At 42.6% G+C, this 57,671-nt stretch carries 49 protein-coding genes, 1 other RNA gene and 1 riboswitch (2 of these 51 running past the window's edge); of the genes, 43 read left to right on the top strand and 7 right to left on the bottom strand.

Annotated features, from left to right (window positions below):
• From rpoN to ACFPU1_RS00495, 21 genes are all read left to right on the top strand, one after another.
• Positions 1-176 carry the 3' portion of an RNA polymerase factor sigma-54 gene (gene rpoN, locus ACFPU1_RS00595; protein ID WP_385937274.1) on the top strand. It extends 1,177 nt beyond the left edge of the window, so the window shows 176 of its 1,353 coding nt (coding positions 1,178-1,353); the start codon falls outside the window, past its left edge; it ends in the stop codon at positions 174-176.
• Positions 177-503: 327 nt separating this feature from the next.
• On the top strand, positions 504-1,535 hold the full coding sequence (locus ACFPU1_RS00590) for a sugar-binding transcriptional regulator (RefSeq protein WP_385937271.1): 1,032 nt from the start codon (positions 504-506) through the stop codon (positions 1,533-1,535).
• Positions 1,536-1,627: 92 nt separating this feature from the next.
• The gene (gene gap / locus ACFPU1_RS00585; RefSeq protein WP_054636840.1) at positions 1,628-2,632 is read left to right on the top strand and encodes a type I glyceraldehyde-3-phosphate dehydrogenase; all 1,005 of its coding nucleotides are present in this window, start codon (positions 1,628-1,630) and stop codon (positions 2,630-2,632) included.
• 437 nt (positions 2,633-3,069) lie between these two features.
• Positions 3,070-4,254 carry a phosphoglycerate kinase gene (locus tag ACFPU1_RS00580; RefSeq protein WP_385937268.1) on the top strand — a complete coding sequence of 395 codons (1,185 nt, stop codon included), beginning with the start codon at positions 3,070-3,072 and terminating at the stop codon, positions 4,252-4,254.
• Positions 4,255-4,405: 151 nt separating this feature from the next.
• Complete coding sequence (gene tpiA, locus ACFPU1_RS00575; RefSeq protein ID WP_100400183.1) at positions 4,406-5,164, top strand: triose-phosphate isomerase; 759 nt, start codon at positions 4,406-4,408, stop codon at positions 5,162-5,164.
• Positions 5,161-6,696, top strand: coding sequence for a 2,3-bisphosphoglycerate-independent phosphoglycerate mutase (gene gpmI, locus ACFPU1_RS00570; RefSeq protein WP_385937265.1), 1,536 nt, complete (start codon positions 5,161-5,163; stop codon positions 6,694-6,696). Before tpiA ends, gpmI begins: the two co-directional genes overlap by 4 nt.
• Before the next feature lie 223 nt (positions 6,697-6,919).
• Complete coding sequence (gene eno / locus ACFPU1_RS00565; RefSeq protein ID WP_385937262.1) at positions 6,920-8,203, top strand: phosphopyruvate hydratase; 1,284 nt, start codon at positions 6,920-6,922, stop codon at positions 8,201-8,203.
• 145 nt (positions 8,204-8,348) lie between these two features.
• Entirely contained in the window at positions 8,349-8,579 is a 231-nt protein-coding gene (gene secG, locus ACFPU1_RS00560; RefSeq protein ID WP_054636843.1) for a preprotein translocase subunit SecG, read from the top strand.
• 227 nt (positions 8,580-8,806) lie between these two features.
• Positions 8,807-9,532 carry an alpha/beta hydrolase gene (locus tag ACFPU1_RS00555; protein ID WP_385937259.1) on the top strand — a complete coding sequence of 242 codons (726 nt, stop codon included), beginning with the start codon at positions 8,807-8,809 and terminating at the stop codon, positions 9,530-9,532.
• Positions 9,529-10,284: an alpha/beta hydrolase gene (locus tag ACFPU1_RS00550; RefSeq protein WP_385937256.1), complete on the top strand. Its 756-nt coding sequence runs from the start codon at positions 9,529-9,531 to the stop codon at positions 10,282-10,284. The genes ACFPU1_RS00555 and ACFPU1_RS00550 overlap by 4 nt, the downstream gene beginning before the upstream one ends.
• 59 nt (positions 10,285-10,343) lie before the next feature.
• Positions 10,344-12,635 carry a ribonuclease R gene (rnr, locus tag ACFPU1_RS00545; protein WP_054636860.1) on the top strand — a complete coding sequence of 764 codons (2,292 nt, stop codon included), beginning with the start codon at positions 10,344-10,346 and terminating at the stop codon, positions 12,633-12,635.
• Between the two features lie 199 nt (positions 12,636-12,834).
• Positions 12,835-13,314, top strand: a complete 480-nt coding sequence (gene smpB, locus ACFPU1_RS00540) for an SsrA-binding protein SmpB (protein WP_054636845.1) — start codon at positions 12,835-12,837, stop codon at positions 13,312-13,314.
• A gap of 380 nt (positions 13,315-13,694) precedes the next feature.
• Positions 13,695-14,059: a transfer-messenger RNA gene (gene ssrA, locus ACFPU1_RS00535) on the top strand.
• A gap of 293 nt (positions 14,060-14,352) precedes the next feature.
• A complete protein-coding gene (locus ACFPU1_RS00530; protein WP_385937253.1) occupies positions 14,353-15,312 on the top strand; it encodes a nuclease-related domain-containing protein in 960 nt (319 codons plus the stop codon).
• Positions 15,313-15,889: 577 nt separating this feature from the next.
• Positions 15,890-16,270, top strand: a complete 381-nt coding sequence (locus tag ACFPU1_RS00525; protein WP_385937250.1) for a Na-translocating system protein MpsC family protein — start codon at positions 15,890-15,892, stop codon at positions 16,268-16,270.
• A 221-nt stretch (positions 16,271-16,491) separates the two neighbouring features.
• Positions 16,492-17,502: a sodium-dependent bicarbonate transport family permease gene (locus ACFPU1_RS00520; RefSeq protein ID WP_385937247.1), complete on the top strand. Its 1,011-nt coding sequence runs from the start codon at positions 16,492-16,494 to the stop codon at positions 17,500-17,502.
• A 177-nt stretch (positions 17,503-17,679) separates the two neighbouring features.
• Positions 17,680-17,868: a hypothetical protein gene (locus ACFPU1_RS00515; RefSeq protein WP_054636848.1), complete on the top strand. Its 189-nt coding sequence runs from the start codon at positions 17,680-17,682 to the stop codon at positions 17,866-17,868.
• A gap of 152 nt (positions 17,869-18,020) precedes the next feature.
• Positions 18,021-18,725: a response regulator transcription factor gene (locus tag ACFPU1_RS00510; protein WP_385937243.1), complete on the top strand. Its 705-nt coding sequence runs from the start codon at positions 18,021-18,023 to the stop codon at positions 18,723-18,725.
• Positions 18,722-20,125 (top strand): HAMP domain-containing sensor histidine kinase, encoded by a 1,404-nt coding sequence (locus tag ACFPU1_RS00505; protein ID WP_385937240.1) that lies wholly within the window; start codon positions 18,722-18,724, stop codon positions 20,123-20,125. Before ACFPU1_RS00510 ends, ACFPU1_RS00505 begins: the two co-directional genes overlap by 4 nt.
• 16 nt (positions 20,126-20,141) lie before the next feature.
• Positions 20,142-21,053 carry a F510_1955 family glycosylhydrolase gene (locus ACFPU1_RS00500; protein ID WP_385937237.1) on the top strand — a complete coding sequence of 304 codons (912 nt, stop codon included), beginning with the start codon at positions 20,142-20,144 and terminating at the stop codon, positions 21,051-21,053.
• 231 nt (positions 21,054-21,284) lie between these two features.
• Entirely contained in the window at positions 21,285-22,622 is a 1,338-nt protein-coding gene (locus ACFPU1_RS00495) for a cell wall-binding repeat-containing protein (RefSeq protein ID WP_385937234.1), read from the top strand.
• A 182-nt stretch (positions 22,623-22,804) separates the two neighbouring features.
• On the opposite strand, the gene ACFPU1_RS00490 is transcribed toward ACFPU1_RS00495, so the two are convergent.
• The 3 genes from ACFPU1_RS00490 to purT all read right to left on the bottom strand — a co-directional run bounded on the left by ACFPU1_RS00490 (position 22,805) and on the right by purT (position 26,453).
• Complete coding sequence (locus ACFPU1_RS00490) at positions 22,805-24,001, bottom strand: ornithine--oxo-acid transaminase (protein ID WP_385937232.1); 1,197 nt, start codon at positions 23,999-24,001, stop codon at positions 22,805-22,807.
• Positions 24,002-24,058: 57 nt separating this feature from the next.
• Positions 24,059-24,970: an arginase gene (rocF, locus tag ACFPU1_RS00485; RefSeq protein ID WP_385937229.1), complete on the bottom strand. Its 912-nt coding sequence runs from the start codon at positions 24,968-24,970 to the stop codon at positions 24,059-24,061.
• A 307-nt stretch (positions 24,971-25,277) separates the two neighbouring features.
• Positions 25,278-26,453 (bottom strand): formate-dependent phosphoribosylglycinamide formyltransferase, encoded by a 1,176-nt coding sequence (gene purT, locus ACFPU1_RS00480; protein ID WP_385937226.1) that lies wholly within the window; start codon positions 26,451-26,453, stop codon positions 25,278-25,280.
• Between the two features lie 479 nt (positions 26,454-26,932).
• On the opposite strand from purT, the gene ACFPU1_RS00475 reads away from it, so the two are divergent.
• A complete protein-coding gene (locus tag ACFPU1_RS00475) occupies positions 26,933-28,972 on the top strand; it encodes a peptidoglycan D,D-transpeptidase FtsI family protein (RefSeq protein ID WP_385937223.1) in 2,040 nt (679 codons plus the stop codon).
• Between the two features lie 44 nt (positions 28,973-29,016).
• Here ACFPU1_RS00475 and ACFPU1_RS00470 read toward each other — a convergent pair whose 3' ends face one another.
• The gene (locus ACFPU1_RS00470; RefSeq protein ID WP_385937220.1) at positions 29,017-29,865 is read right to left on the bottom strand and encodes an ATP-dependent DNA ligase; all 849 of its coding nucleotides are present in this window, start codon (positions 29,863-29,865) and stop codon (positions 29,017-29,019) included.
• 273 nt (positions 29,866-30,138) lie between these two features.
• On the opposite strand from ACFPU1_RS00470, the gene ACFPU1_RS00465 reads away from it, so the two are divergent.
• The 4 genes from ACFPU1_RS00465 (at position 30,139) to ACFPU1_RS00450 (ending at position 34,362) form a co-directional block, all read left to right on the top strand.
• The gene (locus ACFPU1_RS00465) at positions 30,139-30,513 is read left to right on the top strand and encodes a Na-translocating system protein MpsC family protein (protein ID WP_385937217.1); all 375 of its coding nucleotides are present in this window, start codon (positions 30,139-30,141) and stop codon (positions 30,511-30,513) included.
• A gap of 300 nt (positions 30,514-30,813) precedes the next feature.
• Positions 30,814-31,836, top strand: a complete 1,023-nt coding sequence (locus tag ACFPU1_RS00460; RefSeq protein ID WP_385937215.1) for a Nif3-like dinuclear metal center hexameric protein — start codon at positions 30,814-30,816, stop codon at positions 31,834-31,836.
• Between the two features lie 11 nt (positions 31,837-31,847).
• Positions 31,848-32,993, top strand: coding sequence for a hypothetical protein (locus tag ACFPU1_RS00455; RefSeq protein WP_385937212.1), 1,146 nt, complete (start codon positions 31,848-31,850; stop codon positions 32,991-32,993).
• A 289-nt stretch (positions 32,994-33,282) separates the two neighbouring features.
• Positions 33,283-34,362: an acyltransferase family protein gene (locus tag ACFPU1_RS00450; protein ID WP_385937209.1), complete on the top strand. Its 1,080-nt coding sequence runs from the start codon at positions 33,283-33,285 to the stop codon at positions 34,360-34,362.
• Positions 34,363-34,430: 68 nt separating this feature from the next.
• Here the strand turns inward: ACFPU1_RS00450 and ACFPU1_RS00445 are convergent, their stop codons facing one another.
• Positions 34,431-37,733, bottom strand: a complete 3,303-nt coding sequence (locus ACFPU1_RS00445; protein ID WP_385937206.1) for an efflux RND transporter permease subunit — start codon at positions 37,731-37,733, stop codon at positions 34,431-34,433.
• A 46-nt stretch (positions 37,734-37,779) separates the two neighbouring features.
• Complete coding sequence (locus ACFPU1_RS00440; RefSeq protein ID WP_385937203.1) at positions 37,780-38,229, bottom strand: MarR family winged helix-turn-helix transcriptional regulator; 450 nt, start codon at positions 38,227-38,229, stop codon at positions 37,780-37,782.
• A 246-nt stretch (positions 38,230-38,475) separates the two neighbouring features.
• Between ACFPU1_RS00440 and ACFPU1_RS00435 the strand changes: the two genes are divergently transcribed.
• Positions 38,476-39,306, top strand: coding sequence for a pirin family protein (locus tag ACFPU1_RS00435; protein ID WP_385937200.1), 831 nt, complete (start codon positions 38,476-38,478; stop codon positions 39,304-39,306).
• A 264-nt stretch (positions 39,307-39,570) separates the two neighbouring features.
• The gene (locus ACFPU1_RS00430) at positions 39,571-40,191 is read left to right on the top strand and encodes a protein kinase family protein (RefSeq protein ID WP_385937197.1); all 621 of its coding nucleotides are present in this window, start codon (positions 39,571-39,573) and stop codon (positions 40,189-40,191) included.
• A 30-nt stretch (positions 40,192-40,221) separates the two neighbouring features.
• Here ACFPU1_RS00430 and ACFPU1_RS00425 read toward each other — a convergent pair whose 3' ends face one another.
• Entirely contained in the window at positions 40,222-41,277 is a 1,056-nt protein-coding gene (locus tag ACFPU1_RS00425; RefSeq protein WP_385937194.1) for an AbrB family transcriptional regulator, read from the bottom strand.
• 265 nt (positions 41,278-41,542) lie between these two features.
• Here ACFPU1_RS00425 and ACFPU1_RS00420 point away from each other — a divergent pair, with 265 nt between their 5' ends.
• The 15 genes from ACFPU1_RS00420 to ACFPU1_RS00350 form a co-directional block, all read left to right on the top strand.
• Entirely contained in the window at positions 41,543-42,496 is a 954-nt protein-coding gene (locus ACFPU1_RS00420; RefSeq protein ID WP_385937191.1) for an ABC transporter permease, read from the top strand.
• Positions 42,486-43,439 (top strand): iron chelate uptake ABC transporter family permease subunit, encoded by a 954-nt coding sequence (locus ACFPU1_RS00415; protein ID WP_385937188.1) that lies wholly within the window; start codon positions 42,486-42,488, stop codon positions 43,437-43,439. Before ACFPU1_RS00420 ends, ACFPU1_RS00415 begins: the two co-directional genes overlap by 11 nt.
• Positions 43,427-44,185 (top strand): iron ABC transporter ATP-binding protein, encoded by a 759-nt coding sequence (locus tag ACFPU1_RS00410; protein WP_385937185.1) that lies wholly within the window; start codon positions 43,427-43,429, stop codon positions 44,183-44,185. The genes ACFPU1_RS00415 and ACFPU1_RS00410 overlap by 13 nt, the downstream gene beginning before the upstream one ends.
• 128 nt (positions 44,186-44,313) lie before the next feature.
• The gene (locus ACFPU1_RS00405; protein ID WP_385937182.1) at positions 44,314-45,324 is read left to right on the top strand and encodes a siderophore ABC transporter substrate-binding protein; all 1,011 of its coding nucleotides are present in this window, start codon (positions 44,314-44,316) and stop codon (positions 45,322-45,324) included.
• A 340-nt stretch (positions 45,325-45,664) separates the two neighbouring features.
• Entirely contained in the window at positions 45,665-46,483 is an 819-nt protein-coding gene (locus ACFPU1_RS00400; RefSeq protein ID WP_385938218.1) for a DUF368 domain-containing protein, read from the top strand.
• A gap of 88 nt (positions 46,484-46,571) precedes the next feature.
• A riboswitch (TPP riboswitch) is annotated at positions 46,572-46,676 on the top strand.
• A 175-nt stretch (positions 46,677-46,851) separates the two neighbouring features.
• Positions 46,852-48,132: an acetylornithine deacetylase gene (locus tag ACFPU1_RS00395; RefSeq protein ID WP_385937179.1), complete on the top strand. Its 1,281-nt coding sequence runs from the start codon at positions 46,852-46,854 to the stop codon at positions 48,130-48,132.
• 15 nt (positions 48,133-48,147) lie between these two features.
• Complete coding sequence (tenA, locus tag ACFPU1_RS00390) at positions 48,148-48,822, top strand: thiaminase II (protein ID WP_100400149.1); 675 nt, start codon at positions 48,148-48,150, stop codon at positions 48,820-48,822.
• The gene (locus ACFPU1_RS00385) at positions 48,815-49,603 is read left to right on the top strand and encodes an ABC transporter ATP-binding protein (RefSeq protein WP_385937176.1); all 789 of its coding nucleotides are present in this window, start codon (positions 48,815-48,817) and stop codon (positions 49,601-49,603) included. The genes tenA and ACFPU1_RS00385 overlap by 8 nt, the downstream gene beginning before the upstream one ends.
• Positions 49,600-50,367, top strand: coding sequence for an ABC transporter permease (locus tag ACFPU1_RS00380; RefSeq protein WP_385937173.1), 768 nt, complete (start codon positions 49,600-49,602; stop codon positions 50,365-50,367). Before ACFPU1_RS00385 ends, ACFPU1_RS00380 begins: the two co-directional genes overlap by 4 nt.
• Positions 50,364-51,443 carry an ABC transporter substrate-binding protein gene (locus ACFPU1_RS00375; RefSeq protein WP_385937170.1) on the top strand — a complete coding sequence of 360 codons (1,080 nt, stop codon included), beginning with the start codon at positions 50,364-50,366 and terminating at the stop codon, positions 51,441-51,443. Before ACFPU1_RS00380 ends, ACFPU1_RS00375 begins: the two co-directional genes overlap by 4 nt.
• Before the next feature lie 210 nt (positions 51,444-51,653).
• Positions 51,654-53,027, top strand: a complete 1,374-nt coding sequence (locus tag ACFPU1_RS00370; protein ID WP_385937167.1) for a sigma-54 interaction domain-containing protein — start codon at positions 51,654-51,656, stop codon at positions 53,025-53,027.
• Positions 53,028-53,084: 57 nt separating this feature from the next.
• Positions 53,085-54,482: a YjiH family protein gene (locus ACFPU1_RS00365; RefSeq protein ID WP_385937164.1), complete on the top strand. Its 1,398-nt coding sequence runs from the start codon at positions 53,085-53,087 to the stop codon at positions 54,480-54,482.
• 145 nt (positions 54,483-54,627) lie between these two features.
• Positions 54,628-55,605 (top strand): agmatinase, encoded by a 978-nt coding sequence (gene speB / locus ACFPU1_RS00360; protein WP_385937161.1) that lies wholly within the window; start codon positions 54,628-54,630, stop codon positions 55,603-55,605.
• Positions 55,606-55,658: 53 nt separating this feature from the next.
• Complete coding sequence (gene gabT / locus ACFPU1_RS00355) at positions 55,659-57,011, top strand: 4-aminobutyrate--2-oxoglutarate transaminase (protein WP_385937158.1); 1,353 nt, start codon at positions 55,659-55,661, stop codon at positions 57,009-57,011.
• Positions 57,012-57,039: 28 nt separating this feature from the next.
• On the top strand, positions 57,040-57,671 hold the 5' portion of the coding sequence (locus ACFPU1_RS00350) for an NAD-dependent succinate-semialdehyde dehydrogenase (protein ID WP_385938216.1). It continues 790 nt past the right edge of the window; 632 of the gene's 1,422 nt are visible here — the first part of the coding sequence; it begins with the start codon at positions 57,040-57,042; its stop codon lies beyond the right edge, outside the window.

Below are 57,671 nucleotides of genomic sequence, written 5' to 3'. Positions count from 1 at the left end.
AATCATTTATCCGTGAAATGGTCGAAAGGGAAGACAAGAAAAAGCCTCTATCTGACCAGAAAATGGTCGATGCCCTTAAGAGTGAGAAGGGAATTACCATATCAAGAAGAGCAGTGGCGAAATATAGAGATGAACTTAACATCCTGTCTTCCTCCAAAAGGAAACGATATGCATAGAGCTGGCTGAGAGAAGGCCGGCTTTTTTTGTTTGTTGAATTGTTGAACAGGCTGGACATTTGCTCCTGCGGATCTGGATAACTCTTCACATTATCTTCAGGAAAACATATGATATAATACCTTTTTATACCCATCTATGTTTATTGTTTTTATATAGGGGCATAATAAGCTTGAAAGTTTTTTTAAAAAGCCGAGTTTGTTTTGTTGCACATGGCTGGGAATATTGATAGGATGAAATGGAAGGAAAGTCCTTTTTTTATTAACTAAGTGGGACTAAATTTGTCTATGCGGGACTTTGAATGACCCATAGGCCATCAGGTGATAAAAATGAGAGAACTTGTGGAGCTGCAAAAAAAGCTGCAGCCTGACGTGTTAGACGTAATGGGACAGCGTTTCCGCATCCTTCAGTATGTGCGTTTAATGCAGCCCGTCGGACGGAGGACGCTTGCTGCCAGCCTGGAGCTGTCTGAACGTGTACTTCGCGGCGAGGTTACTTTCTTAAAGGAACAGGGCCTGCTTTCTGTGACAGCCGCGGGCATGACGCTGACAGAAGAAGGGCACACTCTTTTAGAAGGTTTAGAAGAGATGATAAAAGAGGCCTTTGGACTGGCTTCTTTAGAAGAGCAGGTATCTACGATCCTCTCCGTGCCTAAAGTAATTGTAGTGTCAGGGAATAGTGACCGGCATTCGTGGGTAAAGAAGGAAATGGGCAGAGCATGCATTCAACAAATGAAGGCTCATCTTACACCAGATGATGTCGTAGCCGTAGCAGGAGGAACGACTTTGGCTTCGGTGGCAGAAATGATGACGCCTGATCCCCGTCTTACATCTGTTACATTTGTTCCAGCGAGAGGCGGATTAGGTGAAAAGGTCGAGATTCAGTCAAGCACAATAAGCTCAGTCATGGGCATGAAAGCCGAAGCAAATTACCGACTTCTTCATGTGCCTGACCAATTGAGTGAGGAAGCGCATGACAGCCTGGCTCATGAACCAGAGATTAAAGAGTTACTGGCTCTTATTCGTTCAGCTCGTGTCGTGTTACATGGTATCGGGGAAGGAAAAACGATGGCCCAAAGAAGAAAGGCCAAGCCTGGTATCATGAAGGAATTAGAAAAGAAAGAAGCAGTGGCTGAGGCATTTGGCTATTATTTCGATCGAAATGGCAATATTGTTCATAAGGAAAGAACGATTGGACTTCAGCTCGATGATTTAAATACTAACCAGAAAGTCATTAGTATTGCAGGCGGGGCTTCTAAAGGTGAAGCAATTTGGGCATATATGAGATATAGGCCAAGCGACATTTTGATTACAGATGAAAGTGCCGCCCAGGCTGTCATTGATCATGAGCCGCCAAAGTAATTGGTAAAAACACTGTGTTTTCTTACATTTGCAGAGAGAGAAAACCAGGTTTATATATTAAAGCTTTACTTTATTAAGGGAGGAATTTACAAATGGCAACTAAAGTAGGAATTAATGGTTTTGGACGAATTGGACGTCTAGTATTTCGTGCATCTTTAAATAACGACGAGATCGAAGTGGTAGCAATTAATGACCTTACAGATGCAAATATGCTTGCCCATCTTCTTAAATACGACTCTGTACATGGCAGACTAGAAGAAAAAGTAGAAGTGAACGGAGATAACCTGGTTGTTGGCGGGAAAGAAATCCGTGTTACGGCAGAAAGAGATCCTGCACAAATCGGCTGGGGAGACCTTGGTGTTGAGTACGTTGTAGAATCCACTGGGCGTTTTGTTGCTCGTGACGACGCTGCCAAGCACTTGGAAGCAGGAGCGAAAAAGGTTGTTATCTCTGCACCAGGTAAAGATGTGGACGGAACATTTGTTATGGGAGTTAACGAACAAGATTATGACGCTTCTACTCACGATGTTATCTCAAATGCATCTTGCACAACAAACTGCATTGCGCCTTTCGTAAAAGTACTAAACGACAAGTTTGGCATTAAGCGGGGAATGATGACAACCGTTCACTCCTATACAAATGATCAGCAAATCCTTGATCTTCCCCATAAGGATTATCGCCGCGCCCGTGCAGCAGCAGAAAACATCATTCCAACTTCTACTGGTGCAGCAAAAGCGGTTGCTCTTGTTCTTCCTGAGCTTGAAGGTAAGCTAAATGGCGGAGCGATGCGTGTGCCAACGCCAAACGTTTCCCTTGTTGACCTTGTAGCTGAGCTGGACAAGAACGTAACAGCAGATGAACTAAACGAAGCATTTAAAGAAGCTGCAGAAGGAAACTTAAATGGAATCCTTGGATACAGTGAAGAGCCTCTTGTATCCAGCGATTACAACGGTGACAGCCACTCTTCCACAGTAGATGCTCTTTCTACCATGGTAATGGAAGATAACATGGTAAAAGTTATTTCCTGGTACGACAATGAGTATGGCTATTCTAACCGTGTAGTTGACCTTGTTGCTTACATGGCTAAACAACAATAATAAATTGCAGGTAGCGAAAGAGGGGGAGAAGAATTAGGTTTCTGCTTCCCCTTTTCCCTGCGTAAAAGAAAGCTTTATATGCCTTCTTATAGAGAAAAGCAGCAGGCCGGGAACATCTTTTCCTGCACTACTGGAAAAGAAGAGGTTAGGCAGGTACAAGCCTTGTGAACTCAGACAGGCGATCCTTTTGCCGAAAGGAAGGGAAAAAGCTTGAGAACAGCCGCCGCTCCCGGTCTGCAAAAAACTGATCAAAAGCTCAAAACGCGCCTTTTACAGAGCAAAAAAGAAGAAATTTGGGAACCTTTGACGATAAGGGCAAAGGTAAGTTTTGTTTCTGGCATTTATGTGGTATCTTCAATCATGTGGCAATATGCAATAACAGGAAAAAAAGAATGCCCGATTTATTATTTACTTCTGCCGGAAGAGGAGGATGAGCGATGAACAAAAAGTCAATTCGTGATATTGATGTAAAAGGAAAAACAGTATTTTGCCGTGTTGATTTAAATGTGCCGATGAATGAGGGACTCGTCACTGATGACACTCGGATCCGTGCTGTCTTGCCTACCCTTGAATACTTAACAGAAAGAGGGGCAAAAGTGATCCTGGGAAGCCATTTGGGCCGCCCGAAAGGCGAAGTGGTCGAAGAACTCCGCCTGGGACCTGTTGCTGCCCGTCTTTCCGAGCTCACTCAAAGAAATGTCCAGAAGGTCGATGAAGTGTATGGAGACCGAGTAAAACAAGCTGTATCCCAAATGATTGACGGTGAAGTGCTGCTCCTTGAAAATCTTCGTTTTGAACCAGGGGAAGAAAAAAACGATGAGGAGCTGGCGAAAAAGTTAGCCGAGCCTGCAGATGTGTATGTAAACGACGCCTTTGGAGCTGCTCATAGAGCACATGCTTCTACAGAAGGGGTCGCTCATCACCTTCCAGCAGTAGCGGGACTGCTTATGGAAAAAGAACTTCAGGTGCTTGGCCAGGCTCTTTCAGAGCCAGACCGTCCGTTTACTGCCATTATCGGCGGAGCTAAAGTAAAAGATAAAATAGGTGTAATTGACAATCTTCTTGATAAAGTAGATAACCTGATTATTGGCGGTGGTCTTGCTTATACGTTTGTGAAAGCCCAGGGCCATGAAATCGGAAAATCCCTTCTTGAAGAAGATAAAATTGACCTTGCCAGGGACTTTATGAAAAAAGCAGAAGACAAAGGTGTTAATTTTTACATGCCTGAAGACGTTATTGTAGCCGATGACTTTGCAGAAGACGCGAATACCGAGGTTGTCAGTATCGACAATATCCCATCTGACTGGGAAGCTCTGGATATCGGGCCAAAGACGATTGAAAAGTACAAAGGTGTTATTCAGGACTCCAAGCTAGCCATCTGGAATGGCCCTATGGGAGTGTTTGAGTTTGCGGCGTTTGCAAGTGGGACAAGGAGTGTAGCTGAAGCTCTCGCTGAGTCCTCTGAAACGTATTCTGTAATCGGCGGCGGCGATTCTGCGGCAGCTGTAGAGAAGTTTGAACTGGCAGATAGAATGAGCCACATCTCAACGGGTGGTGGCGCATCCCTGGAGTTTATGGAAGGAAAAGATCTTCCTGGCGTTGTAGCGTTAAATGATAAGTAGACAGCACTCCTGAGGTGTCAGGTGTCCTGAAGGCGGTACAGGAAAAGGAGAATGTTTCTGGGTGCTTACCGTTTATTCTTCTGATCCGCACCTTTAGGAAGGGATCTCAGCCAAAGGAAGCTGTAAACGATAATTTTTGCGGGGTGAAATCGTGAGAAAACCGATTATTGCAGGAAACTGGAAAATGAATAAGACTCACGGAGAAGCGGTCTCTTTTATTGAAGAGGTAAAGAACCAGGTTCCTTCTAAAGAAGAAGTAGAATCTGTCGTGTGTGCTCCTGCGTTGTTTCTTAAAGATATGAATGATGAAGCCAAAGGCAGCGAAGTAGCTGTAGGGGCTCAAAACATGCATTTTGAAGAGAATGGTGCTTTTACAGGGGAAATCAGCCCGGCAGCTCTTGCTGACCTGGAAATTCCTTATGTTATTATCGGCCATTCTGAACGTCGTGATATGTTCAATGAAACAGACGAATCCGTAAATAAAAAGCTTCATGCTGCATTTGCTCATGGTATCACACCAATTATGTGCTGCGGTGAAACAGATGAAGAACGTGAAGCGGGGAAGACAGAAGAGGTTGTAACGGCTCAGGTTGAAAAAGGATTTGAAGGGCTTTCTGAAGACCAGGCAATGAAAGTAGTCATTGCATACGAGCCGATCTGGGCCATTGGAACAGGGAAATCTTCCTCAGCAGAGGATGCAAATGAAACGTGCGGAATTATCCGCCGCTACCTTTTGGATATGTACGGTCAAGAAGTAGCTGAAGCTGTCCGTATTCAGTATGGCGGAAGCGTGAAGCCTGAAAACATTGAAGGTTATATGGCTCAAGAACACATTGACGGAGCCCTTGTCGGCGGTGGAAGCCTGAAAACAGATTCCTTTGTGAAGCTGGTGGAGGCTGGAAAGCAATGAGCAAGTCACCAGTAGCATTAATTATTCTAGATGGATACGGCATGCGTGAAGAGAGCTTCGGGAATGCTGTTGCCCAAGCCGACACTCCTAATTTTGACCGCTACTGGAGCCAATTTCCCCATACAACATTAGAGGCAAAAGGGGAAGCTGTCGGGCTCCCTGAAGGACAAATGGGAAATTCAGAGGTAGGACACCTGAATATTGGGGCCGGCCGCCCTGTCTACCAAAGCTTGTCTCTTATTAACAGAGGAATTAAGGATCGCAGCTTTTACGAAAATGAAACATTTCTCGGTGCTATTGAGAATGCAAAAAAGAATGACAGCCAGCTTCATATTTTTGGGCTGCTTTCTGATGGAGGAGTGCATGGCCATTACGACCATTTAATTGCTCTTCTTGATCTTGCCAAGGAGCATAATGTAGACAAGGTGTTTGTTCACGCCTTTCTTGATGGCCGGGATGTGGAACAAAAAAGCGCGAAAACCTATCTTATTCAGCTTCAGGCGAAGATGAATGAGAGAAGCTCGGGACGCCTGGCTTCTCTTCACGGCCGCTATTATGCGATGGATCGGGACCGCCGCTGGGAGCGGGTTGAAAAATCATACCGTGCCCTTGTTTACGGGGAAGGTCCGACCCATGGAGATGCCCTTAAGGTCGTTGATGACTCCTATGAAAACGAAGTATGGGATGAGTTTCTTATTCCAACGGTACTCACTGAAGAAGACGGTTCGCCGATTGCGACGGTGAAGGATAAGGACAGTGTGATTTTTATGAATTTCCGTCCGGACCGTGCGACTCAGCTCTCACAGGTCTTTACCAGCGAGGAGTTTGAAGAGTTTGATCGTGGTGAGAAATTTCCAGAAGACATTCACTTTGTAACGATGACCCAATATAGTGATTCTCTTAAAAACTGCAAAGTGGCTTATCCTCCTCAGGAGCTTAAGAATACTCTTGGTGAAGTAGTTTCAAAAGCTGGGCTGAAACAGCTTCGCATTGCAGAGACAGAGAAATATCCCCACGTCACCTTTTTCTTCAGCGGAGGACAAGAGGATGAATTTGAAAATGAAAAGCGTATTTTAATTGATTCACCAAAGGTTCCAACGTATGACTTGCAGCCGGAAATGAGCGCCTACGAAGTCACCGATGCCCTTCTTGAGGAAATTAAGAATGACGAGCATGACGTGATCATCCTGAACTTTGCCAATCCTGATATGGTTGGCCATTCAGGGATGCTGAAGCCGACAATTAAAGCAGTTGAGGCAGTAGACGAATGTCTGGGGAAAATCGTTGATCTGATTATTGAAAAGGGCGGGTCTGCGGTAATTACAGCCGACCATGGGAATGCTGATGAAGTGCTGACAAAGACTGGAGAAGCAATGACAGCCCATACCACACGTCCTGTGCCGGTTATTGTGACGAAGGAAGGTCTTGAGCTTCGTGACGGAGGGATTCTTGCCGATCTCTCGCCGACGATTCTCAAGTTGTTAAATATAGAACAGCCTTCAGACATGACAGGGAAATCACTGATTAAATAAACGTTTGTTTAACTCAGGTGTGCGCAGCCTAAGAGAAAATAACTGGTATCAGAGCAGGAAAAAGAGCTCCTGGCAGCAAACTAAAATAGAAAGCCTAATTAATTTTTAAAGCTTGAATGAAAACAAATGAATGAAAAGCAGGAGAAGAAAGAGTCTTTCAAGGGCCCGAAGGATTTTACTCTTCCTTTGCTAAAAATGGAAACAGATAAAGGAGTGTTTAATGATGAGTATGATAACTGATATTTATGCACGAGAAGTACTGGATTCCCGAGGAAACCCTACTGTTGAAGTTGAAGTTTACACAGAAAACGGAGCCATGGGGCGCGCTCTTGTACCAAGTGGAGCTTCCACTGGAGAGCATGAAGCGGTAGAACTTCGCGATGGCGGAGAGCGTTATATGGGTAAAGGTGTTACGCAAGCGGTAGACAATGTAAATGAGCAAATTGCTCCAGAATTGCTTGGTGCTGAAGTAACAGATCAAACAGGTATTGATGAGCTTCTAATCGAACTTGATGGCACAGAAAACAAAGGGAACCTCGGTGCGAATGCAATCCTCGGTGTTTCCATGGCTGCAGCTCATGCTGCTGCTAACGATCTTGGTGTGCCGTTATATGAGTACCTTGGAGGCTTTAACTCTAAAACACTCCCTGTCCCAATGATGAACATCCTCAATGGAGGAGAGCACGCTGATAACAATGTTGATATTCAAGAGTTTATGGTGATGCCTGTAGGGGCGCAAGACTTCCCTGAAGCCGTTCGGATCGGTGCAGAAATTTTCCATAACCTTAAGAAAGTCCTACAAGGCAAAGGATTAAACACGGCAGTAGGTGATGAAGGCGGATTTGCTCCTAACCTTGGGTCAAATGAAGAAGCACTTCAAACGATTGTGGAAGCCATTGAAAAAGCAGGCTATAAACCAGGTGAAGAGGTTGCTCTTGCTATGGATGCTGCAGCATCTGAAATGTACGAAGACGGCAAGTATAACCTTAAAGGTGAGGGTGTCGTTAAATCAGTAGATGAAATGATTGACTTCTACAAAGACCTTGTAGAAAAATACCCTATCATCTCCATTGAGGACGGCCTTGATGAAAACGACTGGGAAGGCTGGAAGAAGCTTACGGATGTACTAGGTGATAAAGTACAATTAGTTGGTGATGATTTATTTGTGACCAACACATCCAAGCTTTCACAAGGAATTGAGCAAGGTGTAGGGAACTCTATCCTTATTAAAGTGAATCAGATTGGAACACTTACTGAGACTTTTGATGCCATTGAAATGGCTAAGAGAGCAGGCTACACAGCGGTCATTTCCCACCGCTCCGGTGAAACAGAAGACGCAACCATTGCAGACATCGCTGTTGCTACCAATGCGGGACAAATTAAAACAGGAGCCCCATCACGCAGCGACCGTGTTGCGAAATACAACCAGCTCCTTCGTATTGATGACGAGCTTGGCCCCACAGCTGTTTACCCGGCGCAAAAAGCGTTCTATAACTTGAGCAAGTAAGACTTTAAAAAAATGCAAGCCTTCCTTAGGACGGGGGAGGGCTTGTTTTTTTGTCGGTTTAGAGAAAGAAAGCGAGGCTGCATTGTCATATGGGACGTGTTGTGATAAATTTATAGAAGCGTAATCCTATGTGGAGGTGTCCTGTTTGGAAACATTACTTTTTGTTCTTTTGGCCATTGTTTCCATCGCTCTCATAACTGTCGTATTGCTTCAATCCGGACGAAGTGCCGGTTTATCAGGAGCGATTTCCGGTGGTGCCGAACAGTTGATGGGGAAACAAAAAGCTCGCGGTGTAGAGGCTTTCTTAAGCAAAATGACCGTTGTGCTTGCCGTGCTGTTTTTCATATTGACCATATTACTGGCTTACTTCCTGTAAGAAAGGTATAATGACAAAATAGAAGATGAAATTGAGCAGCAGGATGTGCCTGGCTGCTTTTTTTGTGTTTGATTAGAAACCGTAATATTGGGAACCTTTGTAGAGAACCCCAATGTATTCTTATGCTCGGTGCCAGGGAAATATGAAAGAAGGAGACTCGTTTGAATGTGACGTCTTTTTTTCGTAATGACTGGTATTAAAATAGAAAGTGAAGGTAGATGGAGAACATGATTGGTTGTTTATGCCTGCACGGATTTACCGGAGCGCCATGGGAAGTGGAGCCTGTTGTCAAAAAGCTGAAAAAGAATAAAGACTGGCTTATTTATTCTCCTACGCTTCCAGGACACGGTCCTGGAGACGACTTAAAAGGAGCTACATACAAAGCTTGGATTTACGCAGCCGACAAAGCGTGCGCTGAATTATTTAAATACTGTGAAAAAGTCTATGTGGTTGGGTTTTCAATGGGGGGGATGCTGGCATGTTATTTGTCCGCCAGGTATCCTGTCGAAAAGGTAGTCTTATTAGGTGCAGCCGCTTATTACGTGAATCCGCCTCAGCTGTTAAAGGACTTTAAAATTGCAGCAGAAGCCAGGCTGAAGGGAGCATTCGATAATGAAGACCCCTGGTACCAGTTTTACAGTAAGAAAATTCAAGAGACCCCTTTAACGGCGGTGTATGAATTTACAAAAGCTGTAAAAACGGTTCGTCCGTTTGTGAAAGAAATTACGATTCCCTCCTTAATTATGCAGGGGGAGCTTGATGGATTAGTGCCTGTGAAAAGTGCAGAATACTTATTTGAAAACATGGGGTCCCGGGAAAAGCGCCTCTATTTATACAAAGATTCAAGGCATTATTTATGCCATGGTCCTGATAAAAAGCGAGTCTTAGATGACTTAGAACGTTTTTTGAAAAACGAGAACAAACCAAGAATTCAAGGAGGAAATGAGACATGAAAATAGTACCGCCAAAGCCATTTACACTTGAAGGAGGAAAGCGGGCCGTTCTTTTGTTACATGCCTTTACTGGTTCACCAGCAGATGTAAGAATGCTTGCACGCTTTTTGAATAAAAAGGGGTATACATGCCATGCTCCCATGTATAAGGGACATGGTGTTCCACCAGAGGAACTGATGGAAACGTCATGGGAAGAATGGTGGCAGGATGTTGAAAAAGCTTATGACCATTTGAAAAATGAAGGTTACGAAAAGATCGCTGTCTGCGGCCTGTCTCTAGGCGGGTTGTTTTCCTTAAAAGTAGGGTATACCTTTGATGTGAAAGGGATTGTACCGATGTGTGCTCCGATGACTGTACATGGAAATGTTGACCGCCTGCATGCAGGAGTTCTTCAATACGCCAAAGAGCAGAAAAAACTGGAAAAGAAAAGTGCGGAGCAGATAGAGCAGGAGATGAAAGAATTTAAAGAGCTTCCATTGGATACACTAGAATCTATAAATGAACTCATTGAGGAGATTAAAGATTCTTTGGATATGGTTTTTGATCCAATGATGGTGGTGCAGGCAAAAAACGATGAAATGGTTGAGCTTAAGAGCGCTGAGATTATTCATGATGAAGCGTCATCTGATCGTAAAGAGTTAAAGTGGTACGAAAACTCTACTCACGTGATTACCTTAGGACCTGAAAAAGACCAGCTTCACGAGGAAATCTACCAGTTTTTAGAGAACTTAGATTGGGAAGTGGATAAATAAAGAAAGAAAGGAGAGATGACACCTTGGCCCACGAGCAAAAACAGGAAATACTCACATTTATGAAAGAAGATGCAGAAAAGCCGATGTCAGTGGAAGAGATTAAAGAAGCCTTTGACTCGGAAAGCTCCAGTAAGCTTAAGGACATGATGAAATCCTTAAATGAGCTGGAAGAAGAGGGCCTCATCGTCCGGACAAGAAGCAATAGATACGGTGTGCCGGAGAAAATGAATTTAATGCGAGGGAAGGTACAAAGCCACCAAAAAGGGTTTGCTTTTATCCTTCCTGAAGAAAAAGACAGAGATGATGTCTTTGTGCCGCCTAATGAATTAAACGGGGCAATGAACAAGGACCTTGTACTCGTTCGCGTGAATTCCTCCTCCTCGGGTTCCCGGGCGGAAGGAACAGTCGTGCGAATATTAGAAAGAGGAACAACAAAGGTTGTCGGAACCTTTATTGATTCTAAATCTTATGGATTTGTAGAGGTAGACGACAAACATATTACAAATGATATTTTCATTCCAAAAGGCAAGGAGCATGGGGCTGTAGATGGCCACAAAGTGGTGGTGGAAATCACGAAATACCCTGAAGGCAGAATGAGTGCTGAAGGCAGCGTAGTAAATATTCTTGGCCATAAAAATGACCCAGGGATCGATATTCTTTCTGTCATTCACAAACATGGCCTTCCTGGTGAATTTCCTGAAGAGGTTACAGACCATGCGAACAGCATTTCCGATCAAATCGATCCGCAGGAGATTGAAGGCCGCCGTGACTTGCGGGATGAAACAATAGTGACCATTGACGGTGCCGACGCAAAGGATCTTGATGATGCTGTTCATGTGAAGAAGCTGGACAACGGAAATTACATCCTTGGTGTTCACATCGCTGACGTCAGCTATTATGTGGAGGAAGGCTCTCCGATAGACGAAGAGGCCTTTGAACGAGGCACAAGTGTCTACTTGGTTGACCGGGTTATTCCAATGATCCCCCACCGACTGTCTAATGGGATCTGTAGTTTGAATCCTAAGGTAGACCGTCTTACGTTGTCCTGTGAAATGGAGATCACTCCCCAAGGAGAGGTTGTAAACCATGACATCTTCGAAAGTGTGATCCGTACAAATGAACGGATGACTTATACAGATGTCCGCCTGATTCTTGAGGAAAAGGATGAAGAAACAAGAGAGAAGTATAAGGATCTTGTTCCTTTCTTTGAAAGAATGGAAGATCTTGCAGCCATCCTCCGAAAAAAACGCTTTGACCGAGGAGCAATTGACTTTGATTTCAAAGAGGCAAAAGTGCTTGTGGATGAAGAAGGAAAACCAACAGATGTGGTGCTTCGTGACCGTTCGGTCGCAGAAAAGCTCATCGAAGAATTTATGCTTGCAGCAAACGAGACTATAGCTGAGCATTTCCACTGGATGAAGGTTCCTTTTATGTACCGGATTCACGAGGATCCAGACGAAGAAAAGCTTCAGCATTTTCTTGAGTTTGTGACGAATTTTGGATACGTGGTAAAAGGAAGTGCAAACTCTGTCCACCCTCGTTCCTTGCAACAGGTGCTTGAGGAAGTTGCCGGTGAACCGGAACAGGCTGTAATCAGCACGGTCATGCTCCGTTCCATGAAGCAGGCAAGATATGATTCTTCTAACGAAGGGCACTTTGGCCTTGCTTCCGATTTCTATACTCATTTTACATCGCCAATCCGGCGGTACCCGGACCTTATCGTGCACAGGCTGATACGCGAGTATCTGGTTAAGAACAAGAATGATCAGACCACCCAGGAAAGCTGGAAGGAAAAGCTTTCAAATATCGCTCAGCACGCCTCTGATATGGAGCGGCGGGCAGTGGATGCTGAACGTGAAGTTGATGACCTGAAGAAGGCTCAGTATATGGAAGATAAAGTCGGCGAAGAATTTAGCGGCATAGTAAGCGGTGCTGCCAACTTCGGACTGTTTGTAGAGCTTGAAAATACAATCGAAGGTATGGTTCATGTCAGCTATATGACTGATGATTATTATCATTTCGATGAAAAACAATATGCAATGATCGGGGAACGGACAGGCAACATTTTCCGGATCGGTGATCAGGTCGAAGTGAGAGTCGTCAAGGTTAATGTAGATGAAGCAGATATTGACTTTGAGATTGTCGGCATGAAGGACAATAAGAAAAGAACCCGCAAGGAACGCCCAAAAGTGATTGAAGGTGGAAAGAGAAACGGAAAACCTTCAGATAAGACAGGTTCTTCAGCGGACAAGCCGAAAAAGGGCCGTTCCAAAGTGAAAATGAAGCAAAAAGGAAACAAGAAATTTTATGAAAATGCTCCGAAAAATAAGCGGAAAAAGAAGAGAAAGTAAATCCGAGTAAAAAGGAAGCAGGCTTGATAGGGGCCTTCTTCCTTTTCGGCTTTTACCCGCTGAATGTTTTTATGGGGAAAGGTTTCACACGGCTAAAGACCGGTTCAGCAGGGAGGAAAGGTGTTTTTCCCGTTTATTGACGCTTTGAATCGGCCTTTGGTAAGATTAGATGATAACAGGAGAGAAGGGTGCATTCGTTATGGCAAAGAAAACAGAAGGACAAACCATTGCTCAAAATCGAAAAGCCCGCCATGATTATACGATTGAAGAAACATATGAAGCGGGAATGGTTCTTCAAGGTACGGAAATTAAGTCAATCAGGGCAGGGAAAGCAAACATTAAAGACAGTTTCGCAAGGGTGGACCGGAACGGCGAGGTGTTCCTGCACAACGCTCACATCAGTCCATACGAGCAGGGAAACCGGTATAACCATGATCCTTTGCGAACAAGAAAGCTTCTTTTACACAAGAAAGAAATCTCAAAGCTGATCGGTCAGACCCAGCAGCAAGGCTATTCCCTTATTCCTTTGAAGATGTATATAAAAAATGGTGTAGCCAAAGTTTTAATTGGACTGGCAAAAGGGAAAAAGAAATACGACAAACGCCAGAGCTTAAAAGAAAAAGATGCAAAGCGTGAAATGGATAAAGCGATCGGCCGCAAGATGAAAGGGATGGAATAAGGTTTCCTGTTGAGGCAAGGTACTGCCTGGTAATGGGTGTCTGCTCGATAAGAGGAAATTGCGTTGTAAGAGGTAACCGCCTGGGAAAGGGTAAGTGCGTGAAAAGAGGTAAGTGTCTGGTAATGGGAAGCTGTCCGGAGCCCTCTTGAAGGTTGAGAGAAAATGTGTTATCTTACTTGAGTGGCTGTCGGATCAAATGGACAGCACAGCTTTAGACAATATTTTTTATAAAAAGGGGTTGTATTTCTCTGGGTATTTGCTATAATAGTATATCCAAAGGGAAAACAACAATACAATTTCATAGATTGTTCATATGTTACTCTGTATTCCCCCCTTTGAAGCGGTAGTCATGTTTAAGTACAGACAACCTTTCTAAATATGGGGACGATACGGATTCGACAGGGATAGGTCGAGCTTGAGTAGCGAGCCGAGTCGGCAACCTCGTTAAACTGCCACGCCAATAATAACTGGCAAATCAGAACAAAACCTCGCAGTAGCTGCGTAAGTAGCTTTATGCGGATCCTCCATTCCATCTCCCGTGTGGAATGCTTAGAGGGTCTCACTCATTAGCGGGATACGCTGTCTGGCCACCGTCTGAGGTCAGCAGAAGAGACTAATCAGACTAGCCTCACGGAAGCCGGTTACTGGGCTGAAGTGCAGGCGAATGATAATACAGTAACTACGCTCGTAGAAGCTGAAGTGCCGATATCTCTGGACGTGGGTTCGACTCCCACCGTCTCCACCATACATAATGTAGGGTGGTTTTTTTAATTTGTCGTCCTTTTTCTGAGTCTTTACCTGATCGGGGCGGGCGAAGTTACAGAGAGCCGGAACCGGAAGGGGGGAGGGCGAAAATTGACGAAAGTTGTCGTTTGACCCAATTATTCTTAATTTTGACCTAATTATCTTGAAACATGACCTAAATAACCAAAAAAGTGACCCAAAAAATTAAATTTTACCCAGATTCACAAATCTACTGCAGGAAATCTCACCGTATAGGTAGAAACAAGTGAACACCACTCGGCAAGGAGGCAAGAAATGATCGTAAAACCCCGTTTGATCCCCCGTTACTTACAGCAATTAGAAGCTCTTCTAAGAAGGCTGCCTGAAAATCACCCAAAAAGAGAAGCAATATCCGAAGACCTGGCAAAAAGAAGGGCAGGATACCAAGGTGAAAAAAATCTTGACTATCCTTTAAGCTTTTTACCAGAAAAAGAGTACCATATTTTTCATGACCTTAGGCTTTTTGACGGCTCCCACCATTTTCAAATAGATACGTTAATAGTGTCTCCTCGATTTATCCTTATTTTAGAAGTGAAAAACATTACCGGTACCCTCTTTTTTGATTCAGCATTCAACCAACTTATACGTACCAGGGATGGAAAGGAAGAAGCATTTCCCGACCCGCTAATTCAGGTCGAACGCCAAAGTCTTCAATTAAAAAAATGGCTGAAGAACAATAACTATGTGAATATGCCGGTAAGTGAACTGGTTGTTATTGGCTCCCCGCGAACCCTTCTGAAAACTACCCCCGGTAATCAATATATTTACAATAAAGTGATTCTCGCTCCCAAACTTCCTCAAGAAATTACGAAACTAGAGAAAACATTCCCCACTAAAGTAATACATTCTAAACGCTTTCTCAAACTTTCTTCCCTCCTCATTGATCACCATTGTCCCTTACATGTAAATGTGCTAAAACGTTATGAAATCACAGACAAAGAGATCCTTAAAGGAGTGTGCTGCCCACAGTGCAACTATGTTCCAATGACAAGAGCAAGAGGAAAGTGGATGTGCTTTCAATGTTTGCATACCTCCAAGGACTGTTACAAAGAGACATTACACGATTACAGTCTGTTGATAAATTCCACAATTACTAATAAAAAGGCACGGGAATTTTTGTTGGTTTCTTCCCAGACAGTAATGAAAAGCCTGTTAGCTAATGCAAACCTCTCTCACAGCGGAACGACGAAAGGAACGCTTTACCATCTGGAATAACATCTCTTCCAGCTTGACTTCTTTACTGTCCCTCTGAAACCTTTTTTAAACATCAGCAACGCTACCTGCCCTCACCAACCCAACAACCCAAATCCCAGTGAATACATTTCCTCTAATGTTAACTTTTTCACTTTGAATGGCCGGGCATATTAGGGTTGAAGCTCACCAGCTCACTGATTTTGGGACTGTGCAAGTGCTTGAAGAAGTACTGACCGGCAGGGAGGACCTGGGTTATTATTTATACAGCACATTAGAAGGTGATACGCTCGTAAGAGGCATAACACATATGAGGAGCGGTAATAACGATAGGACCGGGGACAGACCAATGGACATGTGTAAACGGGGGGGCATCCAATCCCATATTTTGGTAAAAGTGAAGTGTGCGGAACAGCCCTTTTTTAAAAAAGGTATAAAATTTAAATTGACAGATACATATAATTAATAATATAATTCTTTTAACCTCTGATGTTAAAGGGGCTCCATCTTGCTAAGGGGCAAATGAGCAGTCTGTTATAAAGGTATTTATGACATACTGAAAATTTGTTATCTAAGCTATATTACTCGAGTGGAGGAAGCAATGACTTCTCAGCAGCTTCGTAAAAAAGGTATGCTGGAATCCGAAATTAGTAAGGCTTTTACCCAGTGGGAAAAAGACTACCTAGGACGGGGATCAGTAAAAGTAAAAACAGATATTGTACGAAATATGATTATCGTAGTTGTTAACGGGATTTTAACGCCTGCGGAACAAGAGCTTGCCAAAGACAGACAGGGCATGCTTTCGATTAAGAAGATCAGAGCTGACTTGATTGAAACCGGCAACGCTCAACTGAAACAAATCATCTATGATATAACGGGTGAAAACGTGAAAAGCTTTCATACTGACATCAGCATTCCTCAAGGGGAGCGTGTCATTATCTTTATGTTACATTCAGATCTTCAAGCGAAGGTCCCTTCATAAAATGGGAGATCATTTAAACGCAGAGAATGCGAGTGAATGATAAACCGACATTCATCTAAAAAGGAAGTGGGCAGCGACCCATGCATCCTTTTTACATGGTGTCGGTTTTTTTATTGCCTTTATCTGCACCACACTGCTCGAGACACATCGCTTTGAATCGAAAACAATGCAAAAAATTAACGAATAAAAAAATGTAATAGATGGAAAGGGTGAAGAAACCGATGGAAATTATCTTACAAAACCTGCTTTCGCCAATTATCTTATTTTTTATCCTGGGCATTGTGGCTTCCTTATTCAAGTCTGATCTTTCGTTTCCCAGCGGGTTAAGTGAAGCACTAAGTATTTATCTATTAATTGCCATTGGGATTAAGGGAGGAATTGAGCTTTCTAATTACTCCTTTCAAACAGTCATCACCCCGCTTGCCGGAACCCTTTTTCTAGGGATTTTAACTCCTGTGTTAACCCTTGTGATTCTAAAAGTTTTCTTTAAAATGGATCTTCATAATGCGATTGGTCTTGCAGCCACCTACGGCTCTGTCAGTATTGTAACCTACGGTGCGGCGATTGCTTTCTTAGGAGATTTCGGTGTCAGCTACGAAAGCTTTATGAGCGCTATGGTTGTTGTCATGGAAATTCCCGCGATATTAGTCGCCCTTATCCTATTCGGGATGGCCCAGAGTAAAAAGAAACAGCAGGATATGCCTGTACAAGGTGTTGGAATTGTAGCTCAGTCGCCAATTCCTCTCATTGATAAAAGTATTTTGCGGGAAAGCTTCTTTGGGAAAAGTGTTTTGCTTCTTTTAGGAAGCCTGCTGGTCGGGCTCGTAACTGGAGAAGAGGCTATCCCGATTGTCCAACCGTTATTTATGGATATGTACTACAGCATACTGATTCTTTTCTTGCTTAACATGGGGCTCATTGCCGGAAAGCGATTAAGTGTCATCAAAGAACACGGCATTAAGCTTATCTCACTGGGAATCGTTATTCCTGTAGTATACGGTGTTCTAGGTATTGTTACAGGATACGTTGTCGGCCTGTCTCAAGGAGGAGCAACCCTGATGGGAGTGTTAGCTGCTTCTGCTTCCTATATCGCAGCACCGGCTGCTCTTCGGGCGTCTGTGCCGAAGGCTAACCCATCTATTTATCTAGGGCTGGCTCTCGGAATAACCTTCCCGTTTAATCTAATTGTCGGCATACCGCTAATGTACGCTATTTCTCAGTGGTTTTACTAAAAAACTTTCGTACAGCAGTCCGTCCGGCTCCTTTGAGGAGCCGATTTTTTTATTCCATCTTGAAGTCTTCATTTTAATTTACTACAATAAAAGCGACCCTTGCAGAATATGTAAGAAACATTTGCAGCTGCATGAACAGGACTGTTTTGGATCAATAAGTATGAAAAGGAGTATAGTATGCAGCTTATCCAAATCATCTTTCCCTTACTAGTCTGTATTGCCGCCCTTGTTGTGACCTTAGGGCTGACAAGAAAAAAAGAGGAAAAATACGATCACCATGAAAGCATGTTTAATATGTCACTCATTTATTTAGCTATTATGCCAGCAGTTATTATTATTGTGGCAGGTGTCTTGATATTTTCGTAAGGAATCCTGATAGGAGCTCACTCGTAACGAGTGAGCTTTCATTATTTCTACAAAAATATCATCGCTTCTAAAAATGACAAATACATATTTTCTTCATAACTGGGCTTTATACTATACATAACCGAGAGACCTAACATAGAGGAGAAAATGAAATGAAGGACAAAATATTAATTGTAGATGACGAAAGCGAGATGAGAAAGCTTCTTCACGTTTGTATGTCACAGTCACCCTCCTTCCAGGCAGACAGCGTGGAGTCTGGAGAGAAGGCTTTGGAAAAGATTGACGCAAACCATTATGATTTACTCCTTCTTGATATTATGATGCCGGGAATGAGCGGCCTTGAGGTAATTACATATATAAAAGAAAGAAGAAAGAAAGACATTCCTATTATACTCATCTCAGCCTTAGGAGAGACTGATGACGTCGTTAAAGGTCTTAATCTTGGTGCTGACGACTACATTGTGAAACCCTTTGAGCCAAAGGAGCTTCTGGCCCGTGTCTCTTCTGTAATCAGACGAACGGGAAAAAGACTTCAAGAAAACAGTGTTTTTACCATACATGGGTTGGCTATTAACGTGGAAAAAATGAGGGTGGCCTATAAAAATGAAATTATCTCTTTTACTTCAAAAGAGTTCAGCATCCTCAAAAGAATGGCAATGCATCCGGGAAGGGTGTATACGAGAGAGCAGCTGGTAGAGCTGGAGTGGCAGGATTTTTATGAAGGTGAGCCTAGAAATATTGATACACATGTTAAAAATATTCGAGAAAAGCTTAAAAAAGCCGGCTGCTCCACACAGGTCATAAAAACAGTGTGGGGCGTTGGATACCAGGTAGCTGAAGAGGATCGAACAAAATGAAGCTTTCCTATAAGATCGTTTTTATTTTTATGAGTGTGCTCCTTGTAACCATCATAGCTATGGCTGTTCCTTTTTATTATATATCAGAATCCTTTTATAAAAATCACGTCATACAAGAGGTGGAGAACAGGCTTTCAGCGCACAGCAATGTATTTTTGGATCATCCAAGTGAAACCACGGTTTACCACATAGTAGAAATGGAAAATCAGGAAAAGGTTAATTTTATTTTGTATGATGAACAGCTCGAGCCTGTGGCTCAGACAGATAACATTACCCCTCAGCTGAGAGAAGAGTACAGCCGGTGGGTAACTGAACATGTGCTGGAAATGGAGGCGGGAACCTTCGAAGGAAGGACAGGTCTCGTAGAAATGGAGGGGCAGGCACATATTGCCCATATTTGGTCTATGTACCCTGTCACGGATGATGAAGGGGTTCTTGGCTATATGTTCATTGACCAAGACACAGGGGAGTTTAATGAGCCAAGAGTAAATTTGTTGATTATCTTACTTGTTATGTGCTTCTTTGTGTTTATTCTTGGTTTTCTCGCTTTTTTGTTCTTATCCAAGCGTTTGACTCAGCCACTGGTGGAAATGGGAGAAATGACACATCAAATTGCTTCTGGAAAATATAATGTGATTTTGGATACAAAAGGTGAGGGAGAAGTAAAAGATCTGGAAAATGATATCCAGAGCATGGCTGATCAGCTTCAGCGTTACAGCAAGAGCAGACGGGAGTTTTTGTCACATATTTCTCACGATTTGCGAACGCCCATCACGTATATTAAAGCCTATTCATCTATTATGAAAGATGAGACGGGGATTTCAGAGGAATGGAGAGAGTACCTCGAAGTCATCTCTCAGCAGTCTAACCGGCTGGAAGGACTGGTTCAGGACCTTTTTCAGTTATCGCGTCTGGAAGAAGGAAAGGTTGAGATTGAAAAAGAGATGACCGAGATAAAACCTTGGCTCAGTGAACTATTGATTCAATATAAGAGGACCTTCAGTGAAAAAGATATCACGTGTTCATTGAAGGCAGACCATCAAAACATAAAGGTCTCTCTTGACCCAAAAAAGTTCCACCAGATCGTTGTTAACTTGCTGGAAAACAGTCTTAGATATACAGAAGCCGGCGGGAAGATTTCTTTTTTACTTTATGAGAAAGACAAAGAGGTATCACTCGTTATAAGTGATACAGGGAAAGGCATACCTGAAGAAGATCTTCCTTATGTTTGGGATCGTTTTTACCGAGTGGATAAATCCAGATCTTCAGAAAATGGTGGAAGCGGCCTTGGGCTTGCCATAGTAAAGAAACTTGTTGATCTGCACGGTGGGGAAATTTTGCTAAGCAGCACAAAAGGAAAAGGAACAACATTTACAATTACGTTACCAAAAAAAGGGTAGAAATTTGGAGGAAGCAATGAAGAACTTTAGCTTACCTATCGTAGTAATCTTGTTATTAGCTTTACCAGCATGTGGGTCAGCAGAGGAAACAAAAGGTGAGTCTTTGACACATATCCATGGGTTATCATACAGCTTGAGCAAGCCGGGTGATCTTTACATTAGTACACATCATGGTCTTCTTCATATGTCTGGTGAGCGTGAATGGACGTGGATAGGAGAAGAACAAGAGCGCCATGATTTAATGGGGTTTTCCATTATAAATAAAGAAACGATGATTTCAAGCGGCCATCCTGCCCCTTCTTCACATTTACAAGACCCTCTTGGGATCATTAAAAGCAACGATGGCGGGCAAACCTGGGAGCCTGTAGCTCTTCATGGAGAAGCAGACTTTCATCTTTTAGAAGCGAACAGTTTAAATAACCGCATGTATGGAATTGATGCGGCAAACTCAGAATTTTTTAGAACAGATAACAGTGGCGAGAGCTGGGAGGCCATTCAAACAGAGGGTTTCCCTGAAGACCTGCACGAGGTAAACGCTCTTGTTTCTCACTATCTTCAGCCAGCACATCTTTTAGCGGGGACAAAGAAAGGAATTTATAAGTCTCTTGATGGAGGAAAATCGTGGAAAAAACTTCACCAGGATAAGACGTTTTCCGGTGCGGTCAACGACCGCCATAATTCCGAGCAAGTGTATGCCTACATGCCGGGTAATGGCTTGGGCTTAATGAAGAGTAAGGATTTTGGTCACACGTGGGAGAGCATGGACTTTAGGCTGAACGACGACAATTTTGTTACATTTATTGATGTGCATCCAGAAAACCCGGAAGAAATCTCAATAGCCACGTCAAATGAATCCATCTACCAAACACAGGATGGAGGTGAAACCTGGGAATCCCTTGTCATAGAGGGGACTACTCAGGATAAATAAACATCCTGACAGGGGCAGTTCTCAAATTGAGAACTGTCTCTTTTGATTTACCTTCACTTCTCCAAAACTTGTTCTTCTTCATACTAAAACCATAATTTAATCTTATGATGATACAAATGCAGCCATTCTAAAATGCAGATAGGAGCGGGAAGGGCAATTCTCGCAGTCCTGCTGAAGACCAAGGTTGTATAGGAAGAAGTAACAAAGCCGAAAAAAAGGAGAGTTGGAAAAATGAAAAAAAGACTGCTATACATAAGTGCGCTATCAGGTGTTTTGCTACTTAGTGGATGTAATAGCGAAGAAGAACCACAAACTGATAACGAAACTGCTGGTGGTCATGAAGATCATATAGAAGAAATGGAAGAACTCCATGAAGATCATATGGGAGATGGTCACGGCAGTCATGAGGACCATGGTGAAGGACATGGAGAGCACCACAGTGAAAGCACGGCAGAGGAAATTAAAGCAGAGGCAGGGGAAGAGACTGGTACATTTAACGAAAGAGCCGCGGATGGTTTGCTTGTAAGTCAGACAAAAAATATAACAAGAATAGAAGAAAATGAATTAGAGGATTTATCTATTGCGGTTTCACAGACAATTTGGCCGTCTACTCATGAAGAAAACCAGCCTGGAACAGTAATAATGGTTCCAGAAGATCATTGGCAAGTTGCCTTAGCGGGATTAAATCTAGTTCATCACCCTAATGACGGGCCTGCTTTATTTACTGGTTCAGACAGCATTTCGGACAGTGTGTTGGCTGAGATAGAACGACTTCAGCCAAAAGGAAATGAGGATGGGACGGAAGTAATTGTCATGGGAGACGTGGATGAAAATGTTCTAGATCAGCTTAATGGTTATGAAACTGAACATATCACAGCAGAAACTCCCGCAGCTTTTGCAGCGAAAATAGATGAAGCATATGCAGAAGTGACAGGGAACATAACAGAAAACATTATTATTGGTTCATTGGAAGATGAGGACCAGACCCTTACTTCTATTGCTGGACACTGGATTGCCCATATGGAAGAAGGCCTGTTGTATGTAGCTGAAAATGAGATTCCGTCAGAAACCATAGAAGCGTTGGAAAAAAGAGAAGGGGAAGCTAACATATATGTATTAGGCTCTGAAACCATTATCTCTGAAGAGGTTGCTGACCAGCTTGGTGAATATGGAAACGTAGAAAGAATGGAAGGGGAGTCTCCCGCAGAGCTATCTGTAGAATTTGCTCAGTTTAGAGATGAAGAGAATGAATTCGGCTGGGGGATTGATGAACCAGGACACGGGCTTACCTTTGTTTCAACAAACACACCAGAGCTTGCAATACCTGGAGCGGCATTTGCCCACCTGGGGAAACATACTCCTCTGATTTGGCTCGAAGAAGGGGAATTAGGTGAGGAGATGTATGAGTATTTTTCTCTCTTAAAGCCTGTGTTTGAAAACGATCCTATGGAAGGGCCTTATAACCACGGTTATGTGCTAGGGACTTTTGAAGATATATCCTTTCAGACGCAGGGTATTATTGATGAAAAACTGGAAATCGAAGGACTGCATGGCCACGGCGGGCATTAATCTATAGGATACACTTGGTGGGACGGAGTAACAAGACGTTTCAAAGGATCCTGTAGTAAAAAGGATTATGTAGTAAAAAGGATCATGAAGGCTTCTGCACCACTTGTGCAACCAAAATTATGTAAACCAAAAGGCTGCTATAAAGTCATACTCTAGCAGCCTTTTTGTCTCTTTGTTGTGTTTTATTTTTTATTAAGAACCTTATAAATCTTTTCAATCGCCCAGTCCAGATCCTTTTTTTCAATGGTAAGAGGGGGAGCAAAACGAATCACTTTTTCGTGAGTTTCTTTACAAAGGAGCCCTTCGTCTTTCAATTCCTCGCAATATTTTCTTGCAGGCTCTGTCAATTCAAGGCCGATAAACAGGCCCCTCCCCCTTACTTCTTTAATTTTCGGGTTAGAAATTTTTCTTAACTTTTCTTTTACATATTCACCAAGCTCAAAAGAGCGCTGAATGAGATTTTCCTCTTCAATTACTTCTAAGGCTGCTATGGACACAGCGCAGGCAAGTGGGTTGCCTCCAAATGTAGAACCATGGGAGCCGGGTTCAAAGACGCCTAAAATGTCTCTGTCAGCTGCAACCACCGAAATTGGAAACACACCGCCACCTAACGCTTTTCCTAAGATGTACATATCGGGTGTTACGTTTTCCCAATCACAGGCAAATCGTTTACCGGAGCGGCCGAGACCAGACTGAATTTCATCGGCAATAAAAAGTACATTGTGCTTGCGGCACAACTCAAGGGCCTTTGATAAATATCCTTCAGGAGGGATCTGGATGCCTGCTTCTCCTTGTATAGGTTCGATCAAAAAAGCAGCCGTGTTTGCAGTGACAGCTTCTTGCAAAGCCGTAAGGTCTCCAAATGGAACCACCTTAATGCCTGGCAGCATCGGTCCAAAATTCCGCTTATATTCTTCATTGGAGGAGAGGGAAACAGCTGTCATTGTCCTCCCGTGAAAGTTCTCCTCCGCCACAATGATTTCTGCCTGGTTACCAGGTACTCCTTTCACTTCGTAGGCCCAGCGTCGTGCGGCTTTAACTGCCGTTTCTACAGCCTCTGCTCCCGTGTTCATAGGAAGAACCATATTTTTGCCGGTCAGCTCTGCAACCTTTTCGTAGAAAGGAGCGAGCTGGTCGTTATGGAAAGCACGAGAGGTTAAGGTAATCTTATCGGCCTGGGTTTTGAGAGCGTTGATAATTTTTGGATGACAGTGTCCCTGATTAACGGCTGAATAAGCACTTAGCATATCAAGATACCGGTTTCCTTCCGGGTCTTTCACCCAGGCACCCTTCCCTTCGGCTATGACAATAGGAAGGGGGTGGTAGTTTTTGGCGCCAATTTTTTCTGTTGTTTCGATGATTCCCTTTGAGGTGGTCACATAGATTCCTCCTTATCGCAGGAGCAGCAGGCTGCTTTTTCTTTTTTTATCGCTATATCACGTGAGAACCAGCTTTTTTCCCAGCAGGGAAGCAACGAGTTCAGACGCTACATCAGCTGTCCTGTTTTTATCATCAAGAATAGGGTTAACCTCTACAAACTCTGCTGAAGTGATGATTTTTGCCTCGGAAAGCATTTCAAGAGCCAGATGACTTTCCCGGTAGGTCAGCCCTCCCATGACCGGTGTACCAACACCGGGAGCATCCAATGGATCAAGGGCATCCAGGTCAAGGCTTAGGTGAACACCGTCTGTTCTTTGGGATAAATAGTGAATGGTTTCCTCGATAACTTTGGGCATCCCAAGTCTGTCCACTTCGTGCATTGTAAATACTTTAATACCTTTTTCTTTGATTAATAGTTTCTCCCCCTCATCGATTGACCTTGCCCCTATAATCACGATGTTTTCTGCTTTTACTTTTGGCGAGTAATTCCCGATGTTACGTAAAGAGGAATCGCCAAGGCCCAGATTGACTGCAAGGGGCATCCCGTGAATGTTTCCTGATGGTGAGGTCTCACCTGTATTTAAATCAGCGTGGGCGTCATACCAGATCAGACCAAGGTTTTCATAATGCCTGCTAATCCCTGCAATGGAACCAATGCTTATACTATGGTCGCCTCCTAGAATAAGAGGAAATTTTCCTTCCTGCACAATAAGATCTACTTCTTTTTCAAGCTTTTCACTGGCTGCAAACACTTCTTTTAAGTTTCTCAGATTCTTTTCAGGATCTTTTTCCTTTTCTGGACGGTCGATTCGGATATCTCCACAGTCCTTCACGTTAAATCCGAGACTTGTAATTTGCTCTAGTAAGCCTGCGTATCTCATGGCACTTGGACCCATATCCACTCCCCGGCGTCTTTGTCCCAGGTCCATTGGCACCCCAATGACTGAAATATCTTTATGTATAAACATCTTTTCATCCCCTTTATAAAGGTTTTCCTAATGAATCTGTGAGAAAAGTAAAAACAATCCGACTACTTATATTATGCAGGAGAACTATTTGAATGGACAATAAAAAATAGTTTACTAGTTTTAGGGGGAAATGGGATAAAGTGTTTCTTATTCATTGTATTTTTATCAGTCAAAAGATATGAAAGAGATTGGTGAGAATCAAAGGGGAAGTGTAAGAGCAGTTTTGCCTGTTCATAAAAAAAGAATCCTGAAAAACGGAGCTATGTCCTTAGAAAGACTCCGTTATTCCAGGTTCTTTTTAAACAATTTATTTTGTTATGTTAACTTTCCTGGCTGCTTGGTTCGATCTGTCTCTCGCCTGATCGACTGTTTCGCCAGTACTTAATACGACACCCATTCGTCTGCCTGGCTTTGTCATTGGTTTGCCGAACAGTCTTACTTGGGTGTGAGGGACAGATAAAGCTTCCTCCAATCCTTCAACCTGATAATCTTCTGACTGATGATCAGCCTTTAACGCATAAGTGGTGCCAGCAGTTAAGGTTGAAATCGATGGAACAGGGAATCCAAGAATTGCTCTTACATGCAAAGCGAACTCTGATAAGTCCTGAGTAACGAGAGTCACCATTCCTGTGTCATGGGGGCGGGGAGAGACTTCACTGAAATATACTTTATCTCGTGTAATGAAAAGCTCTACGCCAAATAGTCCGTAACCTCCTAGAGCATCAGTTACTTTTTTGGCCATGGCCTGTGCTTCCTTTAACTGTGCTTCACTCAAATAGGCAGGCTGCCAGGATTCAATATAATCACCGTCCTGTTGAATATGGCCGATTGGTGAACAATAGGAGGTGCCTGATACCGACCGTACAGTCAGTAGAGTGATTTCAGAGTCAAAGTGAATCATTTCCTCGACAATGACGCGGGTATTACGTCCTCTTCCTCCTTCAATTGCTTCATTCCACGAGGCTTCGGTCTCATCCATACTTCTGCAGACACTTTGTCCTTTCCCGGAGGAGCTCATAACCGGCTTAATGACACAAGGTGTGCCAATGTCTTTCACGGCTTCTTTGAGTTCTTCCAGGTTGTTCGCAAAGCCGTACTTTGCCGTCAAAATTCCAAGTTCTTCACTGGCTAACCGTCTGATTCCTTCCCGGTCCATTGTAAGCTTCGTAGCATTAGCTGTAGGTACGACATGATACCCTTCCTTCTCAAGTTCTACAAGGGTATCTGTAGCAATCGCTTCAACTTCAGGAACAATACAATCCGGTTTAACCTCCTCAATAAGGTGGCGGAGATCTTCTTTATGTAACATATCAACCGTATAGGCATGATGTGCAACCTGCATAGCCGGCGCATCAGCGTAATGATCAACAGCAATGGTTTCTGCTCCCAGTCGTTGTGCTTCAATTACAACTTCTTTTCCAAGCTCCCCTGAACCTAGAACCATGACCTTTTTGGCATGTTTTTTTAGCGGTGCCCCATACATACTGCTTCCTCCTTGAATGTTAAGAAAATTAAAAGACTATGTAAATCATACCTTTAAAATCCTTGGTGTTCAAGGTCTAAAAGCGAACAAATATATAATTAATTTTATTTTCGTTCGTTTATGGTGCGGGTGAGTGTTTAAGGGAAGCACGAAAGTGGGCAAGTTTCTGTTAATATGGCTTGATTCACCTGAAATTTGAACTTCAGCTTTTGATAGGGATTTTAAGCGATTTTCATAGAGTACAGTCCTTTTTTCTTGACTGGTTCTTATGTTAGGCCTACCCTTTCTAATAGATAAAATGTAGTAAGTGTTTTTTATTTTAAGTACTAATGAGCAATGAAACAGGGTAAAAGAATACTTGGAGAGTTTTAAGACAGAACAAAGTTGAGTGTTTTACCAACCGTTGTGACTACAGGATACACTTCGAGTGTTTAATATTGTGGCGCTTGCATGTTAAGACAGCTTAGGAGGACAGGAAATTGGCCAGGCAAAAACACCAAAAGAATAAGCTTTATTTAAATATATTATTTGTTTTTGTCTTCTTACTTTTCTCTGCTCTCATTCTTCGTCTGGGCTTTCTGCAAATTGTAGAAGGGGATGACTATGTGAGAGAAGTGGAAGGTGAAGGAGAGACAACCGGCATTGATTCTCCTCGAGGATTAATGTATGACAGGCATGGCAACAAGGTAGTAGATAATGAATTGGTGCTTTCTCTTACTTATACGAATAGATCAGGTGTCTCGGATGAAGAAAGAATTGAGATTGCTCGACAATTGAACGAGGTCATTGAAATAGACTTAGAGGAAGAAGAAATAACAGATAGAGATTTACAGGATTTTTGGATTGTGACAAATGAAGAAGAGGCTCAGGAACTTGTAAGTGAAGAAGAGATACAAGAGCTTACTGATGATGAATACTATGAGGTATTGCTGGATCGAATCCCTGAAGAGGAAGTTGAAGGATTTAGTGAACAGGAGACACAAGTTGCGGCCATCTGGAGAGAAATGAATCAAGGTTTTTATGATGAGCCTCACCGAATAAAGCAGGACATTGATGAAGAATCTGCCCATGTTATTGGCGAGCATCTTGATGATTTGCCAGGAGTGGATTTGCTTCGGGATTCTCAAAGAAAATATATGTATGAAGACAGCTTTTCTCGATTTTTAGGCCGTACAGGTGCTATTCCAAGCGAAAGTCTTGATGATTATTTAGCGAGGGGATATGAACGGTCAGATGATGTGGGCAGAAGCTTTCTGGAACTTGAATATGAGGAAGAACTGCGCGGGGAAAAAAGACTGTTAGAAGAGAATGTGGACGGCACACAAGAAGAAGAGGCAGGACAGCGTGGCAGAGACCTTGTCTTATCTGTTGATATGGATCTGCAGCAAGAGATAGAAAACATTATTGAAGAAGAAATCAGCGGCTCTGAATCAGGCTTTATCAATGAGGCAGAAGCGTATGTAGTAATGATGGATCCCAATACGGGTGAACTTCTTTCCGTAGCGGGCTATGATGATCACCTAGGAGCAATTTCAAGCAGCTATGAAATGGGATCTACTGTAAAAGCAGCGTCTGTGATGATCGGACTCGAAGAAGAAATTATCGAGCCGAATACCATTTTTGAAGACCGGGAAATTTCTCTCCCGGATACTCCTCCTATGAGCTCTGTCACAGACATGGGAGACATCAATGACCTGACAGCTCTTGAGCGGTCATCCAATATCTACATGGCAGAGATTGCAATGAGAATGGCGGGCTATGACTATGAGGAAGAGTGCTGCTGGGATAACATAGGAGGTTCCTACCAAATCTTCAGAAATTACTACAGCCAGTTTGGACTGGGAGAGGAAACCGGGATAGACCTGCCATCGGAATCTTCAGGCCTTACCGGGGACAGCGATTCAGGTGGTAATTTGCTGTATTTAAGCTTCGGACAGTATGACACGTACACGCCCCTGCAGCTGACGCAATATATTTCAACTATTGCCAACGGAGGGTCCAGGCTTCAGCCTAACCTTGTAAATGAGATTAGGGAGCCGAGTCGCGATACTGATGAATTAGGAGCCGTCCGTCAGCAGCACACTCCTAATGTTCTTAACCAGATTGATGTCAGCCCCAGTCATTTAGATAGAGTGCAAGAAGGACTTTGGCGTGTTATGAATGGAGAGGACGGAACGGCCAGAGACGAATTTGAAGATGCAGACTATGTAGCAGCTGGAAAAACAGGAACCGCGGAAGTACGTATCATTGAAGAAAGTACGGGTGATGCCGTAGACGGGAATAACCAGGCTTTGGTTGCCTATGCCCCTTATGATGAGCCAGAAGTGGCAGTTAGCGTTGTTGTCCCATATGTATACACTGATGAGGATGGAGGCAGCCCAGGAACTGCTAACAGAATTGCTCGAGAAGCAATGGACGCCTTTTTTGAACTTCAGGAAGAGCGTCAGGAAGATACGGAGGAAGAAGATCAAGAAGGAATATCAGAAGAAGAGTTGGATGAATTACTAGAAGAAGAATAAAAGAAAGGCCAGGAGTGCTCCTGGCCTTTCTTTTTATTTATGAATCAATAAATCTCTTCCTTTTGAAACAGGAAATGGGAAAAGGAAGGGGCTCTTAATTTTCCGCTGTTCGTTTTCGGACGATGAAGTACACGGCACTGTATAATGCCAGGTTCCAGATAGACCACGTCTTCTGTTTCTTTTTGCGTAATTTGATTGGCCGCATAATAAAAGGCTGCTTTTTCCTTTGGACTCATGCCTGTCTCTACTATTCCCGCTGGCGATCCATCCTCATGAGCAAGGTGTAATCCAAATCCATTTTTTTGATAGCCGTTAACCCACACATCAGTGCGTTCAAGGTTAATGACTTTTAACCAAAAACAGCTTCGGTGACCAAGGATATATTTGGAATATTTTTCTTTCAGGACAATGCCTTCCAGCATTCTTTCTTTTACTGCTTCAAACAATGCAGGACCTTCCCCTGCTGTGTACTTTACTTTTGTGAGAGAGGTTGAGTCCTGAGGAATAACATCTATTAGAATCATTTTTCTTTCAATCAAAGTTAAATTCGTCACGTCTCTTCCTTTATAATGAAGCACATCAAAGGCTGTAAACGTAACAGGAAAGCAAATCCCGGAGTGGAACCTCTCCATGAGACGGTCATAATCCGGCCGTCCTTTCTCATCAGCCGCAATTAATTCACCGTCTATGGTGGTACCGGGCGGGAGGACAAGGGACTGCAGTTCTGGAAATTGCTCAGTCACTTCTAATTGATTTCGTGTATAGAGACGAATTCTATGGTCAATGTTTGTTATGATCATACGAATGCCGTCTAATTTAAGTTCGGCCAGATAATCAGTAGAATTAAATGGTGCATTATTCATCGCTTTATGTAAAAGCATGGGTTGTATCATGTTCGGTCACTCTCCCCAAGACCATTATAAGGAGAGAAAGGGCAAAAGTATGCATGAAATGGCTGGTAATATAATAATTTGTCAGAATATTTAACAAATTGCATTGACCTTCTGCTGGTTTTAAAGTAAGCTTGTCTTATAAAGAATTTACTTTTAAAGGCAACGTATTTCTTTGCTGTTGTTTTTCAACGAGCTGGATCATACTTGCCAGGCAGAAGTAAAGCAAGGGTGATGACCTTCCTGAGGCAAATGTAGATAAGGGGGAGGAAATCTATGAATCATTTAGGAGATTTTAAACAAGAATTAATAAAAGATTATAATGATATTAACCGTCAATTGTTTGATATTGGCGTTAAGCATCAGAAGGTAGAAATTCTTGGGGACAAAGTCATTATACTCGCCAATCATAAGAGAATTCCTTCTCTTAAATGTCTTGATGAGTCTAATCGTCTTGTCACAAGGTTAACAGACCTATCCATCATTGAAAATTTTAAAGTTCAGCTAAAGAAGACGATTGAAGAAAAATATAATATGAAAATAAATGCGATACTTAAAGATTATGATCCTGCTACCGAATACTCAGGAACCATTATCATTCTCGAAAGAGAAGTAAGTTATTATCTAACGGAGCAGTTTATGAAGGTATAAGACAAATGCATAGACTGTTGACTGGTCAAATGAACTCAAAGGAGTGCAGGAAAGCCGTCAACATTAAGCACACAGCAAGACTGTGGGTTTAATGTTGGCGGCTTTTTATATGGAAAAAAGAGCCAGCCGCTTTCCATTGTGAGTGTCAAAACAAAACACCTATCTAAAACAAGAGAGTTTTCTGGCAGCCTTGGCGTGGATTCTTTAATAGAAAGGAAGGGATAAATTCTTAATTTCCAAAAAGCAGTGAAAAACCGTACAGGACCAAAAAATATTAACATTTTGGGGAGGAGAAAAATTATGACAAAAAATAAAGATGTGATTCAGGCGTTGGATACACTCACCGGAGGAAGAGTGGTGAAGTCCCTCCACGATATTACAGGGGGAGATCATCCCTTTGTAATCATGAAAAGTTCTAATATTCCAGGGAAGGAAGTCATCGAAATTCCAGGGTTAATTTACGGCAATCCAGAAAAGGAAATTAACAAACTGGCTGTAACCATGACACTGACAGAAGGGTCTATAGAGCTGGCGGGTGCGACAGGTGTTGATGCAATTGTGGCCCACCACCCTATTGCAGAAGCTGCAAATTCAGGGGGAGTCCCATTAAAAAATTATTTAGATCTTTACGGTCTTTCAGTGTTTGAGCTTCATGAATCCTTTCATGGTCTTCACCCTGGTATTCCTTTTCTCCATGGTCATAAGGTGTACAGGTCTGAGATCTGTTTTGGCGGTCTCCACGGAAATGTTTTATTTGTCGGACAAGCCTATCCCAAAGTAAATACATTAGGAGATATGCTGTCAAGACTGGATACCTTCATGGATTTCAAAGAAGAGGAAGAGGTCACAAACAGAGAAAAAGTGATTAAACAAGCAGAATCAACGATAGAAACGACTCTGGTTACCAGAGGGAGAATCCTAATCGGAGAAGAAGAGAGCCCAGTGGAACATATTCTTCATATTTTCCCTCATACAGGCTTTTCTCCGGATCATCTGCGACAGGCTGTCAAGGAGCACCCAGAAGCGGACACGGTTCTTGCTTCCATCAGCAGAGTGTATGAGGGTCATCCGTTAATAGAGACGGCAAGGGAGCTGGGCCTTCATTTTATTGTTGGGAACTCTCATGCGCTGGAAATATTAGAAAACGGGCTGCCATTAGCTTATGCCCTGGACAGCCTGCTTCCCGAAGTAGAAGTGGTCGTCTTCAGAGAAAGAATCACAAGCACCTCTCTTCATGAGATGGGAAACCAGTATATGAAGGACTACGGTGAAAGTATGGCCTCAAAGTATTTAGTTAATAAAGCCACACAGGTTATTTTATAGGAGGGATAAGTATGGAAAATGCAAAGGTCAGATCCGAAGAACAACAGGCACTTGAAGAAAAAACATTGGAAGAAGAAGTTGAGAACCTGTCTTTTCCCATAGAGAGAAAAAAGCTGACAGGCATTGAAGCCACAGGTTTAGCCTTAGTAATCGCCTCCATGCTTACTCTCTTATTTTCACCAGCTACGCTGGCCGGCCTGTTTGATTCTATCCTTGATAGTGTGGTTCCTGTTGTCGTGGACACGTTTTTAATCGGGACGGTCGGGGTTGCCATAATTATTAGTGTAATTATCGGGCGTACACTAGAACGGTTGGGATTTACTGATGCATTAATGAGAATCTTTGTGCCGTTAATGAAATTTTCAAAAGTGAACTCTTCAGTAGTCGTACCCAGTATTTATAATATTCTCGGAGACATTAATGCTGCTGGTAAAATCGCCGGTCCTATCCTCGTTAAAGCGGGCGCCACAAAAGCTGAACAAAAGATCGCTGTGGCAACGATGGTTCAATCACAACAGTCCTTTTCTACATTCATGCTTGGTATTGTAGCTTTAACAGCAGCCGGGGTGAATGCTTTTCTTGTAGTGGTTTTGGCAGTGATGGTGCCTGTGCTTATCATGCCTTTTCTTTTATCAAAGACCGTATACCGGGACACCAAACCTGTGGAGCTTTCTCATATGCCTTCTTTTACCCCGAAAACAAGGGCATTGCCGACACTTTTCAACGCGGCAAGAGAGGGGGCGGAACTATTATTTTTGCTTATCATTCCAGCCGTCGCTGTAGTATTTATGTTTATAGGCATTTTGAATTACATTGGGATTTGGTCAGGCATTGAGGCAGGATTAACTATATTCTTATCAGCTTTATCCATTCATCCAGAAACAGGGATACTGTCTATTCTTGCAAGTCCAACGTTAGGAATGGCTGAACTGACAGAGGTAGCGGCTTCTCTTGATCCAATACTGGTGATCGGATCTTTTATCCTGGCTTCCTCAGGCTTACCATTGTCTGCCGTATTCGGCCAAATTCCTGTCATTTGGGCTGCAAATTCTGACCTTAATGAGAGGGAAGCAATGAGTGCAGCATTGCTGGGTATTGGCTTGCGATTTGTAACAATCTTTCTAATTGTTGTGTTGCTGGGCCCGTTTCTATTGTAAATTGCTAACCATATAAAAATGATTGTATTTTTAGGGATGTCTCAGAGACTTTGGGACATCCCGCTCTTTGTTAGGTAATAAATCTTCCAGAAACTCCTCTTCACAAGATCTTCATACTTAAGGTTTATAGTTTACTTATAGGAAATAAAGTGAAAGGAAATATTGTATTCTATTCACTTGATTCCAGGGCGGATGTAAGGTCGTAATAAGCAGGCTCGGCTTGTTTATTTTTTTTGAAAAAAGACTAATTGATCTAAAAAGAAAAGTATAGGAGAAGACAAGGGGTTGCATGGGATTGAAAAATGGGTCAGTTATAAATGAAATATTCTGGATCAGAACACTGGCCTGTTTAGCGGTGGTTCTGGTTCACAGCGTGAACACAACTTTGGATAATTATGAACATTCTATAACACAAACAGAAGAGTATTTATTAATTGCTCTGCGGTTTGCTGCTTTTTTTGGCACGCCTGCTTTTATCTTTATTTCTGAGGTACTGCTTGCTCACGCTTATCCTAACCAGGTTCCAAAAGACTTTTTTAAAAAAAGAATAAAGTTTTTACTGGTTCCCTTTGCTTTTATGGCTGTAGTATTTGCGTTAGTTTTAAGTGATTCTTTCATGGGCTTTTGGGAAGAAGTATTGTTTAATCTCTTTTTGGGAGGTTATACGGGCTACTTTATTTTAATTATTTTTCAGTTTTATTTACTCCATGTTCTGTTGACAAAGCATCTGCGAAAGTGGAATCCGAAGAAGGTACTTTTTTGGGCTTTTATCATCAATACTGCTTATCTAGGATTATTTCATTTTACCGAGCCGGCCGCTGTTCCCCTGGGAGAGTATATATGGCTTAGAGGCCATTGGGTGCCCTTTATTGGCTGGATTTTTTATTTTGTTTTAGGGTATTATTGCGGACGTAATTTTGAACTCTTGAAAAATAAAATTCAAAAGCATAAAAAAATAATTTTCATCTGGCCGACTGCTGCATTCCTGGCGATGGTGGTCCTGGTCAGGGGCGATATTATTGATGTTGTTTCCTCAAAGCGAATTGATAATCTGGTTTATACTACCGGGGTCATTTTCTTCATCATTTTGCTGACGATGAAGGCAAGAAAGGTGCCTTGGTTTGTTTCCTTAATCAGCAGACATTCTTTTCATATATATTTGGTTCATACACTGTTTCTTTATTATCTGCCGCCTATTGAAGGCGTGAATCCACTGGTATACTTTCTTTTGGCTGCAGTCTATTGTGTACTAAGCTCTATTATTACGGCAAAGATTCTATTATCTTTATCTTCAGTAAGCAATCTCTTAATCGGAAAGACTATTGTCACTCCGCAGGATCTGAGAAAAGCAAACCAAGGTACATCCTGATTTTTAATAAAAGAAAGGGGGACCAAAAGTCAGCCTTTTGGTCCCCCTTCTTATATACTTAATAATCCTTACTTTTCTTCATCTTTATCCTCTTTTGAATCATTTCTTTGCTTGGAGCGTCTAACTAGCTCTTCAAGGATGTGAACAATTTCATCTTTAGAATAATCTTCACTTTCACTAGTTTCTCTTGTCTCTACAGAAGACTGTTCAGGTTCAGGGAGAGCCTGCTGCTCACTTAATTCATACTCTTCACTGCCTGTTTCTTCTTTTTTCTTAAGATCTCTGGCATAAACGATTTCCCCATCAGGAGTGACAAATTTCTTATTCATCGAGCGGGTTTCTTTATCAAACAGGCTGTATATGACAGGAATGACAAAGAGAGTAAGAAGAGTACTGCTGATAAGTCCGCCGATCACTACAATCCCCATAGGCTGCTGCATTTCTGTTCCTTCTCCGATAGCAAGAGCCAGTGGAGTAACCCCAAGAATCGTAGTAAGAGCCGTAATCAGGATTGGTCTCGTACGGTCTTTCACCCCTTCAATAATAGCTTCACGGGAAGGTAACCCTTTTTCTTTCTTCTGATTGATATAATCAACCAGGACGATTGCGTTGTTAACAACAATACCTGCAAGGACAATGACACCAATAAGGGCGATCACACTAATCGGTGTTTGAGTAACTGTTAAGGCAAGCATTACTCCAATAACAAAGAGTGGCACAGTAAACATAATTACAAACGGATACTTAAAGGACTCAAATTGGGCAACCATCACAAGGTAGATAAAAATCAGACCTAATGCGAAGGCCAGCGCCATATTTTCAAAGGCTTCATTCATGAGCTCTTCGTCTCCGCCGATGACAAATTCTGCTTCGTCGTCCAGCTCGATGTCGTCAAGAATATCGGCTACCACAGCAGAAGTTTCACCAAGCGTACCGGATGATTCATAGACCACATCAAAATCCACAGCTGGTGTCATGTCAGCCCGATTAATTGTAGCTGGTGACTCTCCTTCTTCAATGGTTGCGACATCAGCTAGCGTGATATATTCTCCATCCTGGTTTTGGAGCGAAAGGTTTTCAAAGTTCTCAATGCTTTCAAGTACTTCATCCTGGTAACGGACATTGACTTGAAAAATATCGTTATCTTCAGTTTCAATGGCTGTTGCTGTCTGCCCATTCGTTGCGTTATTAACAATCTCGGCAATTTGAGCAGGGACTAATCCCTCTTCTAAGGCTGCATCTTCATCTATGAGAACTTGAAGCTCTGGTGCAGTGTCTTCAAGGCTTGTCTGCACATTACGGATAATGCTTTCATCTTCAAGCTCAGCGACAATTTCCTCCGTTACTTCTTCCAGTCTTTCTGAGTTTGGATCATGAATGCTGAACTGGTACGTGTTTGGTTCGCCAAATCCGGCTTGAGCCATATCCATAACCTGAATGTCTGCTTCATCATCTGCATTTTCAATTTCACGTTCAATGGATTCTGTAAACTCAAAGGTTGAGACATCCCGATCACTGCCTGGAACCATTGTTACGATAACCTCGGCAATGTGAGAATTAGAAGACACACCTCCCATTTGGGCAGTAGAGCCAATTGTACTTAAATAATGTTCAACTTCATCGTAATCTTCTAGGAGATCTTCAATTTCTTCCACAGTTTCCTGCGTACGGGCAAGGTTTGTGCCATGGTCGAGTTCCACCTCTATAACAAAGAGGCCTTCATCTGAATCAGGCATAAAATCAGTTCCAACGGCCGTAAGACCGGCACCGCCTGTTACAAGGAGGATAAAGGTAATGAGGAGTACAACGATCCGGCGTTTTAACGCCCAGGATACAGACCTTTCAACTCCTTTGATAAATCTGGAATTTCTTCTTTTTTCTTCTGTGTTTTCATCAGGTGCCTTAAGAATTCTGCTTGCAATCATTGGCACAACGGTAAGCGCGACAAAGAGAGAAGCGAATAAACTAAAGGCGACAGCGATAGCGAGGGGAGCAAACAAATCTCCCACAAGACCGGTAACAAATACGATGGGAAGGAATACAGAAACAGTCGTTAAGGTCGAAGCGGTAATGGCTCCTGCTACTTCCCTTGTTCCATCGGACGCCGCCTGTTTTGGCGTCTTTTTCATCGAAAGGTGGCGGTAAATGTTTTCGACGACAACAATGGAGTTATCCACCAGCATTCCGATTCCAAGCGCTAAACCACCAAGGGTCATGATATTCAGCGTAATGTTGGTAAAGAAAAAGAGCGCAAAGGTCACGATAATGGAAAATGGTATGGCAATCCCGATTATTAATGGTGTTTTTAAGTTTCTAAGGAATGCAAACAGGACCACCATGGCAAGGACTCCCCCGCCTACAAGAGCGAGAACTACATTATCGATGGCTTCCTGTATATAATCGCCTTCACTGTACAAAGTCATGACTGCCAGGTCTTCATATTGTTCCTCTTCAAGAAGTTCATCAAGTCTGTCGTTAAAGTCTCTTGCGACCTGTGTGGTATTGGCTTCAGATTCCTGCATCATATTCAGCTGCATAGCCGCTTCCTGATTAGCCCGGGTAATGACTTCCCTATCTTCTGTTTCAAGGGAGACAGAAGCAATATCTGCAATAGTAACCTCGTCCCCTGTCTCAGGGTTCACAGTAACGACCAGTTCCTCAATATCTTCCCCGGATGTCAGTTCACTAAGAACGCGTGTAGTGATATTTCGTTCATCATCTTGCACGACTCCACCAGGCATTGCAATGTTATGCCCTTGGATGACATTGACCACGTCTTCCTGTGAGACCCCGGCGTCTTCTAGTTCCTCTTCGTCTAATACGACCTGGTACTCTTCTACAAGAGAACCGTTTTCTTCTATATCAGCAACACCTTCTATACGCTGTAATTCACGTTGAAGGTCAAATACATCATCCTGAAAATCAATTACTTCATCACCATCAGAGCTGACAGCAAGCTGTATGCTTGGGAACATGGTGGGATCAAACTGCAAAAACGCAGGGTTTCCGGCCCCATCAGGCAAGTCAGCTTGTGTAATGGTAGTAATAATATCATTTTCTACGTCAGATATAGAGGTATCCCACGAAAACTCAAGAATAATAATGGAAGAACCTTCGGTTGATTGAGAAGTCATGTTATTCAATCCGGAAATGGTTGATAAATCACTTTCCAGTTCTTCAGTAACATCATTTACAACTTCCTGTGGCCCCGCACCGGGATAACTTGTTGCTACTGCTGCTACTGGTGCTTCAACGTCAGGAAAAAGCTGCAGTGGCAGTCTGCTTAACGAGACAAGGCCTAAGAGAAGGAACAAAACCATGATTACTATGGTAAATTTAGGCCGTCTAATCGAAAAATCAGAGAGTTTCATAAGTATTATCACTCTTCCTTTTAGAGATAGGGTTTATTTGCTTTGATTAGAGTTCATTCTTTTGATCCTCTTCTAGTATGAGATTTTCTATTTTGGAGAACAGGTTGCGAGTCTGTCTCAGTTCGTCCAGGTCAATTTTAGAAAGATACTTCTCCACTAGTATTTCCTCTAGCTTTTGAATTTCTTTCTTATACTTTTCACCTGCCTCCCCAGGAGTTAAATTGATTTCCCTCCGGTTGTCTTTATTGATCGCCCGTACAATAATATCCTGCTCTTCAAGCTTATTTAATGCTTGGCTTACAGCGCTTTTTGAAATATTAAAGTTGGCTGCAATATCAGCCATTGTGGCATTTTCATTGGTGAAAATATACATAATAATGGCTTCCTGGCGTTTCGTCAGGCTGACATCTGGAATATGCATCTTTCTGATAAGCTCCCGTTCGATTCTTTTAAGTGAATCGGCCATTTCTTTAAATAGCTCTTGATGCTCTTTCATGGACTCCCTCCTTAGATTAAATATTATTAATCAATTTAATAAATTAACAGTAAAGAAACCTAACAGTTTAATTTCTTAACGGTTATACTCTACCATGAAAAAAATAAGAAACCAAGAAAACAAGTGTGAGCATATTGTGAATGTCAGGTACCATATTTGTTGAGAGCGTTTTCCTATACGGGAAAAGGTGTATAGCCTACAATAATGGGTAAATCTTAACAGTGGAAAGAGAAAGGACGTGAACGCATGGAAAGAAAAATTAATAAGGTTTGGAGTGTCACACACAGGCAGCAAGGAGAGAATCATAAGCAGGGATGGGTACTTGAGCCAGGGAACTGGGCTGAATTTGATCCTTTTTTGTTGATGGCAGAGGATTGGTTCAAGAAGGGAACCTTTGGATTCCATCCCCATCGAGGAATGGAAACCGTAACGTATGTGATTGATGGGGAACTGGAGCATAAGGATAATAAAGGCGGCCAAGGAGTACTTAAAGGAGGAGATGTCCAATGGATGACAGCGGGAAGTGGTATTATTCATGCAGAGGAGCCGGTTGAAGGAAGTACGGTACACAGCCTGCAGCTTTGGGTAAACCTGCCGTCATCCGAAAAAATGACAGAGCCGAGATATCAGGATCTTTATCAAAAGGATATGCCTGTGATAGAAGAAGACGGAGTAAAGATACGTGTATTTTCTGGTACGTATAAGGGGCAGAAAGCTTCAACAAAAAACCATGTACCCATTACGATGCTTGAGCTTGAGATTGATGAGTATGCGAAGGCTGCCCCTGAAATACCAGCGAGCTATAATGGATTTTTATTCATCTTAGAAGGAAAAGGGACATTTGGAAAGGACAAAACAACAGGAGGAAAAGGGGACGTTCTTCTGCTTGAACAAGCAGGAGAAAGAACAGGGGAAAGCACTGCCGTTTCCATGGAAAGTAAGGGAGAGAAGCTGAAGGTACTGCTTTATGCCGGGGAACCGGTAAAGGAGCCAATTGCAGCCCAGGGACCCTTTGTGATGAATACCCACGAAGAAATCAAACAAGCGTTTGATGATTATCGAAACGGGAAGTTTTAGATCAAACGACCGGGTAAAAGATGTGCGTCATAACAAAAAAAGCAGGAAGCAGTGATACGGATAAAAATTTCTGACAAGAAGAATACACATTTACTTGCAGCATCAAGTGAATTTGTCGGTATGATAAGACATAATCACCCTCGGCGGTGAGGATGTCTTTTCTTTTTACCGTAAAACGGGTATAGGAAGAAAAGAATGTTTGTGGGTTGCTTTTATAAAATGGTCACATATATATTGTATATCCTGATAGAGGAGGAGATTGCAGTGAAGGCTGCTCAGGACCTGGCAGGTAGTATAGTATTTTCCAAGGATAAAAGGGGAATGTATATTGTTAAGTCATTTGCTCCTGAATTAAAAGTGATTGGCATTGGGCGAAGTGCAGCTGCTTTCAGAATACGTGAGACAGACAAAGTAATTAAAGTATTTTTTCCCGAATATACCCACATAGCCAAAGAAGAAGCTGAAATTTATCAGTTGCTGGAAGGGAAATCTTATTTTCCCTGTCTTTATGAGTGGGGAGATAATTATCTTGTTGTAGATTATATAGAGGGAAAAACCTTGTTTTCCTGTTTAACAGAAGGGGTTCTTGTGACCTCCGACCAGATTAAGGGAGTTGATGAGGTTATTTCTTACGTAAAGAAGAAAGGGTTAAATCCGTCTGATATTCATCTAAATAATATATTAGTCACCCCAAAAGGGGAAGTGAAAGTGATCGACCTTGCCAGGTTCAGAGAGACAAAGGATTGCCGGCAGTGGAGTGACTTGAGATATGCTTTCTATCATTATTACAGCCGCCCATTGTTTCCTAAAAGGCTTCCTGAATTCTTCCTGAATTTCATCTCGTCCTTGTATAAAAAGAATATCCTGCGAGTAAAAGGGCTGTAAACAGCCCTTTTATTTTTTGCATAAAAGTATTTAAGAAAAAGGAGCACGACGATTAAAATACCATTTTAGTATGGGAACCACCAATAAAATAATAAATATAATTCTGGTTAACTGAAGAGTGATTACAGCTGGCGGATCAGCATCGATATCCTCGGCCAGGAGAATCATCTCAACAATCCCCCCTGGAGACATACTGATCAGGGCAGTGGAAAGAGAGAGGTCAGTGAAAAGAGTCAGAATATACCCAAGGCCAAAGGAAACTGCAATTAAAATAAGTGAGGCGGTGAAATAGAATATTCCGTATTTTCCTCCTGCTTTTAAATGGTCAAGATTTGTATTTTTCCCAAGGCTCGTTCCTACCATTACTTGAGCAGCAATTAATAAGGATTGGTGCAGAGGGGGGAAAGGCACTCCACCCGCATTCATTAGAAATATACATAGCAGTGGAAAAGCGAGAAACTTTAGCGGCCCTTTTTTTCTTACCATAATTGCTGCAGCGACGGGAATCGCATACCAGAAGTAGCTTCCTTCACCGTCAAAGTCCGGAGCGGGCATTTCTCGATCATCTGTATCAGCATCAGAATCGGTAAAGAAATGCACGATAAGAAAAGGAACGATAAATAGAACAGCTAAGCGCCTGATTGTTTGAAAGATAGTAACTAATGACGTTTTCGCTCCTATACTGTCGCTCGATATTACCATTGTGTTCAGCCCGCCTGGGAGTGTGCTTAAAATGCTCGTCTTTGAGTCAATCGTGATCCATTTGGCAAAAAGAATGCTCATGCCAATACTAATAACAATTAAAAACAAGGACAGAAAAAGATAAGGAAGCAGATAAGAAGTGGTTCGTAGTAACGTTTCCAGAGAAAAGTACAATCCAAAGAAACCACCCATAATAAGAAATCCTGTATTTTTTAAAGGACTCGGTGAATACATTGGCCGTTTTGTGAGTGTCTGCCATAACATAACAAACAATAATGATCCCAGCAGCCAGGGCAGAGGGAAATTCAGCGCATAAAAAGCGGCTCCGCCAGCCGCACCAATGATGAACGTTTCTATTAGTTTTTTCCACGGGATTTGTCTCATAGGCTGTACTCCTTTGGTTGTTAAAGAGATATTTCCACTGAGTCCTCCTCGTAAAACGTTTTCCTCCCTGTTTATCTTTTATACTTTACCTTTCGACTGTCTCCTGTAAATTACTAATTGAAATTGATTATCATAACTAGTTGACAATCATTCTCAATAGGAGTAAACTTTTGCTTGTGAAGTTAATTGAAAACGATTATCAATTTCATGTGAGCGGGTTCAATTAACGAGAAGCAATAAATTTTGGCAATAAAGGGACATACCGATGAAGCTCAGATACTTACTTATTTTACTTATTATTCTATCTATCACATCACTATTTGTTGGAGTGTCAAGCCTGTCCATACTTAACATATTTAATCTGAGTGAGTATGAGATGCAAATCCTGATGGCAAGCAGGATTCCTCGGCTCGTAAGTATTCTTATAGCCGGAGCGGGGATCAGTATTTGCGGGTTGATTATGCAGCAGCTGACACGGAACAAATTTGTGTCACCAACGACAGCAGGTACAATGGACGCAGCCCGCCTGGGAATCTTAATTTCCATTCTTTTATTCGGCGCGGCTGGTTTACTGCAGCAGCTGATATTCGCTTTTGGCTTTGCCTTGCTGGGAACCTATGTATTTATGAAAATACTGGATAAAATCAGATTCCAGGACACAATTTTCATTCCTCTTGTCGGGCTGATGTTTGGTAGTATTCTCAGTTCCATTTCTACTTTTTTTGCTTATCAATTTGATTTGATCCAAAGTATATCTTCCTTTCTTCATGGTGATTTTTCCCTTATTATCCGGGGCCAGTATGAGCTTCTTTACGTAGCTGTACCGGTTATTGCTTTAACTTATTTTTATGCTGATCGTTTTACTGTCGCTGGCATGGGAGAAGATTTTGCAAAGAATTTAGGGTTAAATTACAGGCAGGTCGTTAACATAGGTTTAATGCTTGTAGCTCTGGTCACCGCATCAGTCGTATTGACAGTTGGTGTAATTCCATTTTTAGGCTTGATTATTCCTAATATTGTATCCATCTATCAGGGAGACAATATTAAAAAAAATCTATCTCATACAGCGGTCCTTGGAGCGGTTTTTGTATTGGCCTGTGATATCATCGGCCGCTTGATTATCTATCCTTACGAGGTTTCGATCAGCCTGACGGTAGGGATATTAGGAAGCGCAATATTTATTTACTTACTGATGAGGAGACAAAAACATGGGATTTAAAGGACGATTGGTTATCCTCGCAATCCTCAGTACTGCTTTGATCGGGGCATTTGTCTTTGTAAATGTGGGCAGCAACTGGGACTACGTCCTTCCTAGACGAGGAGTGGCTGTGTACGCCATGATCCTTACCGGGACGGCGATTGCTTTTTCAACCTTGATATTTCAAACCATCACAAACAACCGAATTTTAACACCAAGTATTTTAGGGCTTGATTCCCTTTACATGCTCATACAGACTTTTATCATTTTTGTATTTGGTTCAATGTCCACCTTAATGAGCAGCAATATTAACTTTTTGCTTTCAGTCGGGTTAATGTTGATTTTTTCAGCACTTTTATATCGCCTTTTCTTTAAAAAGAATCAGCAGAATATATACTTGCTTTTGCTGCTTGGTATCATTTTTGGAACCCTTTTTTCCAGCTTGTCAGGTTACATGGAGATGCTGATAGACCCCAACGAGTTCCAAATTGTCCAGGATCGCTCCTTTGCCAGCTTTAACAATGTAAAAACAGATCTGATTTATCTTTCAACTATTTTGATAGTGTTGTGTGCTGTCTATGTTTCCAGGTTTGCAAAATACTTGAATGTACTTTCACTTGGAAGAGAGCATGCGATCAACCTGGGAGTTAATTATGATTATGTAGTGAAAAGGTTACTAATCGTAGTGGTTATCCTAATTTCTGTAGCCACAGCACTTGTCGGGCCAATTACATTTTTAGGACTGCTGGTGGTTAACGTCGCGTACTCCTTCATTAACACATACAGACATGGCTATCTAATTATTGGTTCCATTCTCATCAGTATCGTTGCTTTGGTCGGAGGACAGCTCGTTGTTGAAAGAGTTCTTGGCTTTTCCGTGCCTATCAGTGTAGTAATTAATCTAGTTGGCGGTACTTATTTCATTTATCTTTTATTAAAGGAGAGTAAAAAATGGTCACAGTAAACAGCGTTTCAAAAAAGTATGGTGAAAAAACAGTAGTAGAAGATGTATCCCTTACCATTGAGAAACAAAAGATTACTTCCTTTATCGGTCCAAATGGGGCCGGAAAAAGTACTCTTCTTTCCACAATCAGCCGTTTGATTGCAAAAGATGCTGGTGAAATTTTGATAGATGATGAAAAGGTAGAAAACTGGCAGAGCAAAGAGTTGGCTAAGAAAATCTCTATCTTAAAGCAGTCCAACAATGTCGGCATCAGGCTCACAGTAAGAGAGCTTGTAGCCTTTGGCCGATTCCCCTACTCTCAGGGGAGGCTTAAAAGAGAAGACCATCGATTTATTGACGAAGCAATTGAATATATGGGGCTCACAGAAATTGAAGATAAGTATCTTGATCAGCTAAGCGGCGGTCAGAGACAGCGAGCGTATATCTCTATGGTCCTTGCCCAGGATACGGAATATATTCTGTTAGATGAGCCATTGAACAACCTTGACATGAAACACTCCGTACAAATTATGAAAATCCTTCGAAAGCTTGTAAATGATCTGGGGAAAACCATAGTTATTGTGCTGCATGATATTAATTTTGCCTCTTGCTACTCTGACAACATCGTTGCAATGAAAGATGGAAAGATTGCTGGAATTGGCAAAAAAGATGACATTATCGACTCCTGTGCGTTGAAGCAAATTTATGATATGGATGTGGACATTAAAGAAATCAATAACAACAAAATCTGTGTGTATTACACATAATTGCTTTAAAACATAACGCATTAAAGGAGGAGAGGCGAGAGGCATCTAAAGGGCAAGCTGCAGGCATGGTTGGTTTCACCTTATATCATAGGCTGATAAATTTTACTTAGAAGAGGTGTAGAAGAGAGATGAAGAAATTATCCTTATTTTTGTTAACCGCTTTGCTATTGCTTGTATTAGCAGCGTGCGGAACTGACGGAGAATCTGAGGAAGCATCGGGAGCTGTGGACGAAGGAGAAGCAGAGGAAGAGGCAGCAGAAGAAAATGAAAAAGCAGAAGCAGAGGAAGCTTCTGAAATCACTGTAACCCATGAGCTCGGTGAAACTGTTGTGCCAAAGAACCCTGAATCAGTTGTTGTCTTTGACTTTGGTGTGCTTGATACGTTGGACACGTTAGGTGTGGAAGGCATTACTGGGATCCCTCAAGGGGGCAAGGTTCCTGAGTACCTTTCTGAGTATGCTGGAGAAGAGTATGAAAACGTAGGGACACTAGTAGAAGCAGATTTTGAAACTGTTCATGCCCTTGATCCGGAGCTTATCATTATTTCCGGCCGTCAATCAGACAATTATGATGAATTTTCTTCTATTGCTCCAACTATCTATTCAGGTGTAGATACTGGCAGGTATGTAGAATCGTTCGAAGAAAATGTTGAAGTACTGGCTGAAATCTTTGAAAAAGAAGCAGAAGCAGAGGAAGCTTTGGCTGAAGTCCATCAATCTATTGAGGCGTTGAATGAAGATGCAACAGCTGATGACGGGAAATCACTTGTGGTACTGGCCAATGAAGGAAGCGTAAGTGCATACGGACCATCCTCTCGTTATGGAATGATTCACGATAACTTTGGATTTGAGCCAGTAGATGAAAATATCGAATCATCCACTCATGGACAAAGTATTTCTTATGAGTATATTTCAGAAAACAACCCAGATTATATGTTTGTGATTGATAGAGGAGCAGCTGTTGGTGATGGAGATGAATCATCTCTAACAAATGTCATTGAAAATGAGCTTGTTCAAACAACAGAAGCATACAAAAATGATAAAATCCTTTATTTAGATCCAGAATTCTGGTATCTTTCCGGCGGCGGTCTTACATCTGTTCAGGAAATGGTAAATGAAGCAGCACAAATGCTAGAATAAAGGAAAAGGTCGGCCCAATGAAAATTGAGCCGGCTTTTTTTCTTTCAGGGGGTTTTCATGGGTGCCTGGCACCCTGAGGCTGTTGTAACAAAAGAATCAGTGAAATACTGGAGAATCAGGTAGTGCAGCGGTTTGAAATATTACAGTAGCAAAGGGTGCCAGGCACCGTAGATGAAAATTCGTGATAAAGACATAGGAAGCGGGGAAAGTTAGTGCTAAAATAAAGAGCAGCGTATTTTTGCATGAGTGATGTTACACTCAATCACTCAACTATGAAAGTAGTTTTACAGAAGGAGAATGTACAGTGTTAAATTGGCGGAATATCGTGCCCGGTGTACTAATGGGCATAAGTGACTTGATCCCGGGAGTAAGCGGGGGTACGATCGCTTTGCTCGTGGGAGTCTATTATCGTTTAATAGCCGCAATAGACGGGATATTTTCCAGGGAGTGGAAGAAGCATCTCATGTTTTTAATTCCTTTAGGAACAGGTGTGGTGCTTGCATTGCTTTCTATGAGCCGACTCATTGAATGGCTCCTGGCTGATTACCCTCAGCCAACGTTTTTCTTTTTTCTTGGGTTGATTATAGGGATCATTCCTTTTCTTTTAAAAGAAGTTGATTATAAAAAGACCTTTAAAGGAAAACACATAGCTCTCCTGCTTGCAGCTGCAGCCATTGTGGCTTCCACAGCCTTCATAAGGGATGAAGAAATGTCTGCGGTGATGTCTAATTTAACTGCAATGGACTATCTTCTGTTATTTTTCGGAGGATGGGCAGCAAGCAGTGCAATGATCTTGCCTGGAGTCAGTGGTTCTTTTGTCTTTTTATTAATAGGAATTTACCCGACTGTTCTTAACGCCATTTCTACGATTAACATCCCTGTCATTATTGTCGTAGGGGCAGGAATTGCTCTTGGTTTAATCATTACAAGCAAAATTATAAAGAAACTGATCAGAAATTATAAGATAGGAACATATGCAGTAATGACCGGTCTGGTCACTGGCTCTATATTCGTTGTCTTTCCTGGAATAGAAGGAAGTATGTTTCTTTTCCTCATAAGTCTTGTAACCTTTATCGCTGGTTTATTTTGTTCTCTTAAGCTCAGTTCTCTCGGAGAAAAAGCAAAAGCTTCTCAGTTAAAGGTGACACGAGCTTCATAAATTTAAAAAGGAAAATTTTAAAGAATACTCTAACTTTTAAAGGAAAGTATGGTATTTTTATAGTAAGGCATAAAAAAACAGAATACACAGAAACCACTAGGGGTGCTTTGAAAAAGCTGAGAATGACCGTATGGTCTAAACCCTATCACCTGAACTAGGTAATACTAGCGGAGGGAAGTGGCGTTAAGACAAGCCTGATAGTACAGGTATACTCCCTGTACCTGGCAGTCTTTGTATATATTACTTCGTATATGCGGCCACTCTTTTCCTAGAGTGGTTTTTTTAATGGGTGAAATTACTAATGTCCAGTCAAGACCAGACCAGACCAGACCAGACCAGACCTTTTCATGAGAGAGGAAGGAGTGAAGATGTTGCACGAAACAATTACGCAAATTTTAGAGCAGGTAGACAGGAGAAAAGAAGAATTAATTGAACAGGTAGGTGACCTTATACGTTTCCAAACCCCCAGTCCGCCTGCCCGCAACACAAAAGAGGCACAGCACTACATAGCATCAAAGTTAAACAGCCTGGGGTTTGAGGTTGACATGTGGGATGTGTTTCCTGACGACCCGAACGTAGTAGGGACATTAAAAGGAACCCATTCTGGTAAAGCCAACAGTTTAATTATTAATGGTCATATGGATGTGGCGGAAGTCGGGGAAGATCTAACTCAATGGAAACATGACCCTTTTACTCCTGTTGTAGAAGACGGGCGGTTATACGGGAGAGGGACAGCAGATATGAAAGGCGGAATGGGAGGAGCTCTTTTTGCCGTACAACTTCTTCGCGAGCAGGGAATCAGCTTGCCTGGCGACCTGATTTTTCAATCGGTAATTGGTGAGGAAGTAGGGGAAGCAGGTACCCTTGAATGCTGTGAACGGGGGTATAAGGCTGATTTGGCAGTAGTTGTGGATACAAGTGATCTTCACATTCAAGGGCAGGGAGGAGTGATTACCGGCTGGGTTACAATAAAGAGCCCCCAAACCTATCACGATGCTACTCGCCGGAATATGATTCACGCAGGGGGCGGTCTATACGCAGCTAGTGCCATTGAAAAAATGACGAAAATCATTCAGGGCTTGCAGGAGCTTGAACGGCACTGGGCTGTAACAAAATCCTATCCTGGTTTCCCCCCTGGTATGACTACCATTAACCCCTCTGTGATTGAAGGGGGAAGACATGCCGCCTTTGTGGCTGATGAGTGCCGATTATGGATTACGGTTCATTTTTACCCGGATGAGAATCATGAACAGGTTGCTAAAGAAGTAGAAGAGCATTTATTAAAAGTGGCCGAATCTGATCCTTGGCTGAGGGAGCATCCGCCGCTTTTTCGCTGGGGTGGCAAGTCGATGATTGAGGACCGGGGGGAAATCTTCCCTTCACTGGATATTGACCCTGAATCCAAAGAAGTGGCTGCGGTGAAACAGGCTCATCAGCGAATCTTTCAGACCATCCCTGAAACAGGGATGTCGCCTACCGTAACTGATGGGGGCTGGCTTGGGGATGCGGGCATTCCGACTGTTATTTATGGTCCTGGTGACTTATATAACGCCCATGCAGTTAATGAATCTGTTGAGATCGAACAGATAGTTCAATTTACAAAGGTCATGATTACTCTGATATACGAGTGGTGTCATAAAGAAAAATAGAAAGGATGAATGCAAATGAAATTTAGTGAACGCTTATACGAAAAGGTCCAGCCAATTTGGAAAAAGAATCATGAACACCCTTTTGTGCAAGGAATGGGAAACGGATCACTTGATAAGGAAAAGTTCCGCTACTATATGATCCAGGATTATTTATATTTAATAGATTACTCTAAACTCTTTGCAATCGGCACCGTAAAAGCTAACGATCTAAAAACGATGGGGAAATTTGCTGAACTTCTTGATTCAACGCTGAATACTGAAATGAGTCTTCACCGTCAATATGCAAAGAAGTTCGATATTTCTGAAGAAGAGCTGGAAAACGCAGAGCCTGCTGCAATGACACTTTCTTATTCTCATTACATGCTTCATGTCGGTCAGAACGAAGGGCTGGCAGAGTTAGTGGCCGCCCTGCTTCCATGCATGTGGAGCTATGCGGAGATTGGAAAAGAATTAAGCAAAATACCGGGAGCCGCTGAGCATGAATTTTACGGTGACTGGATCAGCATGTATGCGGACGATGAATTTCAGGAATTAGCAAAGTGGACCATTGATCTTCTTGACGATTTAACAGAAGGAAAACCTGAACATGAGTTAGCTCGGATTGAGGATATTTTCTTAAATACAACCCGATTTGAATTTATGTTCTGGGACATGGCCTACAACCAGGAGATGTGGCCGGCAGATGAGTAGTAAAGCCGCAAGGGATCATCTTTCTTTTTCCAATGTATCCTTTTCTTACAAAGGAAGACCTCCATCTTCTTTGTCTATCTTTGAAAACATCACGGTCAGCGTCAAAGAAAAGGAATTTGTAAGCATACTCGGTCCAAGCGGCTCTGGAAAATCTACTTTTTTCCGTCTGGCAACAGGACTGGAACAGCCTGATACCGGAAGCATCTCTATTTCTCAAAAAGAAGAAAAAAACAGGCTGGGAAAAGTAGGATACATGCCGCAGCAGGATCTCCTGCTGCCCTGGAGGACGGTTTTGGAAAATGGTGTGCTGCCTATGGAGCTGCAAGGAGTATCTAGAAAAGAAGCAAAGAAACAGGTGCTCTCTCACATGAAGGAATTTGGCCTTGAAGGAAAAGAAAATGTGTATCCTCAGCAGCTCTCCGGCGGAATGAGGCAGAGAGTCTCCTTTTTACGGGCCATCCTTGGAGGAGCTGATATTCTTCTATTAGATGAGCCTTTCAGCGCACTCGATTCTATGACTCGTTTTATGATGCAGGAGTGGCTCTTACTGCAGTGGCAAAAGTGGGAAAAGACCATTATATTTATCACTCATGATGTGGAAGAAGCAATCTTTTTATCTGATCGAATTCTTATGCTCACTCCTCCGCCAATACAAACAGAATTTGAGACTATTGATGTCACTCTTCCCAGACCAAGAACAGAAGAAAGCAGAAGCAGCCCTGTTTTTATGGAGCTTAAACAGAGACTTCTGCAAAAGATGAGGGCAAGGATAGAGCTATGATTTCCGCCAGGTTAAAAAGCTGGGTGTCGTATGGAGGAGCCGGGATACTAGCATTGCTTTTCATTATGGGCTGGGAAATAGGCGCAAGGATTTACGATAAACCCTATATCCTCCCTGCGCCTTCTGGTATTTTAAGCAGACTTTGGGAATTAAGAGATGTGTTATTTACTGTGCACCTGTGGGCCACATTGCAAATTATCCTGATAGGACTTTGCATTTCAGTTGTATTTGGAACGGGCCTGGCTGTCCTTATGTCCAGGAGCCGGTTGGCCGAAAGGACTTTTTATCCAATCGTTATAGCCTCTCAAACGATTCCGATTATAGCTCTGGCTCCAATTTTTGTCCTCTGGTTTGGATATGACATATGGAGCAAAGTTGCTGTTACGGTACTGATAACATTCTTTCCTATTACCGTCAGTTCATTTGACGGATTGCGATCGACAAGCAGGGAAATTGAAGACTTATTGAAAACGATGGGAGCTTCATCCAGACAGATTTTTTTCAAAGTCCAGGTGCCTTCCGCCCTTCCTTACTTTTTTTCAGGAATGAAGGTGGCCGTTACGTTAAGCGTAATCGGTGCAGCTATTGGAGAGTGGCTGGGAGCGAGCGCGGGACTTGGATATTTCAGCCGCAGAATGATGACACAAATGGACGGAGCCGGTGTATTTGCCCCGATTGTGCTGTTATCTGTCCTCGGGATTCTATTATTTCTGAGCATTAAACTAATAGAAGCAGCCACAACAAAATGGAGGAATGTAAAATGACAAAAAGAAAACTGCTCACCAGGTCACTGGCCGGAGCTTCAGCTCTTTCTCTCTTTCTGATGGCTGGGTGTAATGGACAGGGAGAAGAAGACACTGAGAGTCCGGAAGAAGTGACAAACAATGGAGAGGAAGAGGAACGGCAGGCAGGAGAAGAATCAAATGAGCTGGAGCAAATAGAGGTTATGCTCGACTGGTATCCTAACGCAGTGCACAGTTACTTATATGCAGCTCAGGAACAGGGATATTTTGCAGAGGAAGGTGTAGAGGTGGATCTCATTTTTCCAGCCAATCCTACAGACCCTCTGAATTTAGCTGCTACAGGGGAAGTAACTCTTGGCATTACATACCAGCCTGATGTGATTACAGCAAGGAACGAAGGAATCCCCGTGATTTCTGTTGCAGCTATTGTCCGTTCTCCTCTCAACCATATCGTCTACCTGGAGGACTCGGGAATAGAGTCACCAAGTGATTTAGAAGGAAGGCAGGTAGGATATCCTGGTATACCGGTAAATGAACCTCTTATTGAAACGATGGTTACAGAGGACGGGGGAAACATTGAAGAAGTAGAGCTGATTGATGTCGGGTTTGAACTTGGTTCTTCCATTGTGACAGAACGGGCTGATGCAGTTATCGGGGCCTACATCAACCATGAAGTCCCTGTACTGGAGCATCAGGGACACGAAGTTGGCTATTTTGATCCAGTAGATTACGGAGTGCCGGCATTTTACGAGCTGGTGATGGTTACAAATGAAGATAACTTTGAAGAAAATGAAGACGTCATTCACCGTTTTTGGGAAGCTGCCAGCCGGGGTTATGAATACATGAAAGAGAATCCCGATGAAAGCCTGGATATTCTTTTTGGGCATGAAGACCAGGAAAACTTTCCTCTTGTCCGCGAAGTAGAGGAAGAAAGTCTGGACATTTTGCTTTCTCTTATGGAGGAGGAAGGAGAACCTTTTGGCAGCCAGTCCGAAGAATCCTGGGAGGAAACCATTGAATGGCTGGCTGAAACTGGTTATATTGATGAACAGCCTTCCACTGAAGATATCTTTGTAAATATCGCAGAAGAAGAATAGATATAAATAGAGCGTGTCCTCAGAAGTAGATTTGGGGATACGCTTTTTTTTATGTTGCTTTTTATTTGCATGTGAGCTTTCCTCACATTATTATTCACATATGAATAATCTATTCAAAAATGAATGAAGTATACTAAGTGTAATGATAAGAACTTTTTGAGAACTAAGTAGTTATAGCCTATTCAAATATGAATACTAAAGGTGGTTTACATGAAAAAAGGATCACGGTTAGAAGAAAATGAAGCTATACTGCAATCATTGCTCGATGACTTTCTAGTGACTGATGCAAAAGGGCTCATTCTTAGAGTGAGTCATGCGATGAAACAGCTTTACGGCCTTGAAGAGAAAGATATCATTGGAGAGTCAGTCTATGAATTAGAAAAACAAGGAGTCTTTACCCCAATTGTGACTCCTTTAGTGAAAGAAAAAAAAGAGCGTGTAACGATTATTCAAACAGCTAAGGAAAATAAGAAGTTTCTTGTCACTGGTGTGCCGGTCTTTGATGAAAAAGGAAGGCTTTGGAGAATTGCGACCTATTCTCATGATGTAACAGAGCTGGCTAACATGAAGGATTATTTAGGAGAAATGGAAGATGAAATGGAAAGAGTGAAAAATGAAATACAAATTCTCAGAAATCGTTATTTCCAGGAACACGGCTTTATTGCTCACTCACCTGAAATGAAAAGCTGCCTTGATGTGGCTCATCAAGTAGCTTCCGTAGATGTTAACGTTCTCCTGCTAGGCGAATCGGGAGTAGGGAAGACCCAGCTGGCAAAAATGATTCATCAAGAAAGCCCTCGAAGAAAAGAGCCATTTATTGAAGTGAACTGCGGCGCCATACCTGATTCATTGTTTGAAGCAGAATTTTTTGGGTATGAAGCTGGAGCTTTTACCGGTTCAAGCCAAAAAGGAAAAATAGGCTTTGCAGAACTGGCGGAAGGGGGGACTTTGTTTTTAGATGAAATCGGGGAACTCTCCCTTGCTCATCAAGTAAAGGTATTAAAGTTTATCCAGGAAAAAACATTTTACAGGGTGGGAGGAAATAAACAGAGAAAGGTCAATTTCCGCCTTATCTCAGCTACCAACCGTCCTTTGGAAGAGCTGGTAGAAGAGAAGAAGTTCCGAGAGGACCTTTACTTTCGCTTAAATGTGGTTCCTATTACGATCCCTCCACTGCGGGAACGTGCATCCGATATTATTCCTCTCATACATTACCTGGTAGATTCGTTCGGGAAGAAATACGGAGGGAAAAAAGAGCTGGAACCCCAAGTTATGCAAGAGCTTTGCAATAAAGAGTGGAAAGGGAATGTGCGGGAGCTTATGAATGTTTTAGAAAGGTTAATCGTAACTTCCTCTTCCAATAAAATTACGAAAGAGCATCTTCAGAGCATGAATAAAAAGCAAAAAGGCCCTGCAGTGTTTCAGGAAAACAGCAAATCGTTGACAGAGCTGATAGAAGACTATGAAAAAACAATATTACAAGAGGCATACATCAAACATAAGACGACCGTAAAAATAGCTGAAAAACTTGGGACAAGTCAGCCTACAGTAGCCAGAAAACTGAAAAAATATAAAATAAACTGAAGTTTGGCACGAAAATTGCATTAGTATACAAGCAAAGAATTCTAAGAGGTGATTTTTGTGCAAGCATTAGAAAAAGAACAAGTGCCAGAGGGGGCAGAGAGGGACAAGAAAGAATGGTGGACGCCGGCAAACAAAGCGAAATCCTTACTTGTCTCTATCATAAGCCTTATGCTGTTTCTCATTCCGGTTCCCTATAATGGCCAGTGGACGATAGGAATTGGAATTTTAGCGGAAGCTCTTCAGAATTATTTTGCTTCGGCACTGCCGTTGTTTATGACTGGTGTTTTAGTTCTGTCTGTTATTTTAACGACAGCTGCCAAGGTTTCCAAGCCAGCCTGGATGGCGGATTCATCCTTTTTTACAGCACTTTTTGACGTAGGGGCATTCTGGTTTTCAATGAGGATTCTTGGCGCCATGTTTGCTATCCTCACTCTGCTTCAGGTTGGGCCGGAATTTATATGGTCGCCAGTTTCCGGCGGCACTGTGTTGTATGATCTGGTCCCTGTTTTAACAACATGGTTTTTGATCGCCGGGTTTTTTATGCCCCTTCTTTTGCAGTTTGGGTTAATGGAGTTTATTGGAACGATGGTTCGGAAGCTGATGAGACCTTTATTTAAACTTCCGGGACGTTCTTCCATTGATGCCATGGCCTCATGGATGGGAAGTGGAACGGTAGGGGTGCTTATTACGACTCAGCAATATGAACAAGGGTATTACACGAAGCGGGAAGCGTCTGTCATAGCTACAAATTTTTCAGTCGCATCCATTGCTTTCAGCCTAGTTGTTATCAGTTTTATCGGTATGCAGCATATGTTTATTCAATTTTACATTACTGTTTTAGTTGCAGGGCTTGTTGCCGCCGTTATATGTCCTCGAATTCCGCCATTATCGAGGAAAGAAGAAACCTATTATGGTCCTGTGGGGAAGCAGATTTCTGAAGAGGTTCCTTCAGACCGGTCGCGCCTGCAATGGGCAGCGGAAAAAGCAGTTCATAAGGCGTCGGAAGTAAAGAGTGCAGGAAGTCTTGTTAAAAACGGGGTGAAAAATGTCCTCGATATTTGGCTGGGACTGATTCCCCTTGTCATGGCTCTAGGCACGATTGCTTTGATGATTGCAGAGTTCACCCCGTTGTTTCAGTACCTTTCTTATCCATTGGTGCCTGTACTGGAGCTGATGGCTATTCCTGAAGCTGCACAAGCTGCCCCCGCTATGATTGTTGGGTTTGCTGACATGTTCTTGCCTGCAGTAATAGGAAGCGGAATTGAAAGTGAACTGACCCGTTTTGTTATCGCTGCATTATCAATGACACAGCTCGTTTATATGTCTGAAGTCGGAATACTTCTGCTTCGTTCAAAAATTCCTTTAAATCTATGGGATCTTATCATTGTATTCTTGCAAAGAACAATTATCACGCTCCCCATTATCGTGGCGATGGCACATATCCTATTCTTTTAGTATTTCTTATGGCGGACAGCAGGGGATTAAAGCGCTGTCTGCCATATCTTAAAAAAGTACTGCGCCTAAAAAAGTTGGCACAGAATTTGCATATATTTTAAGCATCACAGATATCTAATACATACAACAAAGAAGGAGAGATACTATGTACCAGCCAAAAGATTCATCGAGATCCCCTAGATTTACGGGAGTACGTACATTTATGAGATTAGAAGAGGTGCGCACAACAGATAATATTGATTTTGCCGTTCTTGGTGTTCCTTTTGATACGGCGGTATCCAACCGGGTCGGAGCACGTTACGGCCCTCAGCATATCCGGAATTTTTCTGTGCTTCTTCGTCCTTATAATCCTGATCAAAAGATTAATATATTTGAGTACTGTTCAGGGGTGGATTATGGAGACATTGATATTGTTCCAGGGAACATCCACCGTTCTTACGACAATATGGTTGAAGGGTTAACTCCTCTTCTTGAAAAAGGAGTAGTCCCCATTATTCTTGGAGGGGATCACTCCATCTCTTTAGGGAACCTGCGTGCGATGGCTAAAGTATACGGACCGGTGTCCCTCGTTCATTTTGATTCCCACAGCGACACGTGGGATAACTATTTTGGCGAAAAATACATGCATGGAACTCCGTTCCGCCGGGCGGTGGAAGAAGGATTGATTGATACAGCCCATTCCATTCAGGTTGGAATGAGAGGTCCTCTTTATACGCCGGAAGACTTAACAGACCCTGAAGACCTGGGCTTTGAAGTGATTCCTATGAGCGAGGTCCACAAGATCGGTTATCAGGAGGTATTGAAACGAATCCGCAAGCGTGTAGGGGACAGTGGACGTCCGGTTTTCGTTTCCTATGATATTGATTTTGTCGATCCTGCTTTTGCTCCTGGTACCGGTACACCGGAAGTGGCAGGTCCGAACAGCTTTGAAGCGTTGGAGTATGTAAGGGGTTTGAAAGGGCTGAACATTAAAGGATTTGACCTGGTTGAGGTGCTTCCGGCTTATGATCAGGGGGAGATAACAGCAGCGCTTGCATCATCCGTGGCTTACGAAATGATCAGCCTGGTCGCCTTGAAGAAACAAGCGGAAAAAGAAAATTCGGTTTCAGAGAGTGCAAAATAAATAGAAATAATCAAGAGGTATCGTCGTATTTAGAGAGAGGAAGTGTTTAGTATATGAACCGTACAGCAGCCAATGCCAACGTAAAAACAAGTCTGCCAGGAGAAAAAGCTCTATCCATACTGGAGCGTAGGAAGCAAATTATTCCTGATGGAGTATCTTACGGGATTCCTACCTTTGCTCATAAAGCAGCAGGAGCTTTGGTGGAGGATGTGGACGGCAACACATTTATAGACTTTGCCGGGGCGATTGGAACCATCAATGTCGGCCACAGCCATCCAAAAGTAGTGGAAGCCATTAACAAGCAGGCTGAGCAGTTTATTCATACGGGCTTTAACGTCATGATGTATGAGTCGTATATTACTCTGGCTGAGAAGCTTGCTGCGCTGGCACCCGGAGAGCACGAAAAAAAGGTCATGTTTTTAAACAGCGGGGCAGAAGCGGTTGAAAATGCGGTGAAAATCGCAAGAAAGTACAGCAAAAAGCCTGCTGTTGTGACCTTTTCCAGAGGATTCCATGGCAGAACATTGATGACTATGAGTATGACAGGGAAAGTGAAGCCTTATAAGTATGAATTTGGACCCTTTGCTCCTGAAGTGTACCGCGCTCCGTATCCGTATCACTACCGCAAGCCCGAGGAAATTTCTGATGAAGCCTATGAAGAGTATATGGTCAAAGAGTTTATCAACGTCATCGAAGGAGAGATTTCACCGGATCAGGTAGCCGCAGTTGTAATGGAGCCTGTTCAAGGGGAAGGAGGTTTCATTGTTCCAGGAAAACACTTTGTCAAAGGAGTGTTTGACTACTGCAAAAAGCAGGATATATTATTTGTTTCTGATGAAATTCAAGCAGGGTTTGCAAGAACGGGAGATTACTTTGGCATTAACCATTTCGATGTAGCTCCGGATCTTCTCACTATCTCAAAATCAATGGGAGCGGGAGTTCCGATCAGTGGTGTGATCGGACGAAAAGAAGTAATGGATGCAGCCGGGCCTGGAGAACTTGGAGGAACATACAGCGGAAGTCCGTTAGGGTGCCAGGCAGCCCTTGCTGTGCTCGATATTATAGAAGAAGAGAACCTGAACGAGCGGGCGAAAAGGATTGGAGAGCGGACGATCGAATTCTTTTCTGCTTTGAAAGAAGAATACGAGTGTGTTGGCGATGTGCGTGGTCTTGGAGCGATGTGTGCGATGGAGCTTGTAAAAGATAAAATGTCTAAAACTCCAGACAAAGAACTGACAGCTAAGGTGATATCCGAAGCGCAAAAACAAGGCCTTCTTTTATTAAGCGCAGGTGCTTATGGAAATGTCATCCGAGTGCTAATGCCTCTTGTGATTACGGACGAACAATTTGAAGAAGGTTTGGAAATCATTAAAGAGTCCCTCAAACGAGCACTGGAAAGCGAGTAAGAAAGGAAGACGAATAATGGCAGAAAAAATGTATATTAACGGAAAATGGATAACAGGAGATACACAGGATTATATTACAGTCTATAACCCGGCAGACCAGCAGGAAATCGCCTCCGTTCCCTCCGGTGGAAAAAAAGAAGCCGAGGAGGCTGCAGAATCAGCTTATAAAGCATTTAAGACATGGTCAAAAACCACAGCAGGAGAGCGGTCTCTTCTACTGACAAAGTGGTTTGAGCTGATTGAAAAGCATAAAGAAGACCTGGCAGTCTGCATGACGAAAGAGCAGGGGAAGCCTTATCAGGAAGCTCTAGGAGAAGTGGGATATGCCAATTCTTTTATCCAGTGGTATGCAGAAGAAGGAAAAAGAGTGTATGGGGATATCATTCCAGCCTCTGCTCCTAACAAACGAATTTTTGTTCAAAAACAACCTGTAGGGGTGGCAGCTATTATTACACCCTGGAACTTTCCAGCTGCAATGATTACGAGAAAGGCCGCGCCGGCTCTTGCGGCAGGGTGTACGGTTGTGATCAAGCCTGCTGAAGAAACGCCTCTGACGGCTTTAAAGCTTGTAGAGCTTGCTGAAGAAGCCGGATTTCCACCAGGTGTGATTAACCTCGTAACTGGTAACCCGAAAGAAATAGGCGAGCAGTGGCTGAGTGA

This window comes from Thalassorhabdus alkalitolerans, from assembly GCF_042656525.1.
Classification (GTDB): Bacteria; Bacillota; Bacilli; order Bacillales; family Marinococcaceae; genus Thalassorhabdus; species Thalassorhabdus alkalitolerans.
Note: the sequence above shows the minus strand (reverse complement) of the source record. Positions and strands in the feature narration are given on the sequence as shown.

Bases quoted from the DNA above. Each gene is read 5' to 3' on its own strand.
- ACFPU1_RS00495 (WP_385937234.1), top strand. From the start codon at position 21,285: ATGAAAAAAAGACTGCTATACATAAGTGCGCTATCAGGTGTTTTGCTA.
- ACFPU1_RS00450 (WP_385937209.1), top strand. From the start codon at position 33,283: ATGGGATTGAAAAATGGGTCAGTTATAAATGAAATATTCTGGATCAGA.
- ACFPU1_RS00375 (WP_385937170.1), top strand. From the start codon at position 50,364: ATGACAAAAAGAAAACTGCTCACCAGGTCACTGGCCGGAGCTTCAGCT.
- tenA (WP_100400149.1), top strand. From the start codon at position 48,148: ATGAAATTTAGTGAACGCTTATACGAAAAGGTCCAGCCAATTTGGAAA.
- purT (WP_385937226.1), bottom strand. From the start codon at position 26,453: ATGTATGGGGCACCGCTAAAAAAACATGCCAAAAAGGTCATGGTTCTA.
- ACFPU1_RS00420 (WP_385937191.1), top strand. From the start codon at position 41,543: ATGAAGCTCAGATACTTACTTATTTTACTTATTATTCTATCTATCACA.
- ACFPU1_RS00455 (WP_385937212.1), top strand. From the start codon at position 31,848: ATGGAAAATGCAAAGGTCAGATCCGAAGAACAACAGGCACTTGAAGAA.
- ACFPU1_RS00460 (WP_385937215.1), top strand. From the start codon at position 30,814: ATGACAAAAAATAAAGATGTGATTCAGGCGTTGGATACACTCACCGGA.
- ACFPU1_RS00405 (WP_385937182.1), top strand. From the start codon at position 44,314: ATGAAGAAATTATCCTTATTTTTGTTAACCGCTTTGCTATTGCTTGTA.
- ACFPU1_RS00385 (WP_385937176.1), top strand. From the start codon at position 48,815: ATGAGTAGTAAAGCCGCAAGGGATCATCTTTCTTTTTCCAATGTATCC.
- ACFPU1_RS00510 (WP_385937243.1), top strand. From the start codon at position 18,021: ATGAAGGACAAAATATTAATTGTAGATGACGAAAGCGAGATGAGAAAG.
- ACFPU1_RS00440 (WP_385937203.1), bottom strand. From the start codon at position 38,229: ATGAAAGAGCATCAAGAGCTATTTAAAGAAATGGCCGATTCACTTAAA.
- rnr (WP_054636860.1), top strand. From the start codon at position 10,344: ATGAAAGAAGATGCAGAAAAGCCGATGTCAGTGGAAGAGATTAAAGAA.
- gap (WP_054636840.1), top strand. From the start codon at position 1,628: ATGGCAACTAAAGTAGGAATTAATGGTTTTGGACGAATTGGACGTCTA.
- ACFPU1_RS00395 (WP_385937179.1), top strand. From the start codon at position 46,852: ATGTTGCACGAAACAATTACGCAAATTTTAGAGCAGGTAGACAGGAGA.
- ACFPU1_RS00505 (WP_385937240.1), top strand. From the start codon at position 18,722: ATGAAGCTTTCCTATAAGATCGTTTTTATTTTTATGAGTGTGCTCCTT.
- ACFPU1_RS00555 (WP_385937259.1), top strand. From the start codon at position 8,807: ATGATTGGTTGTTTATGCCTGCACGGATTTACCGGAGCGCCATGGGAA.
- ACFPU1_RS00525 (WP_385937250.1), top strand. From the start codon at position 15,890: ATGACTTCTCAGCAGCTTCGTAAAAAAGGTATGCTGGAATCCGAAATT.
- ACFPU1_RS00470 (WP_385937220.1), bottom strand. From the start codon at position 29,865: ATGATACAACCCATGCTTTTACATAAAGCGATGAATAATGCACCATTT.
- ACFPU1_RS00445 (WP_385937206.1), bottom strand. From the start codon at position 37,733: ATGAAACTCTCTGATTTTTCGATTAGACGGCCTAAATTTACCATAGTA.
- ACFPU1_RS00520 (WP_385937247.1), top strand. From the start codon at position 16,492: ATGGAAATTATCTTACAAAACCTGCTTTCGCCAATTATCTTATTTTTT.
- ACFPU1_RS00500 (WP_385937237.1), top strand. From the start codon at position 20,142: ATGAAGAACTTTAGCTTACCTATCGTAGTAATCTTGTTATTAGCTTTA.
- speB (WP_385937161.1), top strand. From the start codon at position 54,628: ATGTACCAGCCAAAAGATTCATCGAGATCCCCTAGATTTACGGGAGTA.
- gabT (WP_385937158.1), top strand. From the start codon at position 55,659: ATGAACCGTACAGCAGCCAATGCCAACGTAAAAACAAGTCTGCCAGGA.
- ACFPU1_RS00425 (WP_385937194.1), bottom strand. From the start codon at position 41,277: ATGAGACAAATCCCGTGGAAAAAACTAATAGAAACGTTCATCATTGGT.
- ACFPU1_RS00410 (WP_385937185.1), top strand. From the start codon at position 43,427: ATGGTCACAGTAAACAGCGTTTCAAAAAAGTATGGTGAAAAAACAGTA.
- eno (WP_385937262.1), top strand. From the start codon at position 6,920: ATGAGTATGATAACTGATATTTATGCACGAGAAGTACTGGATTCCCGA.
- ACFPU1_RS00465 (WP_385937217.1), top strand. From the start codon at position 30,139: ATGAATCATTTAGGAGATTTTAAACAAGAATTAATAAAAGATTATAAT.
- ACFPU1_RS00530 (WP_385937253.1), top strand. From the start codon at position 14,353: ATGATCGTAAAACCCCGTTTGATCCCCCGTTACTTACAGCAATTAGAA.
- ACFPU1_RS00590 (WP_385937271.1), top strand. From the start codon at position 504: ATGAGAGAACTTGTGGAGCTGCAAAAAAAGCTGCAGCCTGACGTGTTA.
- gpmI (WP_385937265.1), top strand. From the start codon at position 5,161: ATGAGCAAGTCACCAGTAGCATTAATTATTCTAGATGGATACGGCATG.
- rocF (WP_385937229.1), bottom strand. From the start codon at position 24,970: ATGTTTATACATAAAGATATTTCAGTCATTGGGGTGCCAATGGACCTG.
- ACFPU1_RS00415 (WP_385937188.1), top strand. From the start codon at position 42,486: ATGGGATTTAAAGGACGATTGGTTATCCTCGCAATCCTCAGTACTGCT.
- ACFPU1_RS00515 (WP_054636848.1), top strand. From the start codon at position 17,680: ATGCAGCTTATCCAAATCATCTTTCCCTTACTAGTCTGTATTGCCGCC.
- smpB (WP_054636845.1), top strand. From the start codon at position 12,835: ATGGCAAAGAAAACAGAAGGACAAACCATTGCTCAAAATCGAAAAGCC.
- ACFPU1_RS00380 (WP_385937173.1), top strand. From the start codon at position 49,600: ATGATTTCCGCCAGGTTAAAAAGCTGGGTGTCGTATGGAGGAGCCGGG.
- ACFPU1_RS00550 (WP_385937256.1), top strand. From the start codon at position 9,529: ATGAAAATAGTACCGCCAAAGCCATTTACACTTGAAGGAGGAAAGCGG.
- ACFPU1_RS00435 (WP_385937200.1), top strand. From the start codon at position 38,476: ATGGAAAGAAAAATTAATAAGGTTTGGAGTGTCACACACAGGCAGCAA.
- ACFPU1_RS00370 (WP_385937167.1), top strand. From the start codon at position 51,654: ATGAAAAAAGGATCACGGTTAGAAGAAAATGAAGCTATACTGCAATCA.
- ACFPU1_RS00580 (WP_385937268.1), top strand. From the start codon at position 3,070: ATGAACAAAAAGTCAATTCGTGATATTGATGTAAAAGGAAAAACAGTA.
- ACFPU1_RS00400 (WP_385938218.1), top strand. From the start codon at position 45,665: ATGGGCATAAGTGACTTGATCCCGGGAGTAAGCGGGGGTACGATCGCT.